This window comes from Ideonella margarita (assembly GCF_038066635.1).
Taxonomy (GTDB): Bacteria; Pseudomonadota; Gammaproteobacteria; order Burkholderiales; family Burkholderiaceae_C; genus Ideonella; species Ideonella margarita.
On record NZ_JBBUTI010000001.1, the window covers coordinates 445,827 to 502,150 of the forward strand.

At 68.8% G+C, this 56,324-nt stretch carries 47 protein-coding genes and 1 tRNA gene (2 of these 48 cut by a window edge); 13 read left to right on the forward strand and 35 right to left on the reverse strand.

Annotated elements, in window-relative coordinates:
• The 5 genes in view from hutF to hutC are tightly spaced (at most 51 nt apart) and all read right to left on the reverse strand, a layout consistent with a single transcriptional unit that may run on beyond the window.
• A protein-coding gene (gene hutF / locus AACH00_RS02125) for a formimidoylglutamate deiminase (protein WP_341397287.1) crosses the window boundary here: on the reverse strand, positions 1 to 539 show its start. Its footprint begins 859 nt before the window's first position; the window shows 539 of its 1,398 coding nt (coding positions 1-539); the start codon lies at positions 537 to 539; its stop codon lies off the left edge, out of view.
• Entirely contained in the window at positions 536 to 1,357 is an 822-nt protein-coding gene (gene hutG, locus AACH00_RS02130) for an N-formylglutamate deformylase (RefSeq protein ID WP_341397288.1), read from the reverse strand. The genes hutF and hutG overlap by 4 nt, the downstream gene beginning before the upstream one ends.
• Positions 1,354 to 2,577, reverse strand: a complete 1,224-nt coding sequence (hutI, locus tag AACH00_RS02135; protein ID WP_341397289.1) for an imidazolonepropionase — start codon at positions 2,575 to 2,577, stop codon at positions 1,354 to 1,356. Before hutI ends, hutG begins: the two co-directional genes overlap by 4 nt.
• A gap of 51 nt (positions 2,578 to 2,628) precedes the next feature.
• Positions 2,629 to 3,264, reverse strand: a complete 636-nt coding sequence (locus AACH00_RS02140) for a HutD/Ves family protein (protein ID WP_341397290.1) — start codon at positions 3,262 to 3,264, stop codon at positions 2,629 to 2,631.
• The gene (gene hutC, locus AACH00_RS02145; RefSeq protein ID WP_341397291.1) at positions 3,261 to 3,980 is read right to left on the reverse strand and encodes a histidine utilization repressor; all 720 of its coding nucleotides are present in this window, start codon (positions 3,978 to 3,980) and stop codon (positions 3,261 to 3,263) included. Before hutC ends, AACH00_RS02140 begins: the two co-directional genes overlap by 4 nt.
• A gap of 72 nt (positions 3,981 to 4,052) precedes the next feature.
• Between hutC and hutU the strand changes: the two genes are divergently transcribed.
• Both hutU and hutH read left to right on the forward strand, forming a co-directional pair.
• Entirely contained in the window at positions 4,053 to 5,744 is a 1,692-nt protein-coding gene (gene hutU / locus AACH00_RS02150; RefSeq protein WP_341397292.1) for a urocanate hydratase, read from the forward strand.
• Between the two features lie 39 nt (positions 5,745 to 5,783).
• The gene (hutH, locus tag AACH00_RS02155; RefSeq protein WP_341397293.1) at positions 5,784 to 7,340 is read left to right on the forward strand and encodes a histidine ammonia-lyase; all 1,557 of its coding nucleotides are present in this window, start codon (positions 5,784 to 5,786) and stop codon (positions 7,338 to 7,340) included.
• A 73-nt stretch (positions 7,341 to 7,413) separates the two neighbouring features.
• Here the strand turns inward: hutH and AACH00_RS02160 are convergent, their stop codons facing one another.
• The 6 genes from AACH00_RS02160 to AACH00_RS02185 all read right to left on the reverse strand — a co-directional run bounded on the left by AACH00_RS02160 (position 7,414) and on the right by AACH00_RS02185 (position 14,232).
• Positions 7,414 to 7,866 carry an excalibur calcium-binding domain-containing protein gene (locus AACH00_RS02160; protein WP_341397294.1) on the reverse strand — a complete coding sequence of 151 codons (453 nt, stop codon included), beginning with the start codon at positions 7,864 to 7,866 and terminating at the stop codon, positions 7,414 to 7,416.
• Positions 7,867 to 8,195: 329 nt separating this feature from the next.
• Positions 8,196 to 8,807 (reverse strand): chalcone isomerase family protein, encoded by a 612-nt coding sequence (locus AACH00_RS02165; RefSeq protein ID WP_341397295.1) that lies wholly within the window; start codon positions 8,805 to 8,807, stop codon positions 8,196 to 8,198.
• 149 nt (positions 8,808 to 8,956) lie between these two features.
• Positions 8,957 to 10,003, reverse strand: coding sequence for an asparaginase (locus AACH00_RS02170; RefSeq protein WP_341397296.1), 1,047 nt, complete (start codon positions 10,001 to 10,003; stop codon positions 8,957 to 8,959).
• Positions 10,004 to 10,034: 31 nt separating this feature from the next.
• Positions 10,035 to 10,271 (reverse strand): hypothetical protein, encoded by a 237-nt coding sequence (locus AACH00_RS02175; RefSeq protein ID WP_341397297.1) that lies wholly within the window; start codon positions 10,269 to 10,271, stop codon positions 10,035 to 10,037.
• 180 nt (positions 10,272 to 10,451) lie between these two features.
• Complete coding sequence (locus tag AACH00_RS02180) at positions 10,452 to 12,953, reverse strand: YgiQ family radical SAM protein (protein WP_341397298.1); 2,502 nt, start codon at positions 12,951 to 12,953, stop codon at positions 10,452 to 10,454.
• Between the two features lie 118 nt (positions 12,954 to 13,071).
• Positions 13,072 to 14,232: a DUF748 domain-containing protein gene (locus AACH00_RS02185; protein WP_341397299.1), complete on the reverse strand. Its 1,161-nt coding sequence runs from the start codon at positions 14,230 to 14,232 to the stop codon at positions 13,072 to 13,074.
• A 237-nt stretch (positions 14,233 to 14,469) separates the two neighbouring features.
• Between AACH00_RS02185 and AACH00_RS02190 the strand changes: the two genes are divergently transcribed.
• The 3 genes from AACH00_RS02190 to AACH00_RS02200 are packed head-to-tail and all read left to right on the forward strand — an operon-like array spanning position 14,470 to position 16,252.
• Positions 14,470 to 15,282, forward strand: coding sequence for a DUF429 domain-containing protein (locus AACH00_RS02190; protein WP_341397471.1), 813 nt, complete (start codon positions 14,470 to 14,472; stop codon positions 15,280 to 15,282).
• 38 nt (positions 15,283 to 15,320) lie between these two features.
• A complete protein-coding gene (locus AACH00_RS02195; protein ID WP_341397300.1) occupies positions 15,321 to 15,722 on the forward strand; it encodes a YkvA family protein in 402 nt (133 codons plus the stop codon).
• Positions 15,707 to 16,252, forward strand: coding sequence for a thermonuclease family protein (locus AACH00_RS02200; RefSeq protein ID WP_341397301.1), 546 nt, complete (start codon positions 15,707 to 15,709; stop codon positions 16,250 to 16,252). The genes AACH00_RS02195 and AACH00_RS02200 overlap by 16 nt, the downstream gene beginning before the upstream one ends.
• A 33-nt stretch (positions 16,253 to 16,285) precedes the next feature.
• Here AACH00_RS02200 and AACH00_RS02205 read toward each other — a convergent pair whose 3' ends face one another.
• The 12 genes from AACH00_RS02205 to AACH00_RS02260 form a co-directional block, all read right to left on the reverse strand.
• Positions 16,286 to 17,017 (reverse strand): hypothetical protein, encoded by a 732-nt coding sequence (locus tag AACH00_RS02205; RefSeq protein WP_341397302.1) that lies wholly within the window; start codon positions 17,015 to 17,017, stop codon positions 16,286 to 16,288.
• Positions 17,014 to 17,928 carry an arginase gene (gene rocF, locus AACH00_RS02210; RefSeq protein WP_341397303.1) on the reverse strand — a complete coding sequence of 305 codons (915 nt, stop codon included), beginning with the start codon at positions 17,926 to 17,928 and terminating at the stop codon, positions 17,014 to 17,016. The genes AACH00_RS02205 and rocF overlap by 4 nt, the downstream gene beginning before the upstream one ends.
• 92 nt (positions 17,929 to 18,020) lie before the next feature.
• A complete protein-coding gene (locus AACH00_RS02215) occupies positions 18,021 to 18,923 on the reverse strand; it encodes an LOG family protein (protein ID WP_341397304.1) in 903 nt (300 codons plus the stop codon).
• 90 nt (positions 18,924 to 19,013) lie between these two features.
• Positions 19,014 to 19,940 carry an arginine N-succinyltransferase gene (locus AACH00_RS02220; RefSeq protein ID WP_341397305.1) on the reverse strand — a complete coding sequence of 309 codons (927 nt, stop codon included), beginning with the start codon at positions 19,938 to 19,940 and terminating at the stop codon, positions 19,014 to 19,016.
• On the reverse strand, positions 19,933 to 21,030 hold the full coding sequence (locus AACH00_RS02225; RefSeq protein ID WP_341397306.1) for an arginine N-succinyltransferase: 1,098 nt from the start codon (positions 21,028 to 21,030) through the stop codon (positions 19,933 to 19,935). Before AACH00_RS02225 ends, AACH00_RS02220 begins: the two co-directional genes overlap by 8 nt.
• Complete coding sequence (locus AACH00_RS02230) at positions 21,027 to 22,046, reverse strand: GlxA family transcriptional regulator (protein ID WP_341397307.1); 1,020 nt, start codon at positions 22,044 to 22,046, stop codon at positions 21,027 to 21,029. Before AACH00_RS02230 ends, AACH00_RS02225 begins: the two co-directional genes overlap by 4 nt.
• A gap of 10 nt (positions 22,047 to 22,056) precedes the next feature.
• A complete protein-coding gene (locus AACH00_RS02235) occupies positions 22,057 to 22,902 on the reverse strand; it encodes an ABC transporter ATP-binding protein (protein ID WP_341397308.1) in 846 nt (281 codons plus the stop codon).
• A gap of 64 nt (positions 22,903 to 22,966) precedes the next feature.
• On the reverse strand, positions 22,967 to 24,127 hold the full coding sequence (locus AACH00_RS02240) for a succinylglutamate desuccinylase/aspartoacylase family protein (RefSeq protein ID WP_341397309.1): 1,161 nt from the start codon (positions 24,125 to 24,127) through the stop codon (positions 22,967 to 22,969).
• An 8-nt stretch (positions 24,128 to 24,135) separates the two neighbouring features.
• Positions 24,136 to 24,819, reverse strand: coding sequence for an ABC transporter permease (locus AACH00_RS02245; RefSeq protein WP_341397310.1), 684 nt, complete (start codon positions 24,817 to 24,819; stop codon positions 24,136 to 24,138).
• Entirely contained in the window at positions 24,816 to 25,508 is a 693-nt protein-coding gene (locus AACH00_RS02250) for an ABC transporter permease (RefSeq protein WP_341397311.1), read from the reverse strand. The genes AACH00_RS02245 and AACH00_RS02250 overlap by 4 nt, the downstream gene beginning before the upstream one ends.
• A gap of 27 nt (positions 25,509 to 25,535) precedes the next feature.
• Positions 25,536 to 26,327, reverse strand: a complete 792-nt coding sequence (locus tag AACH00_RS02255) for an ABC transporter substrate-binding protein (RefSeq protein ID WP_341397312.1) — start codon at positions 26,325 to 26,327, stop codon at positions 25,536 to 25,538.
• A gap of 59 nt (positions 26,328 to 26,386) precedes the next feature.
• Entirely contained in the window at positions 26,387 to 27,751 is a 1,365-nt protein-coding gene (locus AACH00_RS02260; protein WP_341397313.1) for a cyanophycinase, read from the reverse strand.
• A gap of 256 nt (positions 27,752 to 28,007) precedes the next feature.
• On the opposite strand from AACH00_RS02260, the gene AACH00_RS02265 reads away from it, so the two are divergent.
• Positions 28,008 to 30,770, forward strand: a complete 2,763-nt coding sequence (locus tag AACH00_RS02265; protein ID WP_341397314.1) for a TonB-dependent receptor — start codon at positions 28,008 to 28,010, stop codon at positions 30,768 to 30,770.
• A gap of 96 nt (positions 30,771 to 30,866) precedes the next feature.
• Here AACH00_RS02265 and AACH00_RS02270 read toward each other — a convergent pair whose 3' ends face one another.
• The 3 genes from AACH00_RS02270 to AACH00_RS02280 all read right to left on the reverse strand — a co-directional run bounded on the left by AACH00_RS02270 (position 30,867) and on the right by AACH00_RS02280 (position 34,342).
• Positions 30,867 to 31,619, reverse strand: coding sequence for a HesA/MoeB/ThiF family protein (locus AACH00_RS02270; protein ID WP_341397315.1), 753 nt, complete (start codon positions 31,617 to 31,619; stop codon positions 30,867 to 30,869).
• Between the two features lie 62 nt (positions 31,620 to 31,681).
• Positions 31,682 to 33,118 carry a S41 family peptidase gene (locus AACH00_RS02275; protein WP_341397316.1) on the reverse strand — a complete coding sequence of 479 codons (1,437 nt, stop codon included), beginning with the start codon at positions 33,116 to 33,118 and terminating at the stop codon, positions 31,682 to 31,684.
• A 102-nt stretch (positions 33,119 to 33,220) separates the two neighbouring features.
• Positions 33,221 to 34,342 carry an ABC transporter ATP-binding protein gene (locus AACH00_RS02280; protein WP_341397317.1) on the reverse strand — a complete coding sequence of 374 codons (1,122 nt, stop codon included), beginning with the start codon at positions 34,340 to 34,342 and terminating at the stop codon, positions 33,221 to 33,223.
• A gap of 88 nt (positions 34,343 to 34,430) precedes the next feature.
• On the opposite strand from AACH00_RS02280, the gene AACH00_RS02285 reads away from it, so the two are divergent.
• Positions 34,431 to 36,050, forward strand: a complete 1,620-nt coding sequence (locus AACH00_RS02285; protein ID WP_341397318.1) for an ABC transporter permease — start codon at positions 34,431 to 34,433, stop codon at positions 36,048 to 36,050.
• A 48-nt stretch (positions 36,051 to 36,098) separates the two neighbouring features.
• Positions 36,099 to 36,728, forward strand: coding sequence for a CAP domain-containing protein (locus AACH00_RS02290; protein WP_341397319.1), 630 nt, complete (start codon positions 36,099 to 36,101; stop codon positions 36,726 to 36,728).
• Between the two features lie 5 nt (positions 36,729 to 36,733).
• On the opposite strand, the gene AACH00_RS02295 is transcribed toward AACH00_RS02290, so the two are convergent.
• The 4 genes from AACH00_RS02295 to AACH00_RS02310 all read right to left on the reverse strand — a co-directional run bounded on the left by AACH00_RS02295 (position 36,734) and on the right by AACH00_RS02310 (position 44,124).
• Positions 36,734 to 36,809 (reverse strand) — tRNA-Arg (locus AACH00_RS02295).
• Positions 36,810 to 36,846: 37 nt separating this feature from the next.
• Entirely contained in the window at positions 36,847 to 41,010 is a 4,164-nt protein-coding gene (locus AACH00_RS02300) for a translocation/assembly module TamB domain-containing protein (protein WP_341397320.1), read from the reverse strand.
• Positions 41,011 to 41,020: 10 nt separating this feature from the next.
• Complete coding sequence (locus AACH00_RS02305; protein WP_341397321.1) at positions 41,021 to 42,958, reverse strand: autotransporter assembly complex protein TamA; 1,938 nt, start codon at positions 42,956 to 42,958, stop codon at positions 41,021 to 41,023.
• Positions 42,955 to 44,124, reverse strand: a complete 1,170-nt coding sequence (locus AACH00_RS02310; protein ID WP_341397322.1) for a vWA domain-containing protein — start codon at positions 44,122 to 44,124, stop codon at positions 42,955 to 42,957. Before AACH00_RS02310 ends, AACH00_RS02305 begins: the two co-directional genes overlap by 4 nt.
• Positions 44,125 to 44,310: 186 nt before the next feature.
• On the opposite strand from AACH00_RS02310, the gene AACH00_RS02315 reads away from it, so the two are divergent.
• Complete coding sequence (locus AACH00_RS02315) at positions 44,311 to 45,513, forward strand: GGDEF domain-containing protein (protein ID WP_341397323.1); 1,203 nt, start codon at positions 44,311 to 44,313, stop codon at positions 45,511 to 45,513.
• A gap of 23 nt (positions 45,514 to 45,536) precedes the next feature.
• Here the strand turns inward: AACH00_RS02315 and AACH00_RS02320 are convergent, their stop codons facing one another.
• The 3 genes from AACH00_RS02320 to AACH00_RS02330 are packed head-to-tail and all read right to left on the reverse strand — an operon-like array spanning position 45,537 to position 49,080.
• Positions 45,537 to 47,585 carry a S9 family peptidase gene (locus tag AACH00_RS02320; RefSeq protein WP_341397324.1) on the reverse strand — a complete coding sequence of 683 codons (2,049 nt, stop codon included), beginning with the start codon at positions 47,583 to 47,585 and terminating at the stop codon, positions 45,537 to 45,539.
• 39 nt (positions 47,586 to 47,624) lie between these two features.
• Positions 47,625 to 48,218, reverse strand: coding sequence for a GNAT family N-acetyltransferase (locus AACH00_RS02325; RefSeq protein ID WP_341397325.1), 594 nt, complete (start codon positions 48,216 to 48,218; stop codon positions 47,625 to 47,627).
• 7 nt (positions 48,219 to 48,225) lie between these two features.
• A complete protein-coding gene (locus tag AACH00_RS02330; RefSeq protein ID WP_341397326.1) occupies positions 48,226 to 49,080 on the reverse strand; it encodes an AAA family ATPase in 855 nt (284 codons plus the stop codon).
• A gap of 145 nt (positions 49,081 to 49,225) precedes the next feature.
• Between AACH00_RS02330 and AACH00_RS02335 the strand changes: the two genes are divergently transcribed.
• Complete coding sequence (locus AACH00_RS02335; RefSeq protein ID WP_341397327.1) at positions 49,226 to 49,876, forward strand: c-type cytochrome; 651 nt, start codon at positions 49,226 to 49,228, stop codon at positions 49,874 to 49,876.
• Between the two features lie 168 nt (positions 49,877 to 50,044).
• Positions 50,045 to 51,397: a cyclic di-GMP phosphodiesterase gene (locus tag AACH00_RS02340; protein WP_341397328.1), complete on the forward strand. Its 1,353-nt coding sequence runs from the start codon at positions 50,045 to 50,047 to the stop codon at positions 51,395 to 51,397.
• A 9-nt stretch (positions 51,398 to 51,406) separates the two neighbouring features.
• Here the strand turns inward: AACH00_RS02340 and AACH00_RS02345 are convergent, their stop codons facing one another.
• Positions 51,407 to 53,878 (reverse strand): heavy metal translocating P-type ATPase, encoded by a 2,472-nt coding sequence (locus tag AACH00_RS02345; protein ID WP_341397329.1) that lies wholly within the window; start codon positions 53,876 to 53,878, stop codon positions 51,407 to 51,409.
• 92 nt (positions 53,879 to 53,970) lie between these two features.
• Between AACH00_RS02345 and AACH00_RS02350 the strand changes: the two genes are divergently transcribed.
• Entirely contained in the window at positions 53,971 to 54,162 is a 192-nt protein-coding gene (locus tag AACH00_RS02350; protein WP_341397330.1) for a heavy-metal-associated domain-containing protein, read from the forward strand.
• Between the two features lie 133 nt (positions 54,163 to 54,295).
• Positions 54,296 to 55,894 carry an ABC transporter substrate-binding protein gene (locus AACH00_RS02355; protein ID WP_423221877.1) on the forward strand — a complete coding sequence of 533 codons (1,599 nt, stop codon included), beginning with the start codon at positions 54,296 to 54,298 and terminating at the stop codon, positions 55,892 to 55,894.
• A gap of 27 nt (positions 55,895 to 55,921) precedes the next feature.
• Here the strand turns inward: AACH00_RS02355 and AACH00_RS02360 are convergent, their stop codons facing one another.
• A protein-coding gene (locus tag AACH00_RS02360) for a DUF1841 family protein (protein ID WP_341397331.1) crosses the window boundary here: on the reverse strand, positions 55,922 to 56,324 show its 3' portion. Its footprint extends 29 nt past the window's final position; 403 of the gene's 432 nt are visible here — the last part of the coding sequence; the start codon falls outside the window, past its right edge; its stop codon occupies positions 55,922 to 55,924.

Here is a 56,324-nt window from a genome sequence, read left to right on the forward strand (position 1 = left end):
GGGCGCAGGGCGGGCTGGGTGAAGCCGGCGCGCTCGTAGAGCACCGGCAGCAGCGTCAGGCCGATGCCCACCTCGCTGGCGGCATCCACCACGGCCTGGCTCAAGGCGTGAGCCTGCTCTGTTGCTGGCTCACCAGCCGTGTGCGCCAGGTAATGAAACTCGCAGACCTGGGTGTAGCCGCCCTCCAGCATTTCGCCGTACAGCTGCGTGGCAATCGCGTGCAGGCTGGCCGGGGTGATGCTGTCTGCGACGCGGTACATGCGGTCGCGCCAGCTCCAGAAGTTGTCGCCGGGCTGGTCCACATGCTCCGCCAGACCTGCGAAGGCGCGCTGGTGCGCATGGCTGTGGGCATTCACCAGGCCGGGCAAGGCCGGGCCATTGAGCCGCAGGGCATCGGCCGGGCAGGGCACACCGGCCTGCACGCTGCGCCAGCGGCCGGCGCTGTCGATTTCCAGCAGCACGTGGCGCTGCCAGCCGTCGGGCAGCCAGGCCAGGTCAGCCCACAGGCGCTGGTGGTTCATTGGGCGCGTGCTGCTCATGGCTGCGCGGCCTGCGGACGCCAGTCGCGCATCACCTGAACCAGCGCCTGCAGCACGGGCTGGATGTGCGCGATGTACGCGGCCTGCAATTGCGTCTCGCGCGTCGGCGTGACGCTTTCGTCGAGGTAGCAGCGCCAGCACATTTCCAGTTGCACCGCATGGATGCCCTGGGCCGGCTGGCCATGCTGTCGGGTGATGTAGCCACCCTTGAAGCGACCATCCACCACCTGGGTGAAATGCTGCTGGCGGGCCAGCACAGCGCCCAGCGCATCGCGCAGGCTGGTCGCGCAGCTGGTGCCGGTGACGGTGCCGAGGTTCAGGTCCGGCAGCTGGCCTTCAAACAGCCAGGGCAGCACCGAGCGGATGCTGTGGCCATCAAACAGCACGGCGTGGCCATGCTGTGCCTTCAGCCGGTTGAGCTCGTCGTGCAGCAGGTCGTGGTACGGCTGCCAATACAGCGCGCGGCGGCGCTCCACCTCGGCCGCGTCGGGGGCCAGGCCGGGCAGGTAGATGTCTTCGCCGGTGAAGAAGCGGGTCGGGCACAGCTCGGTGTTGTTCGCCCCCGGGTACATCGGCGCGTTGTCGGGCGGCCGGTTCAGGTCGATCACGTAGCGCGAATAAGCCGGCACCAGCAGCCCGGCACCCATCTCGCGCGCAAACGCGTACAGCGGCGCCATCAGCCAGTCGGTGTCTTCGACGGCCTTGGCGCGCGGCACCATGTGCCGGGCGATGTCGTCAGGCAGCTCGGTGCCGCAATGCGGCAGGCTGATCAAAAGCGGCGTGGTGCCACGCTGCAGCACGGGTGGTCGGTGGGTCATTCCGGTTGTTCCTTTCCGGGGCGGCCGCCCCACACCACCTGCGCGCAGGGGTTGTGGCCAAAGCGGTACGCCAGTTCGTTCGGGTGATCAATGTGCCAGAGCGCGAAGTCGGCGCGGCGTCCCGGGGTGAGCTGCCCATGGGTTTGGCTCAAACCGAGCGCCTGCGCGGCATGGCGGGTCATGCCTGCCAGGGCTTCTTCCGGCGTCAGGCGGAACAGGGTGCAGGCCATGTTCAGCATCAGCAGCGGCGAGAGCGTGGGCGAGCTGCCTGGGTTGTGGTCGGTCGCCACGGCCATCGGCACGCCTGCGTCGCGCAGGGCCTGCACGGGGGGCAGGTGGGTGTCGCGCAGGAAGTAGTAGGCGCCGGGCAGCAGCATGGCCACGGTGCCGGCCTGGGCCATCGCCTGCACGCCGTCGGAGCCGAGGTGTTCCAGGTGGTCGGCGCTCAATGCGCCGTGGCGGGCGGCCAGTAGAGCGCCGCCGCTGTCCGTCAATTGCTCGGCATGCAGCTTCACCGGCAGGCCCAGCGCCCGGGCGGCGTTGAAGACGCGCTCGATCTGTGCCGGCGAGAAGGCGATCGATTCACAGAACCCATCCACCGCATCGACCAGGCCCTGCGCATGCCAGCCGGGCAGCCAGCCGCACACGGCGTCGATGTAGTCATCCGCTCGGCCTTCAAACTCGGGCGGCACGGCGTGGGCGGCGAGGGCGGTGGTGCGGACTGTCAGCGGCAGCTGTTCACCAATGCGGCGCGCCACGCGCAGGCAACGGGCTTCGTCGGCGAAGCTCAAGCCGTAGCCTGACTTGATCTCGATGGTGGTCACGCCTTCGGCGATCAGGCAGCGGGCGCGGCGGGTGGCGTCGCGCAACAGCTCCACCTCGGTGGCGCCACGGGTGGCCGTCACGGTGGAGCGGATGCCGCCGCCGGCGCGGGCAATGTCTTCGTAGCTGGCGCCCTGCAGTCGCAGCTCGAACTCCCGGGCGCGGTGGCCGCCATACACCAGGTGGGTGTGAGCGTCGATCAACCCCGGCGTGATGACGCCGCCCGACAGCCGGTGCTCGATGTGCACGTCCAGGCCGGCAGGCAGGTCGTCGGCCCGCCCGATCCATTCGATGCGGTCGCCGTCGGTGAGCAGCGCGCCGTCTTCGATCCAGCCCCAGGGGCGGTCGGGTGTCATGGCGGCGATGCTGGCGCCGCGCCACAGGGTGCGTGTTTTCATGAGGGGGCTCGGTATTCGGTGCTCAGTCCTGGCGTGTCAGCGGCGGCTTGGTCACTGATGCAGCCACCAGGCGGCCAGTGGCTGGGTAGGTTGCCCGGCGGATGGCTCGGTGGCTTGTGCGTGCCATTCGCTGGCGTCATCCACGGCCCAGGCCAGCGAGCCCGCAGGCAGCGTGATCGGTTCGCAAGCGCTGCGGTGCAAGATCAGCGGGGTGTGGGTGTAGATGCCGCGCCAGCGGGGCGTGGCCGGGGTGCTGGCGGCATCAACAGGCGGTGCAGCAGGTGCGGCCTCAACGCGCACCATGCCCGCCCCGCCGTGCTCACCGGGCGCCGGCCGCAGCATCAGGTTCAGGTCCCGCGTAGCGCCCTGCACCAGCGCGCAGGCCGGGGCGCTGGCGCCGTCGAACGGCCAGGGCGCGCTGCGGGTGGTCAGGGTGCGCGCATCGGCTGCTTCACCCAGCACCACGCCGTGGCCTTCCAGCACCGCGAACCAGCGCTGCACGCCGGGGAAGGCCGAGAACGGCCCGTCGCGGGTGATGTCGGCCACGCTCACCCGCACCAGCCAGTCGTCGCCATCGGGCCAGCGCAGCAACTCGCGGGTTTCGCCGCCGCCGTTGCGCCAGGGTTGGGGCGGGCAGTCGGCCAGGCTCACCAGCGTGAGTCTGGAAGGGCTGATGGGCGCGGTCATGGGGTGAACGAGCCTTCCAGCTGGTACCGCGCCCCCGGGTGAATCAGGCGCGCCTGGGTGATGGCTGCGTCGCGCGTCCAGGTGCGGCGCACCACCACCAGGCAGGGGTCGTCGCGCAGGATGTTGAGGGCCTTGGCGTCGGCCGCGCTGGCCGCGGCGGATTCGATCGAATAGCGCGCCCGCCACAGCGCGGTGTGCTCGAACAGGTAGTGCGTGGGCGTGATGCGCTCGAAGTCTTGCGAGAGGTAATCGGGCGCCACCGCCGGGTTCACATGGCGGTCTTCCAGCTGCAGCGGCACGCCGTTTTCCAGGTGCACGATGCGGCTGTGGAACACCGGCGTGCCGGCCACCAGGCCCAGCGCCGTGGCCACGGCTTCGGTGGCGGGCTCGGCGCGCTGCATCAGCACGCGGGCCGTGTGCTCGTGGCCGCGGGCTGCGATCTCGTCGTGCACGTCGCGCAGCGTGAGCGTGGCCGACACCTTGTGCAGTTGCGCCGCAAACGTACCCACGCCTTGCACGCGGTCGACCAGGCCGTCGGCCTGCAACTCTTTCAGCGCGCGGTTCACGGTCATGCGGCTGACGCCGAACAAGGCCACCAGCTCGGCTTCTGACGGCATCAATTCGCCGGCCGCCCACTCACCGGCCACCAGTCGGTCTTTCAGGTGCTGCTTGACCTGGGCGTAGGGCGCCAGGCCGTCTCGGCTCAGGGTTGACATGGGTGCGATGCTACTTGCCTTTGCTTGTCTAGACAAGTAGAGTGCAGCCCGAACAACCTGCTGGAGATCCCCATGTCCACCTCTGCCCAACCTCGTCCTGTCTCGTCGCCCACGGGCACCACGCTCAGCTGCCGCAGCTGGCTTACCGAGGCCGCCTATCGCATGCTCCAGAACAACCTGGACCCGGCCGTGGCCGAGAACCCCGAAGCGCTGGTGGTGTACGGCGGCATCGGCAAGGCCGCGCGCAACTGGGACTGCTTCGAGCAGATCCTGAGCACCTTGAAGACGCTGGGTGATGACGAAACGCTGCTGGTGCAGTCGGGCAAGCCGGTGGGCGTGTTCCGCACCCATGCCGACGCGCCGCGCGTGCTGATCGCCAACTCGAACCTGGTGCCGAAGTGGTCCACCTGGGAGCACTTCCACGAGCTCGACCGCAAAGGCCTGATGATGTACGGCCAGATGACGGCCGGCAGCTGGATCTACATCGGCAGCCAGGGCATCGTGCAGGGCACCTACGAAACGTTCGTCGAGGCCGCCAAGCAGCACTTCGGTGGCTCGATGACCGGCCGCTGGATCCTGACGGCCGGCCTGGGTGGCATGGGTGGCGCACAGCCGCTGGCCGCCACCTTCGCGGGCGCCTGTTCGCTGAACATCGAGTGCCAGCAGAGCCGCATCGACTTCCGCCTGCGCAGCCGCTACCTTGATGAGCAGGCCACCGACATCGATGACGCGCTGGCCCGCATCGCCCGCTACACCGCCGAAGGCAAGGCCATCTCCATCGGCCTGCTGGGCAATGCCGCCGAGGTGTTGCCGCAACTGGTGGCCCGCGCCCGCGCCGGCGGCCTGCGCCCCGACATGGTGACCGACCAGACCAGCGCCCACGACCTGGTGTGGGGCTACCTGCCGCCGGGCTGGAGCGTGGAGCAGTGGCGCGCCGCACAGGCCGATGACAGCCAGCATGCCGCGCTGCGCAAGGCCGCGGCCCAGGGCTGCGCCGTGCACGTGCAAGCCATGCTCGACTTCCAGGCGCTGGGCATTCCCACGGTGGATTACGGCAACAACATCCGCCAGGTGGCGTTCGATGAAGGCGTGACCAACGCGTTTGATTTCCCCGGCTTCGTGCCCGCCTACATCCGCCCGCTGTTCTGCCGTGGCAAGGGCCCGTTCCGCTGGGTGGCGCTGAGCGGTGATCCGGAAGACATCCGCAAGACCGACGCCAAGATGAAGGAGCTCTTCCCCGAAGATGCCCACCTGCACCGCTGGCTCGACATGGCCGGTGAGCGCATCGCCTTCCAGGGCCTGCCGGCACGCATCTGCTGGATCGGCCTGGGTGAGCGCCAGCGCGCCGGCCTGGCCTTTAACGAGATGGTGAAGAACGGTGAGCTGAAGGCCCCCATCGTGATCGGCCGTGACCACCTCGACAGCGGCTCGGTGGCCAGCCCCAACCGCGAAACCGAAAGCATGCTCGACGGCTCCGACGCCGTCAGCGACTGGCCGCTGCTGAACGCACTGCTCAACACGGCAGGCGGCGCGACGTGGGTCAGCCTGCACCACGGCGGCGGCGTGGGCATGGGCTACTCGCAGCACTCGGGCGTGGTCATCGTGTGTGATGGCACGGACGAAGCGGCCCGCCGTGTCGAGCGCGTGCTGTGGAACGACCCGGCCACCGGCGTGATGCGCCATGCCGACGCGGGCTACGAGATCGCCCGCCAGTGCGCCCGCGAGCAGGGCCTGAACCTGCCTATGCTCAACACCGGCGCCTGAGCGGCCTCCGGCCTCGACCCGCATTTTCTGGAATTCACCATGACGACCAAGACCCCCTTGACCCTCACCCCCGGCGCCCTGACGCTGGACCAGCTCCAGGCCATCCACGCCGGCCGTGTGGTGCTGACGCTCGACCCCGCCGCCCGCCCCAACATCCGCGCCAGCGCCGCGGTGGTACAGGCCGCAGCCGCCGGTGACGCGCCCGTGTACGGCGTGAACACCGGCTTCGGCAAGCTGGCCAACCAGCGCATCAGCGCGGCCGATCTGGCCAAGCTGCAGCTGAACCTGATTCGCTCGCACTCGGTGGGCGTGGGTGAGCCGCTGGCGCCGGAAGTGGTGCGCCTGATGCTGGCCATGAAGGCAGCCAGCCTGGCGCGCGCCTACTCCGGCGTGCGTGAGGTCGTGATTGACACCCTGCTGGCCGTGCTGAACGCCGGCCTGGTGCCCTGCGTGCCGTCCAAGGGCTCGGTGGGCGCCTCGGGTGATCTGGCACCGCTGTCGCACATGACGCTGGCGCTGCTGGGTGAGGGCGAGTTCATGGTGGACGGCCAGCGCCAACCCGCCGGCCCCGTGCTGGCTGCGGCCGGCATCGCACCGCTGGCGCTGGAAGCCAAGGAAGGCCTGGCGCTGATCAACGGCACGCAGACCTCGGCGGCGCTGGCGCTGCACGGCTTCCTGGCCTTCGAGCCGGTGCTGGAAGCTGCGCTGGTGGTGGGCGCGCTCACTGTTGACGCGGCGCGTGGCTCTGACGGCCCGTTTGACCCGCGCATCCATGCGCTGCGCGGCCAGCCTGGCCAGATCGACGTGGCACAGGTGTACCGCAGCCTGCTGGCCGGCAGCGCCATTCGCGCCTCGCACGAAGAAGGTGACGACCGCGTGCAAGACCCGTACTGCCTGCGCTGCCAGCCGCAGGTGGTGGGTGCGTGCCTCGACCAGTTGCGCCATGCCGCGCTGGTGCTGTGCCGCGAAGCCAATGCGGTGACCGACAACCCGTTGGTCTTCTTTGAAGACGGCGCGATGATTTCCGGCGGCAACTTCCATGCGGAACCGGTGGCCCTGGCCGCCGACGCCATGGCTGTGGCCATCGCCGAAGTGGGCGCGATCGCGGAGCGCCGCATCGCCATGATGATCGACGCCAGCGTGTCACGCCTGCCGCCGTTCCTCAGCAGCGACGCGGGCCTGAACAGCGGCTTCATGATCGCCCACGTCACCGCGGCAGCGCTCGCCAGCGAGAACAAGTCGCTGGCGCACCCGGCCAGCGTCGACAGCCTGCCGACCAGCGCGAACCAGGAAGACCATGTCTCGATGGCCACCTTCGCCGCGCGCCGCCTGCAACCGATGATCGCCAACGTCGCGCACATCATCGGCATCGAGTGGCTGGCTGCGGCTCAGGGCATCGAGTTCCTGCGGCCGCTGAAGAGTTCAGCCGTGCTGGAGCAGGCCCACGCCCTGCTGCGCGAACGCTGCGCCGCCATGCCCACCGACCGCTACCTGGCGCCCGACATTGAAGCCGCCGCTGCGCTGGTGCGTGAAGGTGCGCTGACGGGTTTGTTGCGCGCCCAGCCCGGCTTGCCGGCGCTGTGGGTGCCGGCCTGAGTTTGGAAGGCCGGTGGAGGGGCGCTTGAGAAGCGTTTGAGGAGGAGGGGCTGCTGCGCGCAGTCTCGACCACTCAGTCCTTGAGATGTCCCCAGCGGCACCACTGCTGCTCACAAGGCACGCCGTCGCCATTGCCGTCCATCACCACGGCAGGGCAGTGGGCGAGGAAGTACTTGGCCTCGGCGCATGAGGTCATCTGCGAGCAGAACCGCCGACCGTCGCAGTGGAAAGCGCTCGGCCCGGCGGGTGCCGTCGGGCGGGCCTTGACCGGCGGCGATGCTGGAGCCGGCGTCGCAGCAGAAACGGAAGCGGGAACAGGTGCAGAGGCAGTCGCAGCCCGCTTCTTCGCCTCGGCATTCAATTGCTGGATGCTGGGGCGCGGGCCTGCTTCCTCAGCCGGACACGGCGCCTGCTGGAAAGTGACCGTGCCGTCGATCATGCATTTGTTCGCCGCTGCGGCAGAGGTGCTGACGACAGCGAGCAGCAGACCCAGCACGAGGCTGGCGACGGACGAGTTTGTGAGCATGGCGTAAACGGCAGCGCGTGCGTGAACAGATCAGCCCGCATTCTCCGCGCACTGACGGACGATGACCCTGGCAACCCCTGTGCTGGCGGGCAGGAACGTGTGCAGGTGTGGCAACTCCACCCAATCACCGAGCCAGCGGGCGTTGGTTTCCGAGTTTGAAACCACACCGTCGTTGGGCTCGAAGCCGAACACTGAGAGCCGGACAGCGGCGAGCGACCCATGCCGTGGACGTAGAGCGTGCGCATGGCCGGGTTCGGGTGTTGTCAGTTGAGGTGATGGCCGTCGTGATCGAGGCTACTCACCACGCACCCCGACCGGCCTCCATCGCCTCAATACGCGCTGCGCGTTTCCACACCCAGCAAGCCATCCTTCAGCGCCTGGTCCACCGGCTGCGGGCCGACCCAGATGCGCAGCACCATGGCGAAGAACTCGGCGTCGCCGACCGGGGCGCCCTGGGGTTGGCCGGAGATGTAGAACTGCGTGCCCTTGCCGGGAATGAAATCCATGGCGAAGGTGTCGCCGGGCACCAGCTTGGGCTTGCCCGAGAAGATCTCGATCAGGCGGGTGGACGACATGGTGTGGCGTTGCACCAGGTCTTTGGCCGAATTGGCTTGCAGGCCCTTGATGAAGGCCAGGCCCAGGTCGGTGCCCGGAATCTCGCGCAGGGCGGTGAAGCGCAGGCGCTTCGGGCCGGGCTGGTTCACCAGGGCGTCGGCGGTGTTCACCTTCTGCGGCGTGTACAGCGCCATGTCGTACACCTTGAACATCACGCGAAAGCGCGTGCCCGTGCCATTGAGCTGCAAGGTTGAGCCTTGCAATTGGGCGGTGGGCTCGAAGGTGGTGCTGGTGGGCGCTGCGTGCACGGGGGCCACTTGCAGGGCCAGGGCGCACAGCGCCGTTGCAAATAGCGGCGCCAGATAATGCGCTTGGCGTCGGTTCATGCCGGTCTCCTTGATGCTTGTTGGTTGGCTTTGAAAGCCATTTTGGTGGCTTCAATGGTCAGTGCCCACCATCCATCAGGGGGATCGTGCATCTCAAACCACGCCAAGGTGATCCAGAACACGGACGGTTCTGGCTTTGGCAGGTGTTTTCAGGCCTCTGTGGCGGCCCGCAGCGCGGCGGAAGGCTGCAAGGTGCCCACCTCGATGCCGTTCCAGTTGCGCATGTGCACCGTGGTGCGGGGCGCCAGCACGGCGTGGTCGGCTTCATTGCGTGCCACCCAGGTGGCCAGCAGGTGGGACATCACCACCTCCACCGCGCGGGCGTTGTTGCCGTCGTCCATCTTGATGGCCACACCCCAACCCAGCTCAGGCAGGGCGGCGCAATAAACGCCTTCGGCGCCCACCTTGCAGAACACGCGTTCACCGAAATGGGCCATCACGTCGGTATCGAAGCGGTCGGTGCCCGCCACCATGAAGGGCGCTTTGGCCACGGCCTTGCGCAGCCGGGCGGCGGCGCGGGCGTGGTCGGCACTCAGCCCCTGGCCGGTGGCCACGCGGGCAAAGCCGAGTGCCAGTTGACGCAGCGGCATGCCGAAGGTGGGGATCGAGCAGCCGTCCACGCCGACGGGGGCCTGGCGCAGGTCGGTGCTGGTGGCAGTGGCCAGTGCGTGGGTCACCTGCTGCATCACCGGATGATCGGGCTGCACGTAGCCTGACAGAAATCCGCGGGCATCCAAGCCCTGTTCGCGGGCCAGCAAGCAGCCCAGGCAGACAAAGCCGGCGTGTTTGCCGGAGCAGTTGTTGTGCAGCGCGGTGGGCTCGCCGCCACTGCGGGCCAGTTCGCGGCTGCTGCGGTCGTGGCTGGGCCAGTGGCTGCCGCAGCCCAGGGCGGTGGCGTCAACGCCGGCCTTGGCCAGCATGCCGGCGGCGGTGGCTGCGTGCGCGGGCTCGCCGCCATGGGAGGCGCAGGCCAGGGCCAGTTCGGTGTCGGTCAGCTGGAACAGATCAGCTGCGCCGCTGGTGATGAGCGGCAGCGCCTGCAGCACCTTCACGGCAGAGCGCGGAAAGATCGCGCGGTCAATGTTGCCCAGCGCGTGGACCACCGTCCCGGTGGCGTCCACCACGGCAAAAGCGCCCTGGTGGAAGGATTCGGTCACCCCACCGCGTTGCACATCAACCAGAACCGGATTCGACATGGCGGGCAGCGCTGTGAGGTGAGTCGGGCGATCAGGCCATCTTGGCCTTGGTGCGCTTCGCGTGCTTGGCGCCCTTGCCATGCTTGCCGGCCTTGGCGTGCTTCGCAGCCTTGCCAGCCTTGGCGTGCTTGCCACCCGCCTTGGCCACCGAGGCCTTGGCCGGGTGGTGAGCGGTACGGGCTTCGGCTGGCACAGCGGTGGCCAGGGCCACGCCCATCACCAGGGCAGACAGGGCGGCGCCGATACGGGGCAGAGCGAATTTGGACATGGGGTCTCCTACTTCGGTGATTCAGGACAGAACGCGGGTCTTGCAGGCATTCACGATGCCGTTGCGTTACTCTGAATCCTACCCCTGACGCCCGGTGTTTCAACCCGGGCGGCCAACGAAATCTTTGCCCTGTGACGAGGTGTTTCCCGGGTAGCAGAAGCCCCTGCGCACGTGCTCGCCTCAGCGCCCGGTCTTGCGACCGCCCACCGGCTTGCCCACCACGCGTGCACTCGGCTTGGCACTGCCCGGGCGGGCTGGGCGGCTGCCGTTGTCGCGCGGTGGCAGGCCGGTGTGCTGCGTCAGCATGCGCCCGGCCACCGGTTGCCCGGACTTGGCCGAAGGCTTCACCACCGCCTTGCCCGTGGTCGGGGCAGGCGTGGAATTGGCGCGTCGAGCGCTCTGGTAGCTGCCGTCGGTGGCGGGCTGCCAGGTCGGGATCAGGTGGTGCTTGCCGTTGCCGATCAGGTCGGCCCGGCCCATGGCCTTCAGGGCTTCGCGCAGCAGCGGCCAGTTGTTGGCGTCGTGGTAGCGCAGGAAGGCCTTGTGCAGGCGGCGGCGCTTCTCGCCCTTGACGATGTCCACGCGCTCACCCTTGCGCGCGTCGCGGCTGATGCCCTTCAGCGGGTTGTGGCCCGAGTGGTACATCGCCGTGGCCGTGGCCATGGGCGACGGGTAGAAGGTCTGCACCTGGTCGGCGCGGAAGCCGTTGTGCTTCAGCCAGATCGCCAGGTTCATCATGTCTTCGTCGCTGGTACCCGGGTGGGCGGCGATGAAGTACGGGATCAGGAACTGCTTCTTGCCGGCTTCCGCACTGAACTTCTCGAACATCGCCTTGAAGCGGTCGTAGGTGCCAATGCCCGGCTTCATCATCTTCGACAGCGGGCCACCTTCCGTGTGCTCCGGCGCGATCTTCAGGTAGCCGCCCACGTGGTGCGTGACCAACTCCTTCACGTATTCCGGGCTCTGCACGGCCAGGTCGTAACGCAGGCCCGAGCCGATCAGGATCTTCTTGATGCCGCGCAGGCTGCGGGCCCGGCGGTACATGTTGATCAGCGGCGTGTGGTCGGTATTCAGGTTCGAGCAGATGCCCGGATAGACGCAGCTCGGCTTGCGGCAGGCGGCTTCGATCTCGGGTGACTTGCAACCGATGCGGTACATGTTGGCCGTCGGGCCGCCGAGGTCGGAGATGACGCCGGTGAAGCCCTTGACCTTGTCGCGGATGTCTTCCACCTCGCGGATGACCGAGTCTTCCGAGCGGCTCTGGATGATGCGGCCTTCGTGCTCGGTGATCGAGCAGAAGGTGCAGCCACCAAAGCAGCCGCGCATGATGTTCACCGAGAAGCGGATCATTTCCCAGGCCGGGATCTTGGTCTCGCCGTCGTGGCTGCCGTTCTTGTCGGCATAGGCCGGGTGCGGCGACCGCGCATAGGGCAGGTCGAACACCAGGTCCATCTCTTCGGTGCTCAGCGGCAGCGGTGGCGGGTTGATCCACACGTCGCGGGCGATGTGGCCTTCGCCGTGGCGCTGCACCAGCGCGCGGGCGTTGCCCGGGTTGGTTTCCAGGTGCAGCACGCGGTTGGCGTGGGCATACAGCACGGGGTCGCTCTTGACCTGCTCGTAGGCCGGCAGGCGCACCACGGTCACTTCACGCGGGGTTTGAATCGCGCGGGTGCCCTGGCGGGTCACGGGCTGGCGCACGATCATCACCGGCTTGCTGCCGTCCGGCAGGGCCGCAGCGCCGGCCGGCACTTCACCGCCCGACTTGCTGCAGGTGGCGCCGTTGTCCTCAGCCTGCTCTTCCAGCGTCAGGTACGGGTTCAGCAGCTTGTCGACCTTGCCCGGGGTGTCCACTTCCGACGAATCAACTTCATACCAGCCGTCCAGCGCGGGGTCGTTCGGCTTGCGCATGAAGGCCGTGCCGCGCACATCGGTGATGCTCTCGATCGATTTCTTCTGGGCCAGCCGGTGGGCCACTTCCACGATGGCGCGCTCGGCGTTGCCGTACAGCAGCAGATCGGCCTTGGCGTCGATCAGGATCGAGCGGCGGACCTTGTCGCTCCAGTAGTCGTAATGGGCGATGCGGCGCAGCGAGGCTTCGATGCCGCCGATCACCACCGGCACGTCCTTGAAGGCTTCCTTGCAGCGCTGGGTGTAGACCAGCGTGGCGCGGTCGGGGCGCTTGCCGCCCACATTGCCCGGCGTGTAGGCGTCGTCGCTGCGGATCTTCCGGTCGGCGGTGTACCGGTTGATCATCGAGTCCATGTTGCCGGCCGCCACGCCGAAGAACAGGTTGGGCTTGCCCAGCGCCTGGAAGGCGTCAGCCGAGTTCCAGTCCGGCTGCGCGATGATGCCCACGCGGAAGCCCTGGGCCTCCAGCGTGCGGCCGATCACGGCCATGCCGAAGCTCGGGTGGTCGACATAGGCATCACCGGTGACGATGATGATGTCGCAGCTGTCCCAGCCCAGTTGCGTCATTTCCTCCCGGCTCATGGGCAGGAACGGCGCGGTGCCGAAGCGCTTGGCCCAGAACGGGCGGTAGGCGCTCAGGGCCTTGGGCTTGGCAGCTGCAGGGCGTGACGGGGCGAGGGTGTTGGACACGGTGGCGGGCTCGGCTAGGGCGTTGCGCGGCAGGTCAGGCACCCGCGCGGGGAAAACGGCAGCGCCGGGCGAGATGCTTGGCATGTCGTCCGGCGCTAGGCCGCTATTGTCCCCGGTATCGGCCCGGCTTGCAGATAACCCTGATTGCGGCCCGGCTGCCCGGTGTGACTTCCTGCTGGAAGGCCCCGGCCGCTACGGCGGTTCAGCGGCCGAACAGGCTGCGCACGGTGCGGCCCACGCCTTCCACCACGCCGCCCACGCTCACGCCCACCGCCTCGGCCAGGCCGGTGGCAAAGCGCTTGGCCAGGCTGTCGTTGAGCGAAAACGTCGGGTCATCCAGCCGGCCCTGCAGCGTGAAATCCAGCTGGATGCGGCCATCCCGGCTCAAGGTGGCCAGCGCCGCGTCGCGCGAAACGCCCCCCACCTGGTTCCACAGCCCCGGCCCGCTGGCCAGTTGCAGCCCGGTCAGGGTGATGCGCCCGGGTGCCTCCAGCCGGCGCCCGGCCACCCGAGCCTGCAACTGCAGGTCCAGCCGGCCGGCACGCACACCGCCGTCGGCGGCCTTCAGCAGCCAGGGCTGCAGCAGGCGCATGTCCACGTCTTGCAGGGTGATGTCCAGGTCGGCGTCCAGGCTGGCGGGGGTCAGGTCACCAGACAAGCGCAGCTGCCCGTCCCGGCCTGCGCCCAGCACCTTGGCCGCCATGTCGATCTGCATCGGCTCGTCCAGCGCGGTGAGCGTCAGGTGCTTGAGCGTGGCCTGCACTTCGGCGAACGTCAGGTGATGGGGCTTTGGCAGGGCGGGGCGGAAGGAGTCGTCGAACAGGTCCAGCCGGCCGTCCACGAGGTCGATTCGGTCGACGACCAGCCGGGTGCCGCTCGCTGCTGCGGGCTCAGGGGGCGGGGTGGGTTTTGCCGACGTAGTTGCGGACGCTGTTGCGGACGCAGTTGCCGATGTCGTTGCCGACGCAGTTGCCGACGTCTTTGCCATCAAGCCAGGCACCACCAGCAGCTTGCCCTGGCGGTTGCGCAGCATCACCAGGCGCGCTCCCTCCACCTTCACCCGGGCCAGGCGCCACGAGCCGCCCAGCACGCTGCGCCACGAGGGCCGGATGTGCACCGCCTCGGCGCTGAGCTCTTCATCAGCCGGCCAGCCGGGCACCGCCGCCACCCGCAACTGCCGCACGGTGATGCCGAACGACGCGACCTCAATGCTGCCGATGCTGGCGCGCGGGCCGAGGGCATCGCGCACGGCGGTGGCCAGGCGCTGCTGGGCCCAGATGCTGGCGCCCCACAGGGCCAGGGCGATGAGCAGAGGAACGGCGGCCAGGCGCAGCGCGCGGCGAGACAGGAGAGGGTTCAGCAAGGGAGCACACCGGGAATGACAGCCCGCCATTTTCGCCGGAAGCCCCGCCACGGGCACGGCGGCGCGCGGCTGGCCACAATTGCGGCCATGCCTACGCGATCATCTGATGGCCCGAATAGCGGCCTGAATGCCCAAAAGCCTGCCCGCAGAACGGCCAGCAAGATGGGCGTAAAGGCGGCTGTCAAAGCCGCACCCGCCGCCGACGCCGCCAATGCGTCCACGGACGTGCCCGTGACCCTGCCGCTGATCGGTGTCGATTTTTCGAGCGCACCCACCAAGCGCAAACCGGTGGTGGTGGCGCAGGGCGTGCGCTCGGGCAGCGTGGTGCGGCTGGATGGCCTGCAGGCCTTCGACAGCCTGGCTGCGTTTGGCGACTATCTGAAGCACACCCCCGCCTGGCTCGGCGGCTTCGACTTGCCGTTCGGCTTGCCGCGCGAGCTGGTGGAGACGCTGGGCTGGCCCACCACCTGGCCCGCCTTGATGGACCACTACGCCGCCCTGAGCCGGCCGCAGATCCGCGAGCAGTTCGTCGGCTTCTGCGCTGCCCGGCCGGTGGGCGGCAAGTTCGCCCACCGCGTCTGCGACGGCCCCGCGGGCTCATCACCCAGCATGAAGTGGGTCAATCCGCCGGTGGCCTGGATGCTGCACGCCGGTGTGCCCTTGCTGCGCGCCGCTGACGCCTGGATGCCCGGCTTGATGCCCGCACCCACAGAGGCGCCGCAACGCGTGGCGCTGGAGGCCTACCCCGGCCTGCTGGCGCGCGAGGTGCTGGGCAACCGCAGCTACAAGAGCGACGACCGCGCCAAGCAGACGCCTGAGCGCCTGATTGCCCGCAAGGACCTGCTGGAAGCGCTGGAGCAGGGCCGCACCCGGCTGGGCCTGCGCATCCGGCTGAGTCACGCCCAGCGCGACGACCTGGTGGCCGACGCCAGCGGCGACCGGCTCGACGCGCTGCTCTGCCTGCTGCAGGCAGCCTGGGCCGGCGGTCGCCGTGATTGGGGCCTGCCTGCGGCGGTCGATCCGCTTGAAGGCTGGATCGTCAGCGCCTGACCGGCAGCGCGCCACCCCCGGCGTGGAACAATCCGGCCATGAGTCGTCTCACCCGTTTCTGGCGCATGGCCAATACCGCCCGCCTCGCCGCCTACCTGATGGCGCTGTGGAAGCTGGCGCGTCACCCCGAGACGCCGCTGGCCCCGAAGCTGGTGGCCTGGCTGGTGCTGGGCTACGCGCTCAGCCCGATCGATCTGATACCTGATTTCATCCCGGTGCTGGGCCAGCTTGACGACATGCTGCTGGTGCCGCTGGGTGTTGCGCTGGTGGTGCGGCTCACGCCCCGTCCGCTGTGGGCAGCGTGCATGCAAGCCGCCGAAGCGCAGACCGAAACCTTGCCCAAGCTGTGGTGGGGCCTGCTGCTGGTGCTGCTGATCTGGGCGCTGCTGTTCGTGGCCTTCGCGGCCTGGCTGGTGCGCACGGTGTGGCACGGCGTCTGAGGCTGACGCACCGGGCGCTCTGGGTGGTCTCGGCCGCCTTGGTGTGGCCCGCCGCCAGCCAGGCCTGGCCCGCGCGGGTACAGCGTGTGGCCGACGGCGACACCGTCTGGGTGCAGCGCCTGCACACCACCGAGCCACCGGGCAAGCCGCAGCTGGTGCGCCTGCAGGGCATTGACGCGCCCGAGGGGTGTCAGGCTGGGGGTGACGCCGCCACGCAGGCCTTGCGGGCACGTTTGCTGAACGAGGTGGTGGAGCTCACGCCGCTGGGCGACGATGTGCACGGCCGGCTGCTGGCGCGCGTGCACCTGGGCGGCCACGACGTTGGTCGCGACCTGGTGTTGCAAGGCCTGGCCTGGAGTTACCGCTACAAGGGCGACCCCGGCCCCTATGCCGCTGAAGAGGCGGCTGCCCGGCAGGCCCGGCGGGGCTTGTTCGCGGCTGGTGCGCCGGAGCCGCTGCCCCCGCGGGCGTTCCGCCAGCAGCACGGGCGGTGTGTTTACCAGCACGGGCACCCACAACAACGTCCATGACGGCACCCCAGCAGATGCCGCGTCGGATCCCCGTCAGGGCGTCGTGAAGTTCAGCGTGGTGGTCTGGCCGGCGCTGGTGGTGCTCACATCCACCGTGGCCGCGGGGCCCAGCGCGCCGTTGGTGGCGATCTGGAAGCAGCGCTTGTCGGTGGTGGCCTCATCAGGCAGCGTGCTGCTGCTTGTCAGGCACCAGCCCACGCCACCGCCAGCCATGGTTTCGAGTGACCAGCGGATGCTGAAGCTGCCCGTGGCCGCCGCGCCTGCGGTGCAGCTGGCCAGGATCGAGCCGCTGGCCACCAGGCCGCTGTTGCCCACGGCCGCGTACTCGGGCGGGGTGCCGATGGTGGTGACGGACGAGCACACCGACACATCGCCGCTGTCATCGACCTGGCCCAGCACGTCGCCGGTGCTGGCATTGAAGTAGACGCGGTTGATGCCGGTCTGCTGCACGTTCGGGCCGATCAGCGTGAGGGTTTCGCGCTGCTCGCGCGCCAGCACCGTGCTGGGCGGGTAACTGGTGCCGGCGCCTGGCGCGTAGCGTATGCCGAGCGTGAAGGTCTGGCCCTGGAAGGTGGTGGTCAGCGTGCGCTGCACCGTGCCGGTGGTCAGGCTGAGCCACGGCGCGCGGATGTTGTAGCTGCTGGTGTTGCCACTGCCGCTGTCACTGCCACCGCCGCCGCAAGCGGCCAGGCTGAGTGCGAGTGCACCCAGTGCGCCCAGCGCGGTCAGTCGCGAGGCCGTGGAAAGCTGAACGGCGTGCTTCATTTGCGCATCAGCGTGCTCTTGCCGAACAAGCTCTCGATCAGGTCCACCGCCACTTCGGCGGTCTTGTTGCGGATGTCGATGGCCGGGTTCAGCTCCATCACGTCCAGGCTGGCCATGAGGCCGGTGTCGGCGATCATTTCCATGCACAGCTGGGCTTCGCGGTAGGTCGGGCCGCCGGGCACGGTGGTGCCCACGCCGGGGGCGATGTCGGGGTCGAGGAAGTCGACGTCGAAGCTCACGTGCAGGTGGGTGTTGGCGTCCATCGTGGCCAGGGCCAGCTCCATCGCGTGGCGCATGCCCATCTCGTCGATGTAGCGCATGTCGAAGACCTCCAGGCCTTGCTCATGCACGAAGCGCTTTTCGCCGGCGTCCACGCTGCGGATGCCGATCTGGCGCACCCACTTCGGGCTGATGGCAGGCACCAGGCCGCCGATCTCGATCAGCTCCTTCGGGCCGTGGCCGCACAGGCAGGCCACCGGCATGCCGTGGATGTTGCCGCTGGGCGTGAGGGCGCTGGTGTTGAAGTCGGCGTGGGCATCCAGCCAGAGGATGCGCAGCTTCTTGCCGGTGTCGCGGCAGTGGCGTGCCACGGCGCTGATCGAGCCCAGGCCCAGGCAGTGGTCACCGCCCAAAAGGATGGGCATGCGGCCGACGCTCAGCTCGGCGTACACGGCGTCATGCACCAGGCGGTTCCACTCGGCCACTTCGGGCAGGTGGCGGTAGCCCTCCACCGGGGGCTGCCAGGGGTTGGACGGGCCTGCAAGATTGCCCCGGTCGAGCACTTGCACGCCATGGCTTTCCAGGATCGGGCCGATGTTGGCCACGCGCAGGGCTTCTGGCCCCATGCTGGCGCCACGTGCGCCGGCACCGATGTCGGTGGGCGCGCCGATGAGGGAGACTTGTTTCTGCATGGGCGTGATTGTCAGGGCAAGCGGGCCGCATCGCCTGCGGCAAAGGCCCCGCCGCGCCGAAGGAAAATCGGCCGCAGCGGGCGTGGCGCACCTCAATCGTCGGCGTACTGGCCTTCAAAGTCGGCCGGGGCGTCCAGGCCGTAGTCCTGCGCCAGTACCTGCCAGGCCTCGTCAGCCGTCTCGACGAAGCGGAACAGGTTGACGTCGTCGGCGTGGATCATGCCGGTGTCGATCAGGTGGTCGAAGTTGATCAGCTTGGTCCAGAACTCACGCCCGAACAGCAGGATGGGCCGGCGCCGGCACTTGCCGGTCTGGATCAGCGTCATGGTCTCGAACAGCTCGTCGAGGGTGCCAAAACCGCCGGGGAAGCACACCAGCGCCACCGAGCGCATCAGGAAGTGCATCTTGCGCAGCGCGAAGTAGTGGAACTGGAAGCACAGTGCCGGCGTGATGTACGGGTTGGGCGCCTGCTCATGCGGCAGCACGATGTTCAGCCCGATGCTGCGCCCGCCAGCTTCGAACGCGCCGCGGTTGCCTGCCTCCATGATGCCGGGGCCACCGCCGGTGACCACCACCACCGGGGTCGGCAGCTTGGCGGTGCGCTCGGTGACGATGGCCGCGAACTTGCGGGCCTCGTCGTAGTACACGCTCATCGCCTGCTGGGTGCGGGCGCGGCGGATGGCGATGTCCTCACCCGCGGCTTCCGCTTCAGCCAGGCGCTGCGCCGCCACGTCGGGCGCCGGAATGCGCGCGCTGCCGAAGATGACGATCGTGCTTTCGATGCCCAGCGCCTTCTGCGCCAGCTCGGGCTTGAGCAGCTCCAGCTGCATGCGCACCGGGCGAAGCTCGTCGCGCAGCAGGAAATCGGTGTCGGTGAAGGCCAGCTGGTAGTTGCTGTCCGGACCGTCGTAGCGCGGCAGCGGCCGCGCGGTGTTCTGGGCTTCCTCCACGGCGGAAGGGAAGTTGCGTGCAGTCAGGGGCCGGGGTGCGCTCATGGACAACGGTCTGGTGGTTGGCAGGCGCCCAGCTTAACCCCAAGCGCGGCGCCCTGAAGGCCCGCAGATAGGGCACAACAGTCCGGGTGTTCAGCCGGGTGCGCTCCAGAAAGCCTCATCAAGCTGCGCTCCCAGCGTGGCCAGTGCGCCGGATGGCAGTTGCAGGCGGCCGTCGTCAGCCAGTCGCCCCTCGGCGCGCAGCAGCACGCCGCGTGCGGGCGCCCAGCACCACCAGCGGCTGAGCGGCTCAGCAGCCTCCGCGGGCAGGGCTTGCAGGTGACGCTGGGCGGCGCCGCGCCGCGCCAGCAGGCTGGCCAGCGGCGCCTCATGCACCGGCCCGGCATCCACCAGGTCCACATGCCTGCCGCTGGCCAGCCCCTGCATCACCAGTTGCTGTGCCAGCCGGCTGGCGGCCGGGGCCACCTGCGACACCACCGCCTGCGCGCCGGCCGGCAGCAGCGACAGCATCACCGGATGACGCGGCAGCAGCGGGGCCAGGTCATCGGCCCAGTGCGCGCCCAGCCGCTGCGCCGCCTGCGCCGGCGTCATGCCCGCAAAGTGCTGGCCGAGGGCCGCCCAGAACGGCGACTGCCCCCGTTCATCACGCAGACCCGGCAAGGCGCCAAACACCGTCAGGCCCAGGTTGGCGGGCTGCTGATGCGCCATCCAGCCCAGCAGCAACACGGCCGCGTCGAGCAGCGCTTGCTGGCGTTCGGCCTCGGCCGCCAGCAGGGCCGGTGCTGCCAGGCCCGTCAGCTCGATCGCGCCGGTCAGGTTGCTGCCCAGCATCAGCATGGTCTGGCGGTGGTGCAGGCCCAGTTCGGGCGCTGCATGCGCGCGGGTGCCCAGGTGGATCCAGTGCCGGGGCCGATCCAGACCGGTGCCGCCTTGCAGGCCCAGGTGCAGCTCGGGCGAGCCATCACCGGCGGGCATCTGAAGGTGCCAGCTGGCGGCCTGCGGGTCGAGGGCGTTTGGCGCCGCTTCCTGCCGCACGTTGATCAGCAAGGTGTCAGTCATGGCGACCTCCGCGGGTCAGGGCATTCAGGCTCATCGGCGCGACGCGGGCGAGCGCACCGGGGCCGAGGTCGATCTGCCTCGCCAGTGCGGTGGGCAGGTGGGCGGCGGTTTCGCCGACGCGGCCCAGCATCGCCCGGAAGCGGTCACGGTGGGGGGAGCTGATCAGGCACAGGCGTGGTCGGCCGTCCGCGGCCTCACCTTCCTGGCCTGCATGTCGCCCCTCGGCCGACGACAGATGACGGGCGCGGGCCACGCTGTGCAAGGTGGCCAGGCGGGCCTCCACGATCGGGCCGGCGTCGAACACGTCGACCCAGGTGTCGGCATCGAAGCCCTCATCCTGCAGGATGGAAAACGGCAGCTCGGCCACCGGGTGCAGCTGGCCGATGGCCCACTGGGCGGCCTTGGGCAGCACGGCGACATAGATCGGGGCAGGCGGCATCAGTGCCGCGATGAACGACTTGCTGCGCCCCCCGGCCAGCTTCTCGGCCACCGGGTAGTCCATGTCGAAGAACTGGCGGCCCACGGCATTCCAGAACGGGCAGTGCCCGGTGTCGTCGGCCAGGCCCGGGCTCTCGGCCGCCACGCGCTCGGAGAAGCGTTCCACGAACTCGGCGATGAACAACAGACGCCCGCGCGACAGCAATTGCGGCGCCAGCGTGTGCTCGTAGGCCGGCTCGATGTAGAAGGAGGTCAGCAGGGTCACGCCCGTCAGGTCATGGCAGAGGTGCAGCGTGTGCATGCGGTTGCTCAGCCCGAGCGCGGCGTTGCCGTGCACGATGACCTCGTTGCGGAAGGCATAGAACTGCCCGCCAAAACCCGCGCTGGCGGTGATGCCGCTGGTGCCCACCACCCGGCCCAGCGCCAGGTCTTCCAGCACGAACAGGTAGATCTCCTCGCCGCTGGCATCGTCGGCGCTGGCGAAGGCGTGCTGCGAGCGGGCCAGCCTGTCGGCCAGCGCCGCGCGGTCGGCCGGCAGGGTGGTGATGCCGTGGGCACTGGCCACGGCGAAGCGCTCCAGCGCGTCAAGATCGTCGCTGCGGGCCGGCCGCATCAGGTAGCGCGCGGGGTCGTCAAGGGCGGGCAATGTCATGGGGATTCCTCGTCGTCGCCAGCGTGGCTGTCGGGGCGGTGGCCGTCGTGGGCGGGGGCGGCGCGCCAGGCGGCGGCACGACCGGCCCGCTCTTCACGCGGGGTGTGGCCAAACTGGGCGCGGTAGGCGCGGGAAAAGTGCGGGCCTGAGGCGAAGCCGCAGGTCAGGCCGATCTGCAGGATGGATTGCGAGCTGTCCTGCAGCAGGCGGCGCGCACGCGCCAGGCGCAGCTGCAGGTACCAGCGCGCCGGCAGCTCATCCAGGTGCTGCTTGAAAAGTCGCTCCAGTTGCCGGCGCGACACGCCGACCAGCTGCGCCACGTCCTCGGTGGCCAGGGGTTCGGCGAGGTTGGCTTCCATCAAGGCCACGGCCTCGGCCAGCTTGCCCGAGGCCAGCAGCGGGGCCTGGCGGCCGCCGGTCTGCCGCTCCTGGCCATCACGTATGCGCTCCAGCCCGAGGGCCGCCGCTGCCTGGCTGGACAGACGCGCGCCGTGCTTCAGGCCCAGCCAGTGCAGCAGCATGTCGAGGCTGGCGGTGCCGCCGCCGCAGCTCAGGTGCTGGCGGTCCATCTCGTACAGGTGGCCGGAGACGACAACCTCGGGGCACAGCTCGGCCAGTTCGCTGACATGGTCCCACCGGACGGCGCAGCGCTGGCCGTCCAGCAGGCCCAGGCCGGCCAGCCACGCCGCGCCGCTGCCGATGCCGCCCAGCCAGGCGCCACCAGCCAGCGTGGCCGGCAGCCATTGCCCGAGCAGGCTGAGCGCCGCCGGGGCCGAGTGCGGCAGCTGGGCAGCCACCACCAGCAGCATGTGCAGATCACGCGCGGCGGCCAGCGGGCCGTGAACCGGCAGGGCTGCACCGGACTGGCTGCGCACCGGCTGGCCGTCGAGCGAGAGCCACTGCACGTCGTAGTGCCGCTCGCCCAGCACCTTGTTGGCGGCCGTCAGCGCGTCGTTGGCCCCTGCCAGCTCGATCAGGTGGCAGCCCGGCAACAACAACAGGCCAATGCGGTGCATCAGGGGGCCGTCACTTCAGGCCGCTGCCGAGGAACTGGCGCAGGCGTTCGCTGCGTGGGGCGCCGAAGATCTGCGCCGGTGGTCCGGCTTCCTCGACCTGGCCTTCATGCAGGAACACGGTCTGGCTGGAGACCTCGCGGGCGAAGCCCATCTCGTGCGTCACCACCAGCATGGTGCGGCCTTCCTCGGCCAGCTCGCGCATCACCGCCAGCACCTCGCCCACACGTTCGGGGTCAAGCGCGGAGGTGGGTTCGTCGAACAGCAGCACCTGCGGGTCCATGGCCAGCGTGCGGGCGATGGCGGCGCGCTGCTGCTCACCGCCCGAGAGCCGCGACGGGTACTCGTTCGCGCGGTGCGCCAGGCCCACGCGGGCCAGCAGCGCATGGGCGCGATCGACCGCCTGGGCTCGGGAGTGGCCCAGCACATGCACCGGTGCTTCGATGATGTTTTCCAAGGTGGTGCGATGTTGCCAGAGGTTGAAGTTCTGGAACACGAAACCCAGCCGGGTGCGCCAGCGCCGAAGCTGGCCGGCATCCACCGCGTCGAGGCTGCCGTCGCGGCCCGGCTGCAGCGCCAGCGGCTCGCCGTTCATGCTCATGCTGCCGGCGTGCGGATGCTCCAGCAGATTCAGGCAGCGCAGCAGCGTGCTCTTGCCCGAGCCGCTGGCGCCGATCAGCGTGATGACATCGCCGGCCTGGGCGGCCAGGCTGACGCCGCGCAGCACCTCGCGGTCACCGAATCGCTTGTGCAGGTTGCACACCGCCAGCGCCGGCGGCAGTTCGCGCGAATCGGGGGGCGGGGTGCCGGCCCGGTCAGGGGCGCTGCGGGTGTGATGGTCGAGAAGGGTGGTGCTCATGGTGGTGCGGGAATGGGTAGCAGCGATGGCGGAGGAGTGCAGGTTCAATGGCCGGGCGGGCGTGTCAGGCCGACAGCAACTTGCCTTGGCGCAGCGCCTGGTGCCCGGCCACCTTGGCCACGCGCTGGCCGGCCTGCACGAAGCGGCGGTTGTCCCGGGCGTAAAGCAGGCCGGCGACCGGGCTGCGCAGCACGCTGGTCCTGCCGCTGACCGGGTCGATCAGCTCGGCCACCGGTTGGCCTGCGCGCACCTCATCGCCCAGGCGGGCCACCGGCACCCACACGCCGGCATGCGGCGCCACCACCGGCATCGAGCCGGCCAGCGGGCGGGAGGCGCGTGTGGCATCCGGGGCGGGCGGGTTGGCGCCTGCCTGGTCGATGCGCGTGTCAGCGTCCAGCCGCAGGTGCCCGCGCCAGGCCAGGTAGCGCAGCAGGGCTTCGGCATCGTTGCTGGCCGTGTCGTGCTGCACGTCGGCTTCGCCGCGCAGCTCCACGGTCATCGCCACGCAGGCTTCGGGCAGGGCGTCGGCGTCGGGGTCGCGCTCGGCCAGGGCTTCCGACAGGCGCGACCAGATCATCGAGCAGGCCTCGTCAAACGGCTCATCGCCCGAGCGCGTGGCCAGCAGCGTGAGGGGCGCACCGAGTGCCGCCGCCAGCGGTGCCACCTGCGGCCACAGCGGCGTGGTGGTGTATAGGTGCAACACGGCCTCGTTGTCGCAATGCAGATCGATCAGCGTGTCAGCGTCCACCGCCAGCGTCAGCAGCTGGCGGCGCAGGCTTTGCAGTTCAGTGGTGGCGGGCAGGGCGGCGCAGGCGCTTCGCAGCGCACGCCGCACGGTGGCGATGTTGGCGGCGGCGTCACCGGTGAGCTGCCCTTCCACCTCGTCGGCCACGGCGGCCACCAGATCGGGGTAATGGCGGTTGAAGTTTTCGCCCGAGCCGAGCTCGAAGCGGCCGAACGGTTGCTGCAGCAGCCGCTGCGACAGGCCGACCGGGTTGGCCGCCGGCAGCAGCACGATCTCGCCCAGCACGCGGCCCTGGGTTTCCAGCTGCTGCAGGCGCTGGCGCAGATGATGAGCCACCAGCATGGCCGGCACTTCATCGGCATGCAGCGAGGCCTGCACATAGGCCTTCGGGCCGCTGGCGGCGGTGCCGAAGTGCAGGCTGGTCAGCTCACGGCGGGTGCCCGGGCTGGCAGCGGTCAGGACATGGGTGCGGGTCAGCATGGGTGCTTTCAGGAGCGGGACAACATCGGGGCCAGCCAGCGCTTTTCAGCATGCCGGCACAGCGCGACGAGGGCGCTGCTGAGCAGCACGTACAGCACGGCCGCGGCCACGAAGGCCTCGAAGGGCAGGTAGGTGCGTGCGTTGAGTTCACGGGCCACGCCCGTCACGTCGAGCAGCGTGACGACGCTGGCCAGCGAGGTGCCGTGCAGCATCATCACCACCTCGTTGCCGTAGGCCGGAATGGCGCGCCGCAGCGCCGACGGCAGGATGACGCGGCGCATCAGCGTCAGCTGGCTCATGCCGAGCGCGCGGCCGGCTTCGATCTCGCCGGGGGCCAGGCTGCGGATGGCGCCGTGGAGCATCTCGGTGGTGTAGGCGCAGGTATTCAGCGCGAAGGCCGCGATGGCGCAGAACCAGGCAGAGCCCAGCAGTGGCCACAGGCCGCTCTGGCGCACGGCCTCGAACTGGGCCAGGCCGTAATACAGCAGGAAGAGCTGCACCAGCATCGGCGTGCCGCGCATCACCCAGGTGAACAGCCACACCGGCCGCCAGGCCCAGGGGTTGTGCAGGCTGCGCAGCACGGCCAGCGGCACCGCCAGCAGGGCGCCAGCCAGCAGCGCGGCCAGCAGCAGGCGCAGTGTGGTCCAGGCGCCGCCGAGGTAGAGCAGGCCGTGGTCGATCAGGAAGTTCACAGGGCAGCCTCCCGCACGCCGCTGTCAAGCTGGCGGCGCCATTGGGCAAAGGCCCATTCCGACAGGCTGGTCAGGGCCAGGTACAGGCCGGCGGCCACGCCGTAGAACAGGAAGGGCTCCCGGGTGGCGCCCGCGGCCAGACCGGCGCGGTGCATCAGGTCCGTCAGGCCGATGACCGAGACGATGGCCGTGCTCTTGAGCAGCACCAGCCAGTTGTTCGACAGGGGCGCCAGTGCGTGTCGCAGCATCTGCGGGCCGACCACCCGCATGAAGATCTGCCGCGGCGTCATGCCGACCGACAAGGCCGCCTCACGCTGGCCCGCGGGCACGGCCAGCAGGGCGCCGCGGAAGGTTTCGCTGAGGTAGGCGCCGAAGATGAAGCCGATGGTCAGCACGCCCGCCACGAAGGGGTTCAGGTCGAGCGGCTCGGTGGCGCCGGTGGCGTCCAGCCAGTGGTTGATCAACTGCTGGCCGCCGTAATAGACGAGCAGCATCATCACCAGATCCGGCACGGCGCGGATCAGCGTGGTGTAGCCGCGCGCCACGCCGCGCCAAACCGGCTGCGGCGCCAGGCTGGCCACCGCGCTGGCCATGCCGAGGACCATGGCGATCAGCCAGGAACAGGCCGCCACGCCCAGCGTCCAGGCGGCACCTTCCAGCAGCGAGCTGGCATAGCCATGCAACATCATGTGCTCCGTTTCAGCGGCTGCGTGGCATCAGGGCTGGGTGTCGCCGTAGATGTCGAAATCGAAGTACCGGGCCTGCAGCTGCTTGTAGGTGCCGTTGCCGCGCAGCGCGGCGATGGCCTGGTTGAAGCGCTGCTGCAAGGCGGTGTCGGCCTTGCGCACCGCCACGCCCACGCCTGATCCGAAGTAGGCCGGGTCTACATAAGCCGGGCCGGCGAAGGCGAAGCCCTTGCCTTGCGGCTTCTTCAGGAAGCCGGTGTCGGCGGCGATGGCATCGACCAGCGTGGCGTCGAGCCGGCCAGCCACCAGGTCGAGGTAGATCTCGTCCTGCTTGGCGTAACGCACGATCTCCGAGGCCTTGAACTGGTCGGTGGCATAACGGTCGTTGATGCTGGCGCGCTGCACACCGATCTTGCGGCCCTGCAGGCCCGCCGGGCTGACCGTCAGGTTGGCGCCGCTGCGCACGATCATGCGGTTCGGCGTCTTGTAGTACTTGTCGCTGAAGGCCACCGCCTTCTTGCGCTCGTCGGTGATCGACAGCGAGGCCATGACGGCGTCGAACTTGCGCGCGTTCAGCGCCGGGATCATGCCGTCAAAGTCCTGCTGGACGAGCACGCATTCCACCTGCATCTGGCTGCACAGCGCGCGGGCGAGGTCGATCTCGAAGCCCTTGAGCTGGCCGTCCGGCCCGACTTCCGAGAACGGCGGGTAGGCGCCTTCCACGCCGATGCGCAGCCGGCTTGGTGTGCTCTGGGCCAGGCTGCTGCCGGCCATCAGCAGCAGGGCGAAGGTGGCGACGATGCGGGTGCGGAGAGGGGTCATGCGGGCCTCGACAAGGGTGATGGGGACGGTGTGCGGAAGGAAAGGAAGGAGGCGCAGCTTCAGCGGCGCCACGGGGTGTAGAGCGGCAGGCTGATGCGCACCGGGCGCACATCCAGGCCCAGGTGCGCGACGCTGTAGTCCTCGCCGCCGAGCGCGCCCGAGAACCAGCCGCGGCTTTCCGGCCGCTTGTGCAGCCGGAACTCGAACGCCAGGTCCGGGGCGGGGTCATCGGCGGCAGGCATCACGTCGGCGGCCAGGCCCAGCACCTCGGTGGCGGTGTTGTCGATCAGGTGCGCCATCGCATTGGCGATGGTGTTGTCGCCGAGGATGTCTAGATGGAAGGGCCGATCGTTGAAGTACGGCTTGAAGCTCGGCGCGTTGGCATCGATCACCGGCTCGGCGGCCTTGGTGGCCGAGGGCTGCAGGCTGCGGCGGGTGAGGTCGTAGCGGTCACCGCGGTCGAGGAAGCTCAGCAGCGCGCCTTGCAGCTCCCACACCGGCCCCTGCCGGCCGTGCGTGGCCTCGCGCAGGTCGGCCAGCAGGGCGCCACGCGCGCCGATGACTTCGATCTGGTCGCCGCGCACGATGGCTGCCGAGTTTTCTTCCACCCCCAGGCCGAGCTGGTAACCGCGGGCGGTCATCAGCGGCAGCATCCGGCCGATGCGGCCACGCTTCAGGAAGTGCTGGTCGATGAACAGATCGGGCCCGACAAAGCCCAGGCCACGGTCGGTCTCGCGCCCGTCGGTGAGCTGGCCCTTGAGCACCTTCATCACCGACTGGGCGTCGCGGAACATCAGCCGGCTCATCACCGCGGCGCCAGCGGACGTGCCGGCCACCACGCCGCCGGCATTGAACACCGACCACACGGCATTCAGCAGCGGCGTAGGCTGGCCACCGGGCTGCAGCGTGGCGGTGATGCGCTCTTGCGCGCCACCGGCAAAGAACACGCCTCGGCAGCCCAGCACGGTGGTGATCCAGCGCTCGTCTTGCACGGCCGCGGCCACGTCCACACCGCGCAGACCGGGCGCCACGGCGATGTGCACCGGCTCGGCCCCGTGCCGGCGCAGTGCCTGCATGATCTGGCCGGCACTGCGCTCGGGGTTGCCTGCGGCGGTGGCGAACACGGCGAAGCGCACGCCCGGTCCGCCCGCCAGCTCCACCAGCCGCGCCCAGACCTCGTGGTTGTCATAGCGCAGCGCGCCGCCGATGGGCACGGCAATGCCGGGGCCGCTGCCGTTGCCCGCGACGCCCACGGTGTTGGCAGAAGCCGCCAGCGGCACCAGGGCGGCACCTTGCACGGCCCGTCCGATGAAGCGGCGGCGCGTGGCATTGAAGCCAGGGGCGAGGCGGGCCTCGGTCGTGTGGTCAGTCGGTTGCTTCGGCATCTTGTCGGGGCGGGCGGCAGGTGAGGGTCGGGGCGCCATGTTGGCAGTGACCGGTGCTGCCGCGATGCGGGTTGCACCGCGCTTGGTGCGATCAGGCAAATGCGTGTCGCTTTGCAGCAAGGTGCGCGCTGCAGACGGGGCCGGCGGTGCGCAGGTTTGATGTTTTGCGACAGGGTTTTGACACGCCGTGCTGCGGCCGTGTGCACCCCATAGGCAGTCGGGGGATGCGTTCGTAGAGTCCGCCGCCAAGGCCTTCAAGACCTCAACCCCCCTGTCTGTTCCCGAGGAGTACCGCATGTCCCAGAGCCCACGCCGCGCCGCATTGCGCCCGGCCTTCATCCTTCAACCCGGTGCACTGGCCGCTGCCCTGTTGTGTGCGGCCCTGCCGGCCACGCAGGTGCAGGCGCAGGAAGGTGCGCAGCGCATCGAAGTGACCGGCACCAGCATCAAGCGGCTGGAGGGCGAAGCTGCCTTGCCGGTGCAGATCCTGCGCCGTGAAGACATCGAGAAGGCCGGCGTGACTACCGCCGCCGAACTGCTCAAGACGCTGAGCGCCAACACCGCGCCGCTCAGCGACGGCGCCTCGATCACCGACGGCACCTCGGGGCAGCGCGGCTTCAACGGCGCCAACCTGCGTGGCCTGGGTGTGTCCAGCACGCTGGTGCTGCTGAATGGCCGCCGCCTGGCGAACTTCGCATCGCCCGGCGACAACGCAGGCGTGGACCTGAACAACATCCCGGCCGGCGCCATCCAGCGCGTGGAGGTGTTGAAGGACGGCGCCTCCGCCATCTACGGCACCGATGCCATCGGCGGCGTCATCAACTTCATCACGCGCAAGGATTACCGTGGCGTGGACGTGGGCGTGTCGGCCCTCGGCACCCAGGAAGGCGGCGCGGGCAAGCGCACCGCCACCATCAGCGCCGGCTTCGGCGACCTGATGACCGACCGCTTCAACGTGATGGGCGTGCTGGACGTGCAGCAGCTCGACGCGCTGCGCTCCAGCCAGCGCCAGTTCATCCTCGATCGTCCGCTGGCCAGCACGCTGCCCTCGCTGATGTCGAGCAACCCGTATCCGGCCAACATCCGCATCCGCTCGTCGACGCAGTTTGCTGCGCTGAAGGCGGCGGGCTTGCTGCCGGCCGACGCCGTGTACTCCAGCGGCATCCTGGTGAACCCGAGCGCGCCGGACTGCAACCCGCCATCCAGCGTGAATGCGCCGCAGAGCCGTGGTGGTCTGTACGGCTGCAGCTACGACTACATGCGCGACACCGAGATCTACCCGGCCTCGGACAAGCTCAGCGCGCTGGGCCGTGCCACGCTGCACCTGGCACCTGACCACCAGCTGTTCGCCGAGGTGCTGATCAACCGCAGCGACAGCACCTACCGCCTCAGCCCCAACCCGCAGCGCGTCAGCAGCCTGCCGGTGTCGGTGCTGCCGCAAGCCTGGCGTGATGCGCTCAGCCCCGTCACCAGCACCGTGAACCGTCTGCAGCTGCGCACGGCGGAAGCCGGTGGCCGGACCAACGAGGTGCGCAGTGACGCCACCCGCCTGGTGCTGGGTGCGACCGGCGTGTACGCGGGCTGGGATTACGACGTGGCGCTGATGCGCGCCGAGAACCGTGCGACCGACAAGTACGTCGACGGTTATGTCCTGTACGACAAGCTGGTGGAGGGCCTGCTGGACGGGCGCATCAATGCCTTCGGGCCGTCGGGCGAGGCAGGGCAGTCGTACATCAACAGCATCAAGGTGAATGACGAGGCCCGCAAATCGCGCGGCCTGAGTGAATCGCTGGATGCCAAGATCAGCCGCGGCCTGTTCGCCATGCCGGGCGGTGAAGCGGCGGTGGCCATCGGCGGCGAGTTCCGCCGCGAGACCACGGCGTTCAACCCGTCGGCCCTGCTGCTGACGAACAACATCGCCGGTGACCGCGACTCATCGCTGCTGCCCGGCGAGGTGGACCCGAGCCTGCAGGCCACGCGTGACAGCCGCAAGGTGGCCTCGATGTTCGGCGAGTTCAACGCACCGTTCAGCAAGACGCTGGAAGGCCAGTTCGCGCTGCGCTACGACAAGTACAGCGCAGTGGGTGACACCATCAATCCGAAGGCCGGCCTGCGCTGGCAGCCGAGCAAGGAATGGCTGGTGCGCGCTTCGGCGGGCACGGGCTTCCGCGCGCCGTCCCTGTCAGACCTGAACCGCCCGAAGACCTACGGCAGCGCCTCGAGCTTCCTGACCGACCCGCAGTGCGTGGCCCAGGAAGGCGACATCGACCTGTGCACCGACCAGTGGCGCGTGACCCGCGAAAGCAACCCGAACCTCAAGCCAGAGAAGTCGACGCAATTCTCGCTGGGCACGGTGCTGCAGCCGGCCCCGGGCTGGGTGCTGAGCCTGGACTGGTGGCGCATCGACAAGAAGGACGTCATCAGCACGCTGGGTGAGCAGATCATTGTCGAGAGCCCGGAGAAGTACAACGGCACCTACATCGAGCGCGATGCCGACGGCTTCATCAGCAACATCCGGCTGCGCAAGGAGAACCAGGGCCGACTGAAGACCTCGGGCGTTGATCTGGGCATCGACTGGCGTGGTGACCGCACCGAACTGGGCCGCTTCGGTGTCAGCCTCAACGGCACGCTGGTGCTGGAGTACGAACGGCAGTTCGGCCCGCTCGAGGCCTATCGCAGCAATCTGGGCACCTTCCTGAACGACCAGGTCATCCAGCGCTGGCGCCACCGCGTGTCGGTGGACTGGGATCAGGGTCCGTTCGGCCTGACCCTGTCCAACCAGTTCTCCAGTGGCTACACCGACCAGAACACGGCCTACGACCAGGTGACCAACGCACTGCTGCCGGCCCGCAAGGTCAAGCCGTATTCGCTGTGGGACCTGAGTGGCAGCTGGACGGTGAACAAGCAGCTGAAGGTGCGGGGTGGCATCCAGAACCTGTTCGACACGGCACCGCCGTTCTCGAACCAGGCCTACTATTTCCTGGCCACCTACGACCCGACCTACACCGACCCGCGTGGTCGCACGTTCTACGCCTCTGCGCAGTACAGCTTCCGTTGAGAGGGTGAGCCTCGGGCCCGCCGGTGATGAGCCGGCGGGCTTTTTTCATGGCGCCGTGAGGGTGCCAGTGGAGCGATCAGCGTCGTTGACCGTCGGTCAGCGCAGGCTGGCGCACACCGGGCAATGGGCCTGGCGCGGCAGCTGGATGTCGTCCCAGTGCATTCCGCGGGCGTCCAGCATCTGCAGCCGGCCCGCGAGTGAGCTGCCCACGCCGGTCAGCAGCTTGAGCGCCTCGGCGGCCTGCATCGAGCCGATGATGCCCACCAGCGGCGCGAACACGCCCATCGTTGCGCAGCGCACTTCCTCGAAGGTGCTTTCCGGCGGGAACACGCAGGCGTAGCAGGGCTTGCCGGCATCGCGCGTGTCGTACACCGAGATCTGCCCGTCAAAACCGATGGCCGCGCCCGCCACCAGTGGCTTGTGGTGCTTCACGCAGGCCGCGTTGATGGCGTGGCGCGTCTGGAAGTTGTCGGTGCAGTCGATCACCACATCGGCATCGGCCACAGCCTCGTCCAGCCAGGCGGCGTCGGCCCTTTGCAGCACGCAGCGCACGTCCGCGGCCGGGTTGATGGCGTGGATGGCCTGGCGCGCCGATTCGGCTTTCGACACACCGACGCGGTCGAGTGTGTGGGCGATCTGGCGCTGCAGGTTGGTCACATCCACCGTGTCGTGGTCGACCAGCGTGAGGCGGCCCACACCGGCGGTGCCCAGGTACAGCGACACCGGCGAGCCCAGCCCGCCCGCACCGATCACCAGTGCATGGCTGGCGAGCAGCCGGGCCTGGCCCTTGATGCCGATGTCGTCCAGCAGGATGTGGCGCGAATAGCGCAGCAGCTCGTCGTCGGTCATGAAATGAAGCGGGCCGCTGATGAGGCGGCCCGGTGTGTGCAGGGGGTTGGCGTGGCCAGGCGTTATTGCGTGGTGCCGGCGTCGGCCTTGCGCTCGTTCATGGTCTTGCTGACCATCACCTGCTTGCCCTTCAGGCGGTTCAGCGCCTGGGCCAGCTGGAAGTCCTCGGCGCTGCCGAACTCGGGCAGCGGCTTGATGCTGTCCTTGTCCTTGGCAATCTGCTCCTCGAGCTTCTTGCGGGCTTCCTCGCGGGCCTTCTCGCGGGCTTCGTCCTTCTTCTCGTCGACGTTGCCCAGGTGCTTTTCCAGGTCGGCTTCGCGGGTGCGCAGCGCGGCGAAGACGTTGCCCTCGGCGGTTTCGTCGAGCCAGATGTCGGGCACGATGCCCTTGGCCTGGATCGACTTGCCCGACGGCGTGTAGTAGCGCGCCGTGGTGATCTTCAGCGCGGTGTCCACGGTCAGCGGACGCACGGTCTGCACCGAGCCCTTGCCGAAGGTCTGCGCGCCCATCAGCGTGGCGCGCTTGTGGTCTTGCAGCGCACCGGCGACGATTTCGCTGGCCGAAGCCGAGCCTTCATTCACCAGCACGATCATCGGCACGTTCTTCAGTGCTGCCGGCAGGCGCTTGAGCGGGTCATTGCCGCCGCGGCGCAGGTAGTTGTCGGGGCTGGCGCGGTAGGTGGCCTTGGAATCAGGGATCTGGCCGTTGGTGCTCACCACCACGGCGTCTGCAGGCAGGAACGCGGCGGCCACGGCCACGGCGCCTTCCAGCAGGCCGCCCGGGTCATTGCGCAGGTCCAGCACCAGACCCTTGATGTTCGGGTCCTGCTTGTAGAGCTCTTCGAGCTTGCGCGAGAAGTCGTCGACCGTGCGGTCCTGGAACTGGCTGACGCGGATCCAGGCGTAGCCCGGCTCGACCATCTTGGCCCGCACGCTCTGCACGCGGATTTCTTCGCGGGTGATGGTGACGGGGAAGCTGCGGTTCTCGGCCTTGCGGAAGATCGTCAGGGCGACCTTGGTGTTCGGCTCGCCGCGCATGCGTTTGACGGCCTGGTCCATCGTCAGGCCCTTGACGGCGGTGTCATCGATCTTGGTGATCAGATCGCCGCTCTTCAGGCCGGCGCGGAAGGCCGGGCTGCCTTCGATCGGGGAGACCACCTTGACCAGGCCGTCTTCCATGCCGATCTCGATGCCCACACCGACGAACTTGCCGGTCGTGCCTTCACGGAATTCCTTGAAGGTCTTCTTGTCGAAGTACTGCGAGTGCGGGTCCAGGCCGGCCACCATGCCGCCGATGGCGTCGGTGATGAGCTTCTTCTCGTCCACCGGCTCGACATAGTCGTTCTTGACCATGCCGAAGACCGCCGCGAGCTGCTGCATCTCTTCCAGCGGCAGCGGGCTGTAGGCGCTCCGCGCGATCGCCTGGAACTGGATCGTCGTCAATGCACCTGCCACTGCCCCGAGGGTCAGCAGACCAGCCACTTTAAGTTTGGCACCCATGTGTTTTGCCTCTTGCCGCATCTTGCGCCTGTAACTGATCGGCAGTATAGGGCTGCCACCTGAGGCTGTGATTCGCGCTGACCCGTAAAGTTGCTGCCTTTATCAGGCTATTTTCGTGAGGGGGTGCTCACCTTCAGTCGCTTCGTGCACTTCCCGCGGGAAAGTGACGACGTGATCGACCTGCGGGCGTATGCCGATCCACTCGCCGATCGCGTGGTCATGGTGCGAGGGCACCAGCACCTGGACCTGCTCGCCGGTGGCCAGCCGCAGCGTGTAGAGGAACTCCGAGCCGCGGAATGCCTTGCGCTCGATGCGGGCTTTCACCTGCGCGTCGTCGTCATGGACGATGTCATCGGCGCGCAGCAGCACATCACAGCGGTCGTCGGCGAAGGCGCCGGGCAGCGGGCACTCGTCGTGGTCGGTCAGATCGCCCAGCGGCGTGCGCACGCTCGGGCCGTCGTTGCCGGCCACCACCTGGCCGGGCAGGAACACGCCGTGGCCGATGAAACCGGCCACGAACCGGGTGGCCGGGCGGTGGTACAGCGCATAGGCCTCGTCCCATTGCTGCAGCTGGCCGTTCGACATGACGCCGATCAGGTCGCCAATGGCAAAGGCTTCCAGCTGGTCATGGGTGACAAACAGCGCGGTGGCATTGATCTGCTTGAGGATGGCGCGGACGTCGTGGGCCAGGCGCTCGCGCAGGTCGACGTCGAGGCTTGAGAACGGCTCGTCCAGCAGCAAGAGGCGCGGCTGCCGCGCGAGGGCGCGTGCCAGGGCGATGCGTTGCTGCTGTCCGCCCGAGAGCTGGTGCGGTGCGCGCTTGGCGGTGTGGGCCAGGCCCACCAGCTCCAGCATGTCGGCTACCCGGCGCTGGCGCTCGGTGCGTGGCAGGTGCCGCAGCCCGAAGCCCACGTTGTCAGCCACGCTCAGGTGCGGGAACAGGGCGTAATCCTGAAAGACCATGCCGATGCCGCGATCTTCGGGCGCCACATGCACGCCTTGCAGGCCGCCGCTCAGGGGTTGGCCGGCGAGGGTGATGGTGCCGGCGGCGGTGGGTTCCAGCCCGGCCACGGCGCGCAGCAGCGAGGTTTTTCCGCAGCCCGACGGCCCGATGAGCACGCCGATCTGGCCGGGCGACAAGCTCAGCGAGGCGGCATCAACGGCGGGCCGCTGGCCCGGCGCCGTGCCGTAGGACACGGTCACGCGGTCAAGTTGCAGGAACATCCGACTATGATACTAGCCAAATGAAAATGAGGATTGTTCGTATCTGGATGCGCTGCGCATCGTCGGGAACAGTGGTTGGGGCTGTGGCATGCGGTTCGTGATTCTGCTGCTGGCCGCCTTGCTGGCCCTGCCGGTCATCGGCGTGCTCGGTGCCTGGGTGGCGCTGGACGCCGCTTCCTGGGCGACGCTGCAACACCAGTGGACGACGGTGCTGCCGGCCTATGCCGCCCAGTCGCTCTGGCTGGTGGTGGCGGTGGCCGTGGGCGTGGCGGTGGTGGGCGGTGCCACGGCGGCGGCGGTCACCTTGTTTGAATTCCCGGGGCGGCGCTGGCTGGAATGGGCGCTGTTGCTGCCGCTGGCGCTGCCGGCTTATGTGCTGGCCTATGCCTACACCGACGCGCTGCAGTTCAGCGGCCCGGTGCAGGTGGCCTTGCGCGCCTGGACGGGGGCCGAGGGCGCGCTGTGGCCCGACATTCGCCATGTCTGGGGCGCGGTGTTGTTGTTCACCGTCAGCCTGTACCCGTATGTGTATCTGCTGGTGCGCACCGCGCTGGGTGAACATGCCGCCGCCACGATGGAGGCCGCCCGCCTGCTGGGCGCGCCGATGCGCCGGCGTGTGCTGGAGGTGGCGCTGCCGATGGCGCGCCCCGCCCTGGCGGCCGGCATGGCGCTGGCCCTGATGGAAACGCTGGCTGACTACGGCGTGGGCTCCTACTTCGGCCTGACCACCTTCACCACCGGCATCTACCGGGCCTGGCTGGTGATGGACGACCGCATGGCGGCGGCGCAGCTCGCCAGCCTGCTGCTGGTGCTGGTGGCGGCCTTGCTGTGGGCTGAGCAGCGCGCCCGGCGCCAACTGCGCTTTGCGGCTGCGCGCCCCGGCGCCAGCACCGCGGCGCGGCCGGTGGTGCTGCGCGGCAGTGGTGTGGCGGCGGCCTGGGCCGTGTGCGGCGTGCCGGTGCTGCTGGGCTTCCTGTTGCCGGTGGGATGGCTGCTGCGCCTGCTGTGGCAGGAATGGCGGCTGGGTGATTCACCGGTGTTCGAGCCCGGCTACCTGCAACGGTTCGTTGAATGGTCGTGGTCCAGCTTCCGGTTGGCCGGGCTGGCTGCGGTGCTGGCGCTGCTGTTCGCGCTGGCGCTGGCGCTGGCCTTGCGCCGCAACGAGGGCTGGCTGGCGCGCCCGATTCGCTGGGCAGGGCAGCTGGTGTCGCTGGGCTATGCGGTACCCGGCGCGGTGGTCGCCATCGGCATCTTGCTGTGGACCGGGCTGGTGCAGCAGGTGGCGCCGCAGTGGGCCCTGCCGGCGCTGGTCACGGGCACGCTGGTGGGCGTGGTGTATGCCTACCTGGCGCGGTTTTCCGGCGTGGCGCTGCAATCGGTGCAGGCCGGTTATGCGCGCATCGCGCCGAGCATTGATGAGTCAGCCCGCCTGCTGGGCGCCGGCACCTGGCGCACCTGGCTGACGGTGCACATGCCGCTGCTGGCGCGGTCGTCGATGGCGGCCACGCTGCTGGTGTTTGTCGACACCATGAAAGAGCTGCCCGCCACGCTGGTGCTGCGCCCGTTTGGCAGTGACACCCTGGCCGTGGTGGCCTACCAGTTCGCCCGCGATGAACGCCTGGCTGAGGCCGCGTTGCCATCGCTGGCGATCGTGGCGGTGGGGCTGGTGCCGGTGATCATCCTGTCGCGCACCTTGCGAGCGCGCTGAAACAGCTCGATACCCGCTGATCTGGTGGCCGTCCGTATCATCACGGCCATGATGTCTTGCAGTTTGAATGGCGCCGCGCGTTGGCCGGCCAAGCGGTCGGCGCGAGCCGGTTTTGTCGGGGTGAAGTCCGGCGTCATGGTCGGCCTGCTGGCGCTGTTGAGCGCCTGCGGCGGCGGCGGTGGTGGTGATTCCCCCGCCGCCTCGTCTAGCGGCAGCACCGCCGCAGCCAGCACCACCGGCACCTGCAACCTCGCTGATTTCCAGCAGCAGGTGCTGGACCGTGTGAACGCGCTGCGCGCCACCGGCGGCAGTTGCGGCGCGAGTGGCAACTTTGCGGCCGCCAAGCCCCTGACCTGGAACGGCCTGCTGGCCAAGGCCTCCGACGGCCACGCCGCCGACATGGCCACGCAGAACTACTTTGCCCACACCAGCCTCGACGGCCGCACGCTGGGCACCCGCGTCACGGCAGCTGGCTACAGCTGGCAGCTGGTGGGTGAAAACATCGCTGCCGGTTACTCGAGCGTGGAGAGCGTGATGGCCGGTTGGCGGGCCAGTGATGGCCACTGCGCCAACCTGTTGAACCCGGCCTACACCGAGATTGGCGTGGCCTGCGTGGCGGCACCAAGCGCCAGCCAGTACCGCAATTACTGGGTGATGGACCTGGGCACTGCGCGCTGAAGCAGTGGTGCGGCTGGCAGGAATCGAACCTGCGACCCTCTCCTTAGGAGGGAGATGCTCTATCCACTGAGCTACAGCCGCACGACAGCGCGCATTTTGGCATGCCGCCGGCGGGTTCTCAGTTCCAGCGCCAGGTCCAGATCAGGTCCAGCGCGCTGTCGTCGCCCGACTGCGCACGCAGCGTGAAGCGCTGCGCGGCCCGGTAGATCAGCTGCCAGGTGCCGCTGGTGGCATTCACGCTGCGCTCATAGCCCACATACCAGCGGCGAGAGAGCTGCTTGCCCACGCTGACCACGGTGGCGCGCACATCGCCGTCGGTGGTCTGGCGCAGTGAAAAGTCGGTCAGGCCGATGGCCTTGAGCACGGCGTCCGTCGGCGCTTCACCTTCACCAGCCAGCAAGGCCATGGCGGCACGCTGCAGCAGGGCGGTGTCGGCGCTGCCCAGACCGTCGCTGGCGCGGCCCAGCACCAGCCAGCTCAGCTTGTCGGTGTCGCTCAGGTCGGTGTCGCTGGCCAGCCGCACGCGCGGGTTCAGCGCCGTGCCAGTCACGGCCACGCCCACGCTGATGTCGAGGTTCGGCCGCACCGCGAAGATGTCGAGCCGCGGGTCTTCCACCGGCCCGACGAAGCTCAGCACACCGCGCTCGATTTCCAGCTTCTGGCCATACGCGGCGTAGGTGCCGCGGTCGGTCTGCACATTGCCGTGCACGGCGAGCTTGTTGCCGGGGTTGGTGATCTTCAACTGGCCGCGCAGGCGGGTGTCCAGGCCGCGGCCCTTCACCCGCAATTGCTCGCCCAGATCGAGCGTCACCGCCAGCACCGTGGGCCGCGGGTTGGCGCGGCTGGCGGGCTCGGAGGCCGTGCTGCCCGCCTGCGCCGTGACGATGCTCACGTCGTCGTCCAGGCCCGGCGCATCACCGCGGCTGAAATCGATCAGGCCCTCGTCGACCTTGAGCTGGCCGTCCAGGCGCAGCTGGTCGGCGGTGAGCTTGAGCTGGGCCTGGCCGCTGGTCACCAGGCGGCGGTCGACCCGACCAAGCGTGAGGAACCGGTCAGCCTTGAGGTTCAGCAGCGCGCCGGGTTGCTCGCCGAAGCGGGCGTCGCCGGTGACTTCGAGCTGGCCTTCGCCGCCCTTGAACCGGAAGCGCTCGACGATGGCGTGGGCGCCATTGAGCTGAATGGAGATGTCGCCATCACTGAGCTGCAGGCCGTTCAACACATGCCGTGCACTGATGCGCTCGCCGGTGACCGTGCCGGTGAACTCGGGCGAGCCGAAGCGCCCGCCCAGCTTGGCCGTGCTGCGCACCTCACCGCCCAGGCGCCAGCCCGGCGGCACCCAGGCACCCCAGGCGCCCAGGTTGGCCACACGCAATTGCAGGCTGCCGTCCAGCGGCGCGGCGGCCTCTGGCCACAAGGCATCGGCGCGGGTGCGTACCGTGGCCACGCCGCCAATGGCGCCGAGCGATTTGCCCGCCAGCCCTTGTGTGAAGTGCCAGACGCCATCGTGCGCGCTCAGGCCCAGCCGCAGGTCGGTCAGGCCGAGAGGTTGCGAGCGGCTGCGCGGGTCGAGGTTGTCGTCGGCCACGCTGAGGTCACCGCTGCGCCGCTCGAAGACGATGTCGGCGTCCAGGCGCTGGCCGGTGCGCACCCGCACGCTGCCCGCAAGTGTCAGGTCACCGGCCCAGCCCAGCTCGGGCTGCGCACGCGCCAGCCACGGGGCGAGCGTGAACGCCTCCAGTTCCATCTCGAGGTTCAGCTCCGGCAAGGGCTGGCCTGGCCGGGCGCGCCACTGGGCCTGCTGCCAGCGCAGGCCGGTGCCGGGCAGGGCCAGCCGCCCCGGGTTCAGGCGCATGTCGGTGATCTGGCCGTTCGCGTCCAGGCTCAGGCCCAGGCCGATGTCGCGGGCCTCGGCCCAGGCTTGGCCGGTGCCATCAGCGGCACCGCCACGCAGCTGGGTCAACTGGCCTTGCCAGGTGCCGGCCAGCTGGATCGTCGGGCTGGCGGGCGTCTTGGCTGAGGACGCACTCACAGCCGGGGTAGCCGGTGTCCAGCGCCCTTCCAGCGCGGCCGACAGGCGGCTGCCACTGCCCGTGCTGGTGCCCAGCCATTGCTCGAACCAGGCAGGCGGGCGGGCCGGGCTGTCGAGCTGCGCCGACAGGCGGTGGTTGCGCAGGCTCCCGCTCACCTCCAGCTGGCTGCTGCGCAAGGCCCAGCCGGCACCACTGGCGATGCCGCCCTTCAGGGTCAGCTGCAAGGGCGCATCGGCGGTCAGGCCACCGCGGGCCGACACGGTGGCGTCCTTCAATTCCAGCTGCGGGCTGCGCAGCTCGGCGACCCGGCCGTCCAGCTGCCAGCGGTGTTGCTCAGCCGCGCCCTGGCCGCTGGCGTTCAATTGCAACTGGCCGCTCTGCGGCATCCACGCGGCACTGTGCGGCACCAGGGCCAGCACAGGTGCCAGGCCGGCGATGCGTGGCACCTTGGCGTCCAGCGACCAGCGGGTGTCGGCGGCCAGCGTGGCGCTGGAGTTCCATTGCGCGTCCGCCACGCTCCCGCTGCCTTTCCATTGGGCCGTGCCGTCGCCGGTGCCGGTGAGCTGCAGCTGCGCCTGCACCGGCACCCCGGCCAGCTGGCTGGGGGCGATGGTCAGGTTGATGTTGCCGGCCACCTGGGCCAGGTCGGGCAGGCCGGTGCGCTCCAGTGCCGCCGCGGGCAGGCTGGCCGAGCTCTCCATGCGGGCGTCCAAGCGGTGCGGGCCTTTGCGCCAGGCGCTGCCGGCCTCACCCGGCCACCAGACGGCAGGGTCGAACTGCGACAGATCGCCGGTGAGCTGCCAGCGCCAGCGTTGCGCGTCGCGCTGCACCGTGCCTTGCCAGCGGGTGGACGCGGCACCGGCCCGCGCCGTGAAGTCGGTGAGCTTCAAGCCCTGGCGGTTGCCTTCGGCGTCGATGCGAAGCTGGATGTCGTGCTGGGCTGCGCCCGGGCTGATGAAGGTGCTGCGCCCGTCCAGCTGGCTCTTGACCTTCAGGGTGGGCTCACCCGTGCCGGCACCCGGCAGCAGCTCCAGCGCCACCGGGCCACCGAGCTGCATCGTCGGCGCGCGGCGATCCAGCAAGGCCGGCTGCACCTGCTGCAGCACCAGCGCCAAGCCGGTTGCACTGTCGCGCTGCCATTGGCCCGAGCCCGAGATGCGCCCGGCGGCTTGTCGGCCGTCGTTCAATTCCAGCAGCAGCTCGTCCAGCTGCAGTCGGTTCAGCGGCATCGGCGTGCCGGCCAACCTGGCCTGAAGGCGGCTGATCGGCGCGCGGTGCTGGTCCCAGCTGCCGGGCAAGGCATTGCGCAGGGTGATCACCGCCTTGGCGGGCTGGTTCATGCCGGCAGCCAGCAGGCTGATCTCGCTGTCCAGCCGGGTTTCCGGCGCCCGGGCGTCGAGGCTGGAGAGGTCGAGTGCCGTGGTGCTCAGTTGCAGGTCGCCCAGCGGCCAGGCCTCGAACGGCATCACCGTGGCCTTGGCCTGCAGCGCCGGGGCGGGCTGGCCGGCGCGTGCCGGCTCGCCGCTCAGGTCGGCGGTGGCGTGCCAGTGCAGCAGCGGGCCTTGGCCGGCCAGCTTGGCCTGCCAGGGGCGGTTGGCGGTGTTGCCTTGCAGTCGGGCGTTCAAGGCCAGGGCCATCGGACCCTGGGCGTCAATGCTGGCGCTGCCTTGCAGCTGGTAGCGGTCGGTGCGGGCCTGCAGGCGGTCGATCTGGTGGCGCGTGCCGCCCTCAGCGCCGAGGTGCACCGAGGCGCGCAGGTCTTCGATCAGCGGCAGTGCATCGACCTGCAACCGGTCGACCTGCAATTGCTCGATGCTCAAAATCGCGGGCAAGACCAGGTCGGCGGGGGCGGTGGTGGGGCTGGTGGACGGCACACTTTGCCAAGTTGCTGCCTGCACGTTCAAGGCTTGCAGCTGCAGGCCCGCCCAGGCGCCGGTGTGCGGTCGCCACAGCCAGGCCATGCCGCTCCAGCGCAGGCCGGTGAGTTTCAGGTCACCGGCAGCGCCTTGCCACCGCAGCTCATCAAGCTGCATGCTGCCGCTGCCGAGGGCGCCAGCCAGGCCCTGCGTGCTCAGGCCGGGCACCTGGCCCAGCAGCCAGCGTGTGCCGGCTTCGCTGTGCCAGGCCCAGCCGCCAGCGGCGATGCCGGCTGCCAGCACGCTGCCCGCACCCAAGCCCAGCCACAAGCCAGTGCGGGGGCGGCGGGTGGGCTGCGCAGTGGTGTCGGGGGCGGGCAGGGTGGGGTCGGTCATCAGGAGAAGGTCAGAAGGCGATGCCGACACTCAGGTGCAGTCGGGCCTTGCCCAGGTCGCGGCCCCAGGCCCAGTCGAGCTTGAGCGGGCCGACCGGGCTGCGCCAGCGCACGCCAAGGCCGTAACCCAGCGCGGGCTTCAAATCCTGAACGTCGTCGGCCGCGCGGCCGGCATCCACAAAGCCGGCCCACCACACAGACGGCAGGCTGGCCGACACCGGGCGGGCGATCTCGGCGCTGGCCGTGACCAGCAGCTTGCCGCCGGTGGTGTTGCCGTCGGCATTGATGGGGGCGAGTGTGCGCCAGCCATAGCCGCGCACCGAATCATCACCACCGGCGCGGAAGCGCTGAGAGTCCGGCACCTGCATGTCGCTGCGCATCAGCACGCCGCCCAGCTCCAGCCGGGCCTGGCTGTACCAGCTCTGGCCCAGCGGCCAGTAGCCGGTGGCGCGGCCATAGAGCCGCAGGAACGGCCCGCGGGCCGAGTCTGTTCCGCGCGCCACGCCGGCGCCCATCTGCATCGACAGGCTGTAGCCGCGCGTGGGCAGCAGGGCGTTGTCGAGATCGCGCCAGACATGGTGCTGCTGCAGCGACAGCGCGGTCACGTCGGCGCAGTCCACCAGCACGCCGCTGTCACGGCCACATTCGCGGGCGCGCTCCACTTCGGTGAAGGTCAGGCGCTCATAGGTCGGCGCTTCGCGGCTGCGGCCCAGGCGCAGGCGCTGGGACATCACCATGTCGGTGTCGGTGTAAAGCCGCTCCAGTGACACGCCCACCAGGTCGCGTTCGAACTGCGGGCTGAGGTGGCTGCTGAGCTCGCCATTCCACGCCTGCTTGTCGCGGCCCCACTCCAGCTTGTTGCGGGCGGTGAGTGCGCGGTCGAACAGGCGGCGGTGGCTGTGTTCCAGCGTGGCGCGCGGCCCGGTGTTGGTGCTGATGCCGATGGCGAAGGTGGCGGCCTGCAGCGGCGCTTCCTTCAGCCGCACCAGCACATGGGCCTGGCCGGCCTGCGCTGTGTCGGGGTCGAGCGTCACGGTGACCTGGTCGAACAGGCCGGTTTTCTGCAGCCGTTCCTGGTAGTCCAGCATCAGCGTTTCAGTGAGTGCATCGCCGGGCTGAAAACCCGCCAGCCCGCGCACTCGGTCGGCGTCGTGCACCGCCAGGCCGTCGATGTCGATCGGGCCCGCGCGGTAGAGCGGGCCGCTGTCCATCACCAGGAACAGACGGACCTGCTGGGTCTCGGGGTCGACCTGCGCGCCCGTACCCGCCCAGTTGGCGGCGGCGTAGCCGTTGGCGCGCAGCCGGCCGACCAGCGCGGTCTTGGCGTCGCCCCAGGCTGCCGCGGTGAACGGCGCGCCGGCGGGCAGGGGCCAGTCGGCCTGCGCATCGTTGCGCAGGCTGGCGGCCTGTGCATTGCTGGCGTCGGCCAGATCAGCCAGCTCGCCCTGGAATTCCAGCGTCAGACGGCCCACCCGGCTTTGCGGGCCGGGCTGCACCACCAGGGTCAGGCGGGTGGGTTGGTCGTCAGGCGCATCAATGCGGGCCTGGGCGCTGAAGTAGCCGAGCGTCTGCGCCAGCTGGCGGGCCTGGGCAGGCGCCGCAGAGATCTGGCGCGACCATTCCGCTTCACCGATGCTGCCGGCGTCGGGCAGGGCCATGGCGCGGGTGAGGTCGAGGTAGCGCTCCAGCAGGTCTTGCAGATCACCGGGTGCGTCGATCTTCAGCGTGGGCACCAGGCGGCGGTCGGTGCGGGGGGCGTCAGGCGCTGATGCCGATGAGGACGCCGCTGTTGCAGACGCCGCTGCAGACGGCGCTGCCGCCACACCGGTCGGGGCCGGGCTCACTGCCGTGTCAGGGTTGCCAGGCCCGTCCAGCCCCAGGCTTGCGCAGCCGGCAAGCATCAAACCCGCGCAGCCAGCCAGCCAGCGGCCCCACCACCGTTGGCTCATTTGCTCAGCAGGCGCATCGCACCTTCCAGCCCCTGCAGCGTCAGCGGGAACATGCGCTGCTGCATCAGTTGCTGGACGATCGAGATGCTCTGCCGGTACTGCCAGACACCCTGCGGCTCCGGGTTGATCCAGGCGTACTTCGGGAACGCGTTCGTCAGGCGCTGCAGCCATTCCGCACCGGGCTCTTCGTTGTTGTATTCAACGCTGCCGCCGGGCTGCAAGATTTCGTAGGGGCTCATGGTGGCGTCGCCGACGAAGATCAGGCGCCAATCCTTGTTGTACTTGCGGATGATGTCCCAGGTCGGGCTCTTCTCGGCGTAGCGGCGGCGGTTGTTCTTCCACATGAAGTCATAGACGCAGTTGTGGAAGTAATAGAACTCCAGGTGCTTGAACTCGCTGCTGGCCGCCGAAAACAGCTCCTCGACGCGGTGGATGTGCTCGTCCATCGTGCCGCCCACGTCCATCAGCAGCAGCACCTTCACCTTGTTGTGCCGCTCCGGCACCATCTTGATGTCTAGCAGGCCGGCATTGGCCGCCGTGGCGTGGATGGTGTCGTCCAGGTCCAGTTCGAGGTCAGAGCCTTCGCGGGCAAAGCGGCGCAGGCGGCGCAGCGCCACCTTGATATTGCGGGTGCCGAGTTCCAGCGAATCGTCGTAATCCTGGTAGGCCCGCTGCTCCCACACCTTCACCGCGCTCTTGCTGCGCCCCGGGCCGCCGATGCGGATGCCCTGCGGGTTGTAGCCGCCGTGGCCGAACGGGCTGGTGCCGCCCGTGCCGATCCACTTGTTGCCGCCCTCGTGGCGTTCCTTCTGCTCTTCGAGGCGCTTTTTCAGCGTCTCCATCAGCTCTTCCCAGCCCATCTTCTCGATGGCGGCCTTCTCCTCGGGCGAGAGCTCCTTCTCGAGGATCTTCTGCAGCCAGTCGAGCGGGATCTCCTTGCCGAAGTCCGTCAGCATCTGCACGCCCTTGAAATAGGCGCCGAATGCCCGGTCGAACTTGTCGAAATGGGCCTCGTCCTTGACCAGCGTGAGCCGGGCCAGGTAGTAGAAATCGTCGACGCTGTGGCCGATCACGCCCTTCTTCAACGCTTCCAGCAGGGTCAGGTATTCCTTGACCGAAACCGGCAACTTGGCAGCGCGCAGGGTGTAGAAGAAGTCGATCAGCATGGCGGGTGCATCCGGGGGTTCTTGCGCATTGTGCACAAAGCCTCACGGCCCGCGGTGGCGGACGGGCTTGCGGCGGGGCGGTCGGCAAGGCCCCGCTCAAGTTGTTTGAGGTGCGGCCGATGAACCAACGAGCGACATGCCTGCCTCCGGGCCGGACGTGTGCTGCCCGCTTTTGTCGCCATCCCGATGAACATACCTACCCTGCTGCTGCTCCTGCTCGTCGCCCAGCACGCGCTTTATGGCGCGGCCTGGTGGGTGGGTGCGATGGTGCTCCGGCTGCCGCGCATGGCTGCGCTGCACTGGATGGGTTATTGCCTCTTGCTGGCCTGCAGCCTGTTGCTGCACGCGCTGGATCTGGGCCTGTCGGAGGGCCTGCTGGTGGCGCTGCGCAACGCCGGCATGCTGCTGGCCTGCATGAGCGTGCGCCGCGGACTGGCCTTGTTCCTGCAGCGTGACCCGCGCGACATGGAGCAGCTGGGGGTGCTGATCGGCTATCTCCTGATCGCGGCGGCCATCGGCCCGCAGACAGACCAGCTGGTGGCACGCCATGCGCTGATGGGATGCGCACTGGCCTGGGTGCTGTGCCGCATGGGCGCCGAGCAGGTGTCGGCCCTGCGCGACGAGTTCGGCGTGCGCGCGGCCTGGGTGCTGGCCTTGCCGCCGATCGTGCTGGGCCTGGGTCTGGCCGTGCGGGGCCTGCACGGCTGGTGGTTCGATGTGCATGTGGGTTTGCGGCTGACCGACGACTCACAAGGCAACGAGATGTTGCTGCTCACCGTGCTGGCGCTCTCGACGCTGTTCCAGTTTTCGCTGCTGTACCTGGTCACCTTCCGCCTGCTGAAGAAGCTGCACCGCTTGTCGCAGCAGGATTCACTCACCGGCTTGCTGAACCGCCGTGCCTGGGACCAGGCGCTGGGCACCGAGCGGCAGCGCCTGCGTCGCCGGCCCGGGCCGCTGGCCTTGCTGGTGATCGATGTCGACCACTTCAAGCGCATCAATGACGTGTACGGCCACGCGGCCGGAGACGCCGCACTTGTTGCCGTGGGCCGCGCCCTGCAGAACGTGGCGCGTGCCACCGATGTGGTGGCCCGGCTGGGCGGGGAGGAGTTCGGTATCCTGCTGCTGGACACCGATGTACCCGGCGCCACTGCGGCGGCCGAGCGCGTGCGGCACGAGGTGTCGCAACTCCAGGTGTCGCATGGCCTGGAGATGATCAGCTTCACGGTGAGCGTGGGCGCCGCGGTGCAGCCCGCCACCGAGAGTGAATCGCTGCGGCTGGACGAGTTGCAGGCCTGCGCCGACGCCGCGCTCTACCGCGCCAAGGCCGAAGGCCGCAACCGGGTGGTCATCGAGCACTTCGGCCAGCAGCCGCGCCTGCGCATGGCCTGACGCTCAGGCCACACGCCACAGCCTCACTTGCCCGCCTTGCCCTTGCTGGTCGCCACATCGTGGCGGCGCAGCCAGGCGAAGAACTCGCCGTACCACTGCGCGCTGTTGCGCGGCTTCAGCACCCAGTGGTTTTCATCGGGGAACCACAGCAGGCGGCTGTCGATGCCGCGGGCCTTCAGCGTGTTGTAGTAGGCCAGGCCCTGGGCGTCCGGCACCCGGTAATCGAGCGCGCCGTGGATCACCAGCGTGGGCGTGTTGAAGTTGCCGGCGTAGGTGTGCGGGCTCTGGGCGGCGATGCGCGCCGGGTCTTCCCAGTACCAGGCGCCCAACTCCTTCGCATGCCAGCTCCAGGCGTCGTCGGCAAACATGGCCTGCCAGTCGTAGCAACCGGCGTGGCAGATGTAGGCGGCGTAGCGGCCGGCCGGCACGTGGCCGTTCATCCAGGCCACCATGTAGCCGCCGTAGCTGCCGCCGGTGGCAAAGATGCGGCGCTTGTCGACCCAGCGCTTCTTCAACAGCCAGTCGGTGGCGGCTTCCACGTCTTCCAGCTCCAGTTCGCCCCAGCGGTGGGTGATGCTGTCGAGGAAGGCATGGCCGAAGCTCGATGAGCCGTGGTAGTTCACGCTGGCCACCACATAGCCTTGCGCCGCGAACACCTTGTTGTTCCAGCGCCAGTGCCACACGTCGCCCGGCGCCGTGTGCGGCCCGCCGTGGATGGTGTGCAGCACCGGGTACTTCCTGCTGCGGTCGAAACCCGGCGGGTAGTGCAGCCACATCTGCACCTCGTCGCCCAGCGCGCCGGTGAACCAGACTTCCTCGGTGTCGCCCAGGTTCAGGCGGGCCAGCAGTTCTTCGTTGAAATGCTCGATGCGGGCCGCCGTGCCATCGGGTTCATGGGCACGCAGCTGCGGCGGGTGGCTGGCGCTGTCGGCCAGGGTGACGAGGGTGCCCGCCACCTTGTGAAATGCATGCAGCCAGCCGCCCTCGACGACGACCTCGGCGCGCAGGTCCGGCAGGTCAAAGCGCCACAGGTGGCGGCGGCCCTGCTGTTCGGCCGCAAACAGCACGGCCTCGCCGTCTTCTTCCCATTGCAGCGGGGCCTGCACCTCGTGGTCCCACTCGCTGCTCACCACGCTCCAGGTGCTGCCGGTGGCGTCGCCCACGGCCAGGTGGTTGGGCAGCGTGTGCTTGCGGCCCACCTCGGCCGCCAGCCAGGCCAGGCGCTTGCCGTCACCACGCCACACGGGCGCGGTGAGGTGCCAGTCGTCGGCCTTGGCCAGCAGGCTGGTGCGCCGCGTCTTCACGTCGATCACGCTGATGCGGTTGCGGCCGTCGATCGGCTGGTCAGGGTTCACATCGTGCGAAAACGCGATGCGCTTGCCGTCCGGCGAGATGTCGAAACAGGTGTTGTCAGGCTCGGTGCGCGAGAGCTGCAGCGGGCTGCCCTCGAACAGGTTGGTCAGCTCGCCGGTGTGCACATCCAGCACATGCAGGTGCACCACGCGGCCCACGGGCATGAAGTGGTCCCAGTAGCGGTAGTTGGCCTCGCTGGTGGCCACGCCGGTTTCCTTGCGCGCCTTGTGTTCGGTGTGCGCCTTGGCCTGGGCCTCGGTGCCTTTCAGGTGCGGCCAGACCCACGACAGCAGCGCCACGCGCCGGCCGTCCGGGAACCACTTGAAGGCCTCGACCCCCGTGGCCACCACGCCCGCGCGCCGCGCCTCGCCGCCGTCAGGGGCGATGAGGTAGAGCTGGGTGGTTTCGTCCTTCACGCCGCCGTCTTCGCGCTTGGCGAGGAAGGCCACCAGATCACCCCTGGGTGAAAACTGCGGCTGGCTGTCCTTGTCGCCGCAGCGGGTCAGCTGGCGCGGCTCACCGCCCAAGGTTGACAACAACCACAGCGCGCTGCGGCTCTTGTTGTCTGCCATTGACGGGGTGCTGACGCTGCACACGGCCTGCGCGCCGTCGGGCGACAGGTTCGCCGCGCCCACGCGCTGCATCTGCCACAGCAGGTCCACGTCCAGGGTGTCTGCAGGCGCCGCCTTGGGCGCTGACTTGTTCGGTTTTTGCGCCATGGGGGCCTCTCAGGAAATCTTGGGTGCGTCAGTGAGCCATCAACGCGGGCGGTTCAGGTGCCACAGCAACTGGGCCTTCACCTCCGGCCATTCACCAGCCCGCAGGCTGTACATGACCGTGTCGCGCACGGTGCCGTCGCGGCGCAGCGCGTGGTGGCGCAGCACGCCGTCACGGTGTGCGCCCAGGCGCTCGATGGCGCGCTGCGAGGCATGGTTGAAGTTGTCGGTGCGCCAGCCCACCAGCTTGGCGCCGAGCGTCTCGAACGCGTGCTCCAGGAGCAGCAGTTTGGCGGTGGTGTTCACGGCGGTGCGCTGCACGCGGCGGGCGTACCAGGTCCAGCCGATCTCCAGCCGGTCAATGGCGGGCACGATGTCGTGGTAACTCGTGCTGCCCAGCACCTCGCCTGTCTGGGCGTCGAGCACCACGAAAGGCAGCCGGTGGCCCGCCGCCTGGCCGGCCAGGGCCAGCTCGATGTAGGCTGCCGTGGCGTGCGGCTCGGGCACCGAGGTGACCCGGATGTTCCACAACTCGCCGTCGGCGGCTGCCGCCTTCAGGCCGGCTTCGTGTGAGGCCTGCATCGGTACCAGGCGGATCGGCCCTCGTGCCAGCTCGACGGGAGTGACGGTGATCATCGCGGGTTCAGCGGTGGTTGCGCTGCATGAACACCAGCTTCTCGAACAGGGTCACGTCCTGCTCGTTCTTCAGCAGGGCGCCCACCAGCGGCGGCAGGCTGACCTTGTCGTCGGTGCTGCGCAGGGCCTCGGCCGGAATGTCTTCGGCCACCAGCAGCTTGAGCCAGTCGATCAGCTCGGAGGTGGACGGCTTCTTCTTCAGGCCCGGCAGGCCACGCACGTCATAGAAGCTCTTCATCGCCGCAGCCAGCAACTCCTGCTTCAGGCCGGGGAAGTGCACGTCGATGATCTGCCGCATGGTGTCGGCTTCGGGGAACTTGATGTAGTGGAAGAAGCAGCGGCGCAGGAAGGCGTCGGGCAGTTCCTTCTCGTTGTTCGAGGTGATGAACACCAGCGGACGGTGCTTGGCGCGGATGGTCTGCCGGGTTTCATAGCAGTGAAACTCCATCCGGTCGATTTCGCGCAGCAAATCGTTCGGGAACTCGATGTCGGCCTTGTCGATCTCGTCGATCAGCAGCGCCACCGGCGTCTCCGACTCGAAGGCCTGCCACAGCACGCCCTTGACGATGTAGTTGCGGATGTCGCGCACCTTGGCCGATTCTTCCGCGCCGCTCAGCTGGCTGTCGCGCAGGCGGCTCACTGCGTCGTATTCATACAGCCCCTGGTGGGCCTTGGTGGTGCTCTTGATGTGCCATTCGAGCAGCGGCAGGCCCAGCGCCCGGGACGCTTCCTCGGCCAGCATGGTCTTGCCGGTGCCGGGCTCGCCCTTGACCAGCAGCGGCCGTTGCAGCGTGATGGCGGCGTTGACGGCCAGCATCAGATCCTGGGTCGCGACGTAGTTGTCAGTACCGTTGAATTTCATAGGGCTATCGTTGATGCTCAGGGGGTTCGGGTCAGTATAAGCTCGCCCCTATAATCATTGACAAATCGCAATTGCCGTCGGGTTTGATACCGCCGCGCGCCTGCATTACCCCCTCAAAACCGTCCCACTGACGAAGACAACAGCGATGAAAAAAGCGACCTCCCTGCTGCTGGCCCTGGCTGCCATGTTCACCTTGTCCACCGCACGTGCCGATGAGGTCAAGGGCGATGCACAGGCTGGCGCCAAAAAGAACGCCATGTGCATCGGCTGCCACAGCATCCCGGGCTACCAGGCCAGCTTTCCGCAGGTCTACAAGGTGCCGATGATCTCGGGCCAGAACGCCAAGTACATCGCCTCGGCCCTCGACGCCTACCGCAAGGGCGACCGCAAGCACCCGACGATGAAGGGCATCGCCGCTTCGCTGACCGACCAGGACATCGCTGACCTGGCAGCCTATTACGGCGCCCACGGCGCGGTGGCCAGCGCTGCTGCACCGGCCGCTGCCGAACTGCCTGCCTCGCTGAAGGACAAGCTGACGGCCTGCACCGCCTGCCACGGCGTGAACTTCAACAACACCACCGACCCGGCCAACCCGCGTCTGGCCGGCCAGCACGCCGACTACCTCTACGTGGCCCTGAAGGCCTACCAGACCAACACCCCGTCGGTCGGTCGCTCCAACGCCACCATGGTGGGCATGGCCAAGCCGCTGTCTGACGGCGAGATCAAGCAGATCGCTGCCTTCCTGAGCGGCCTGCCGACCGAACTCAAGACCATTCCGCAGTCGAAGTTCCGTTGAATTTCGAATGCCCCTGACAGGCGCCCTCGGGTGCCTGCACCGCCAAAGCCGCTGCCTTGTCAGCGGCTTTTTTCATGGTTTCCCGGCAGGGTCGGTCGCTCAAGACAGGCCCGCACTCGCCGATAAACCAGGGAACCCGACGGAGGCGGCGACGGCCGGCGCCCTGCAATGCTCAAAAAGATTCCCGTAGATCAAGTCCGACTGGGCATGCACCTGCATGCCCTGGAAGGGGCGTGGATCGACCACCCCTTCTGGAAGTCGAAGTTCGTGATCCGCGATCGTGAAGACCTGGCCAAGCTCCATGCCAGTGGTCTGTCTGGCGTCTGGATCGATGTGACCAAAGGCCTGGATGTGGCCGAGGTGAAGGAGGCGCTGCCGACGCTGCGCCGCGGCGTGGCTGCGTCCGATGGCGACGTGGTCGTGGTCGCTGACCCGGTGCAAGCCGCGGCAGCCGCGTGCCCGTCCGTCGTGCCCTTGCCAGCTGCTTCGAAGCCGGTGCGGGCGCCGTCCCGCATGTCGGCCACCGCCACGTCGGTGCCTGTGGCGGCCGTGCCTCCGCCCGCGCCCACCCGGTCCCTGCAGGACGAGCTCAGCCAGGCCGCGGCCGTGTGCAAGCAGGGCCGCTCCAAGGTGGTCTCGATGTTTGCCGAGGCCCGCATGGGCAAGGCCGTGGATGCCGAGCAGTGCCTGCCGCTGGTCGAGGAGATTTCGGATTCGGTGTTTCGCAATCCGGGCGCGCTGGTCAGCCTGGCGCGGCTGAAGACCCAGGACGACTACAGCTACATGCACTCCGTGGCGGTGTGCGCGCTGATGGTCTCGCTCGGCCGTGAGCTGGGCCTGAGCAGTGAAGAGTGCAGGGAGGCGGGCATGGCCGGCCTGCTGCACGACCTGGGCAAGGCCGCCATGCCGCTGGATGTGCTGAACAAGCCGGGCAAGCTCACCGACGATGAGTTCGCCATCATGAAGACCCACCCGGAGCGCGGCCACGAAATGCTGCAGGAGGGCACGGCGGTCACCGAGGCGGCGCTGGAGGTGTGCCTGCACCACCATGAAAAGATGGACGGCTCGGGCTACCCGCACCGCCAGTCGGCCGACCAGATCAGCCTGCTCGCCCGCATGGGGGCCGTGTGCGATGTGTATGACGCCATCACCTCCAACCGCCCGTACAAGGCGGGCTGGGACCCGGCCGAGTCGATTGCGCGCATGGCGTCGTGGAACGGCCATTTCGATCCGGCGATCTTCAAGTCCTTCGTGAAGAGCCTGGGCATCTACCCCACCGGTTCGCTGGTGCGGCTGCAATCGGGCAAGCTGGCGGTGGTGGTAGAGCAGAACCCGCAGAGCCTGGTGGCGCCGCTCGTCAAGGCGTTCTTCTCGACCAAGTCGCAGATGCCACTGCCGCCGCAGCTGATGGACCTGTCGCGCACGGCGGACAAGATCATCGGCCGTGAGAACCCCGAGACCTGGGGCTTCAAGCACCTCGATGAGCTGTGGGCCGGCGACGCCGCACCTGCCCGCCGCTGAACGACCTCCTCAAGGCGTTGGCGGCCGCCAGCGCTTGAGCCACAGGGCGTTGCCCACCACGCACACGCTGGACAAGGCCATGGCGCCACCGGCCACCATCGGGCTGAGCAAGCCGAAGGCGGCCAGGGGCAGCCCGACCACGTTGTAGGCGAAGGCCCAGAACAGGTTGGTGCGGATCTTCCGGCCCGTTGCCCGTGCCAGCGACAGTGCCTCCACCACGCTCCACGGATCACCGCGCAGCAGTGTCATGCCGGCGGTGTGCATCGCGATGTCGGTGCCGCCATCGGCATGGGCCATGGCCAGGCCCACATCGGCTGCGGCCAGCGCGGGCGCGTCGTTGATGCCGTCGCCCACCATCAGCACGGCGCTGCCGGGCGGCAGGCCGACCTTGAGTTGCTCCACCAGCGCGGCCTTGGCGTCGGGGCGAACCTCGGCATGCACCTCGGTGATGCCCACGAGACTGGCCAGGTGGCCGGCGGCGCCCGGGTTGTCGCCGCTGATCAGCACGCAGCGCAGACCGTCCTTGCCAAGGGCGGCCACCGTGGCCGCGGCGTTGGCCCGCGGGCTGTCACCAAAGGCCAGGCAACCCAGCAACTGCGGCTGACCCGGCGTGCCCGGAGCGGGCAGGGCGGCCAGCCAGGAGACGGTCAAACCCTGCTGCGCATGGGCTTGCGCCACCTCGTTCAGCGGGCTGCGGTCCACCGCCAGCTCGTCCATCCAGCGGGCACTGCCCAGCGCAGCCCAGCCGCCGGCATGCTCGGCGGTGCCTCCGATCAGGCCGGTGATGCCGCGGCCGGGCACGGCCTGCAGTTGGGTTGCCAGCGGTGCGGCGGGGGTGGTCGGAGGGTTTGCTGTTGTGGCTGCGGTTGCGGCTGCTGTTGCGGCATTCAACACCGCCCGTGCCAGCGGGTGCTCGCTGCCCGCCTGCAGCGCGGCCGACCAGGCCAGCACCGCGTGCGTGCTCAGGCCTTCTGCCGCGTTGATGTGCAGCAGCTGCGGCTTGCCTTCGGTCAGCGTGCCGGTCTTGTCGAAGGCCACCACGCGGGCGTCGCGCAGGCGCTCCAGCGCGCTGGCATCACGCACCAGAATGCCCCGGCGGGCGGCCAGACCACTGGCCACCATCAGGGTGGCGGGGGTGGCCAGGCCCAGCGCGCACGGGCAGGCAATCACCAGCACACTCACGGCGTGGATCAGCGCCGTGGCCAAGCCCGCACCGTGCCACCACCAGCCGCCCAGCGTGGCCAGCGCCAGCACCAGCACCGCCGGCACGAACACCGCCGCGACCTTGTCCACCTGCTGCTGGATCGGCGCCTTGGCGCCCTGGGCCGACGCCACCAGCCGCACGATGCGCGCGATCTGCGATTCAGCGCCCAGCGCCGTCACCTGCACGGTCAGCAGGCCTTCGGCATTCACCGAACCACCGATCACCGCATTACCGGGTTCGCGCACCACCGGCAGGCTCTCGCCCGTCACCAGTGATTCATCGACATGGCTGCGGCCCTCCGTCACGAGGCCGTCCACGGGCAGCCGCTCGCCCGGCTTCACGCGCACCAGGTCGTTCAATGACAGGCTCGATACCGGCACGCGGCTTTCCTGCCCGTCGCGCCACAGCGTGGCATCGGCCGGTCGCAGGGCCTGCAGCGCCTGCAGCGCAGCGAGCGTCTGCCGCTTGGCGCGGGCCTCCAGCCACTTGCCGAATCGCACCAGCGTGACGACCACGGCGGCGCTCTCGAAATACAGGTGCGGCATGCCGTGGGGCTCCCGGGCCCACAGGGCCACCGACAGGCCCCAGGCCGCGCCGGTGCCGATGGCCACCAGCACATCCATGTTGGCGCTGCCCGCGCGCACGGCCTTGAAACCGGCCACGAAGAAGCGCCCGCCAAACGCCAGCAGCACCACCGTGGCCAGCAGGCACTGCCACAGGGCCGGCAGCATCCAGTGCCGGCCGATCAGGTCACCCACCATGGGCAGCACCAGCGGGGCGCTCAAGGCGGCGGCCAGCGCCACCTGCGCGCCTTCCGAGGGCGGCCAGACGGAGGATGTGGCCGCCTCACCACCGACCAGGTCTTGTGCATTGGCGGGCTGCGCGTCGTAGCCCGCCTTGTGCACGGCGGCCAGCAACTGCGATGGCAGGTCGGTGAGCACCACATGCCGCACCGTGGCCAGGTGGGTGGCCAGGTTGACGGACGCTTCCACCACGCCCTCGACCTTGCGCAGCGCGCGTTCCACCCGGCCGCTGCAGCTGGCGCAGGTCATGCCCTGCACATTGAGCAGGGTCGTGGCCTGCGGCACGCTGTAGCCGGCTTTGTCGACGGCGGCCATCAGGGTGCCCAGGGTCAAGCCGTCGGCGGCGTCCACACGCACGGTTTCAGCCGCCAGGTTGACCTGGGCCTGGGCCACGCCGGGCACCTTGAGCAGGGCGCGCTCAACCCGGCCAGCACAGCTGGCGCAGGTCATTCCGCCAATGGGGAGAAGGATCATGGGCTCACTGTACCGGGCTGCTCCATGATCTGGCGCAGGTCTCGCCGGGCAACCCGGGGCGATACTTGATACATCTCAAAGAAGGAGCCCCCATGATCGAGCTGACCCTCCCGGACATGACCTGCGGCCACTGCGTGAAAAGCGTGACGGCCACCGTGCAGGCGGTGGACGCTGCCGCCACCTTGCAGATCGATCTGCCCACGCACCAGTTGAAGATCAGCTCGGCGCTGCCGGAAGCGGCCTTCAAGGCGGCGCTGGCTGAAGAAGGCTACCCGGCCGCCTGAGTTTGCAGGTGCGCTGCGGGCCGTTCAAGCCCGGGATGGCGCATCGCTGCAGGTGCTTATGCACGCAGCAGATACCGCAGGCGCGAACCTTGCCTACACTGCGCCCATTCAGACACACATGGATGGAGCCCGCATGAACCGTCGTTTCCTGCCCCGCACGCTGGCCGCCGCGCTGGCCGTTGGCTTGAGCCTGACCCTGATGGCCGCTGGCGCCCAGGCGCAAACCCTGCGCTGGGCCAGCCAGGGTGACCCGCAGACCATGGACCCGCACTCGCAGAACGAGAGCATGACCAACATGATGAATGGTCAGGTCTACGAGACGCTGGTGCTGCGGGACCGGCAGCTGGAAATCGTGCCCGGCCTGGCCACCAGCTGGCAGTCCACCGGCCCGCTGAGCTGGCGCTTCAAGCTGCGCCCGGGTGTGAAGTTCCACGACGGCTCGCCGTTCACCGCCGATGACGTGGTGTTCTCGGTCGAGCGTGCCAAGAGCCCGACCTCGCAGGTGGCGGCTTATGCCACCGCGCTCGGCGAGGTGAAGAAGATCGATGCGATGACGGTGGAGTTCGTCATGAGCAAGCCGAACCCGGTCTTCATGGAGCACCTCAACAGCATCTTCATCATGAGCAAGGGCTGGTCCGAGAAGAACAAGGTGCTCAAGCCCCTGAGCTTCAAGGACAAGGAAGAAACCCACGCCTCGCTCAATGCCAACGGCACCGGCCCGTATGTGCTGGTCAGCCGCCAGCCCGGCGTGAAGACCACCTACAAGCGCAACCCGGCCTGGTGGGGCAAGTTCGAAGGCAATGTGCAGGAGATCGTCTACAACCAGATCTCCAACGACGCCACCCGCCTGGCCGCCCTGATCTCGGGCGAGATCGACTTCGTGCTCGACCCGGCCCCGCGTGACGTGGCCCGCCTGCGCACCACCTCGGGCGTGAAGGTCATCGACGGCCCGGAGAACCGTGTCATCTACATCGGCATGGACCAGGCCCGCGACACGCTGCTCTACGGCAAGTCGCCCGACGGCAAGAACCCGTTCAAGGACCTGCGCGTGCGCAAGGCGCTCTACCAGGCGATCGACATCGAGACGATCAAGACGAAGTTGATGAACAACCAGTCGGCGCCCACAGCGGTGCTGGTGCCCTCACCGAAGGCTTATTACTTCGACAAGGAACTCGACACGCGCCTGCCGTTTGACGTGAGCAAGGCCAAGGCCCTGATGGCCGAGGCGGGTTACCCGAACGGCTTCGAGGTGACGCTGGACTGCCCGAACAACCGCTACATCAACGACGAGGAAATCTGCATCGCGCTGGCCGCGATGTGGCGGAAGATCGACGTGACGGTGCGGGTCAACGCCATGCCGCGCGCCACCTACTTCCCCAAGACCGAGAAGATGGACACCAGCCTGTACATGTTCGGCTGGGGCGGCGCGGTGACGGATGCTGAAACCACCTTCACCCCGATCTACCGCAACCGCGGCACCAATGGGGTGGGCGAGTACAACCGCGGCAACTACAAGGACGACAAGCTGGACGCCATGGCCGCCGCGTCTACCGTGGAAACCGACCCGAAGAAGCGCGAGGCGCTGGTGAAGGCGGTGTTCCGCGAGCACAACGCCCAGGTGCACCACATCCCCTTGCACCGCCAGTTCATTCCATGGGCCGCCCGCAGCAATGTCGAGGTGGTTCACCGTGCCGACAACTGGCTGGAAGCCTCCTGGATCACGGTGAAGTGATCCTTGAATCGCCGCCGCCCGCTGCGCTCAGCGCGTGGCGCGGCGGCGAACCGCGTCGAGGTAGGCGTGGCCGTCGGGTGGCTGCCCGCTGCGCTGCGAGGCCCAGATCATCTCGCCGAGGCATTCCATCACCTCGTGCTGGGCGTCGTGCAGCGAATTGCGCTTGGCGGCCAGCAACTCCACCGCCTGGCGGATGCCATGCGGCTGGTCGATCGACACCTGCTCGCTGATGGTCAGGTGCATCGACAGGTGCAGGAACGGGTTGGTGCGGCCGTCGTCCACCGTGTAGACCTCGGCCAGCGCGGCTTCCACGTCGCTCAGGTCGCCGTGGTATTCCGGGTGTTCGTCGATCCAGCCTGCGGCCAGAACTTCAATCGGGGCCATGGGCTGGCCGCTGCGCTGCTTCGCGAGGGTTTCGCAGAAGAAGCGG

What these genes read in the sequence shown, in the direction of transcription:
- AACH00_RS02255 (WP_341397312.1), bottom strand. Translation starts at nt 26,327, where the DNA reads ATGACCCCTCTCCGCACCCGCATCGTCGCCACCTTCGCCCTGCTGCTG.
- AACH00_RS02280 (WP_341397317.1), bottom strand. Translation starts at nt 34,342, where the DNA reads ATGTTCCTGCAACTTGACCGCGTGACCGTGTCCTACGGCACGGCGCCG.
- AACH00_RS02290 (WP_341397319.1), top strand. Translation starts at nt 36,099, where the DNA reads ATGATGTCTTGCAGTTTGAATGGCGCCGCGCGTTGGCCGGCCAAGCGG.
- hutU (WP_341397292.1), top strand. Translation starts at nt 4,053, where the DNA reads ATGTCCACCTCTGCCCAACCTCGTCCTGTCTCGTCGCCCACGGGCACC.
- AACH00_RS02235 (WP_341397308.1), bottom strand. Translation starts at nt 22,902, where the DNA reads ATGAGCACCACCCTTCTCGACCATCACACCCGCAGCGCCCCTGACCGG.
- AACH00_RS02330 (WP_341397326.1), bottom strand. Translation starts at nt 49,080, where the DNA reads ATGAAATTCAACGGTACTGACAACTACGTCGCGACCCAGGATCTGATG.
- AACH00_RS02220 (WP_341397305.1), bottom strand. Translation starts at nt 19,940, where the DNA reads ATGACTGACACCTTGCTGATCAACGTGCGGCAGGAAGCGGCGCCAAAC.
- AACH00_RS02170 (WP_341397296.1), bottom strand. Translation starts at nt 10,003, where the DNA reads ATGTCGAATCCGGTTCTGGTTGATGTGCAACGCGGTGGGGTGACCGAA.
- AACH00_RS02310 (WP_341397322.1), bottom strand. Translation starts at nt 44,124, where the DNA reads ATGCTGATCGACTTCTTCTACACCCTGCGCGCTGCCAAGTTGCCGGTT.
- hutG (WP_341397288.1), bottom strand. Translation starts at nt 1,357, where the DNA reads ATGACCCACCGACCACCCGTGCTGCAGCGTGGCACCACGCCGCTTTTG.
- rocF (WP_341397303.1), bottom strand. Translation starts at nt 17,928, where the DNA reads ATGCAGAAACAAGTCTCCCTCATCGGCGCGCCCACCGACATCGGTGCC.
- AACH00_RS02320 (WP_341397324.1), bottom strand. Translation starts at nt 47,585, where the DNA reads ATGGCGCAAAAACCGAACAAGTCAGCGCCCAAGGCGGCGCCTGCAGAC.
- AACH00_RS02225 (WP_341397306.1), bottom strand. Translation starts at nt 21,030, where the DNA reads ATGACATTGCCCGCCCTTGACGACCCCGCGCGCTACCTGATGCGGCCG.
- AACH00_RS02350 (WP_341397330.1), top strand. Translation starts at nt 53,971, where the DNA reads ATGATCGAGCTGACCCTCCCGGACATGACCTGCGGCCACTGCGTGAAA.
- hutI (WP_341397289.1), bottom strand. Translation starts at nt 2,577, where the DNA reads ATGAAAACACGCACCCTGTGGCGCGGCGCCAGCATCGCCGCCATGACA.
- AACH00_RS02275 (WP_341397316.1), bottom strand. Translation starts at nt 33,118, where the DNA reads ATGGGTGCCAAACTTAAAGTGGCTGGTCTGCTGACCCTCGGGGCAGTG.
- AACH00_RS02230 (WP_341397307.1), bottom strand. Translation starts at nt 22,046, where the DNA reads ATGCACCGCATTGGCCTGTTGTTGTTGCCGGGCTGCCACCTGATCGAG.
- hutH (WP_341397293.1), top strand. Translation starts at nt 5,784, where the DNA reads ATGACGACCAAGACCCCCTTGACCCTCACCCCCGGCGCCCTGACGCTG.
- AACH00_RS02285 (WP_341397318.1), top strand. Translation starts at nt 34,431, where the DNA reads ATGCGGTTCGTGATTCTGCTGCTGGCCGCCTTGCTGGCCCTGCCGGTC.
- AACH00_RS02240 (WP_341397309.1), bottom strand. Translation starts at nt 24,127, where the DNA reads ATGCTGACCCGCACCCATGTCCTGACCGCTGCCAGCCCGGGCACCCGC.
- AACH00_RS02315 (WP_341397323.1), top strand. Translation starts at nt 44,311, where the DNA reads ATGAACATACCTACCCTGCTGCTGCTCCTGCTCGTCGCCCAGCACGCG.
- AACH00_RS02180 (WP_341397298.1), bottom strand. Translation starts at nt 12,953, where the DNA reads ATGCCAAGCATCTCGCCCGGCGCTGCCGTTTTCCCCGCGCGGGTGCCT.
- AACH00_RS02340 (WP_341397328.1), top strand. Translation starts at nt 50,045, where the DNA reads ATGCTCAAAAAGATTCCCGTAGATCAAGTCCGACTGGGCATGCACCTG.
- AACH00_RS02300 (WP_341397320.1), bottom strand. Translation starts at nt 41,010, where the DNA reads ATGACCGACCCCACCCTGCCCGCCCCCGACACCACTGCGCAGCCCACC.
- AACH00_RS02305 (WP_341397321.1), bottom strand. Translation starts at nt 42,958, where the DNA reads ATGAGCCAACGGTGGTGGGGCCGCTGGCTGGCTGGCTGCGCGGGTTTG.
- AACH00_RS02265 (WP_341397314.1), top strand. Translation starts at nt 28,008, where the DNA reads ATGTCCCAGAGCCCACGCCGCGCCGCATTGCGCCCGGCCTTCATCCTT.
- AACH00_RS02270 (WP_341397315.1), bottom strand. Translation starts at nt 31,619, where the DNA reads ATGACCGACGACGAGCTGCTGCGCTATTCGCGCCACATCCTGCTGGAC.
- AACH00_RS02160 (WP_341397294.1), bottom strand. Translation starts at nt 7,866, where the DNA reads ATGCTCACAAACTCGTCCGTCGCCAGCCTCGTGCTGGGTCTGCTGCTC.
- AACH00_RS02260 (WP_341397313.1), bottom strand. Translation starts at nt 27,751, where the DNA reads ATGGCGCCCCGACCCTCACCTGCCGCCCGCCCCGACAAGATGCCGAAG.
- AACH00_RS02165 (WP_341397295.1), bottom strand. Translation starts at nt 8,807, where the DNA reads ATGAACCGACGCCAAGCGCATTATCTGGCGCCGCTATTTGCAACGGCG.
- AACH00_RS02355 (WP_423221877.1), top strand. Translation starts at nt 54,296, where the DNA reads ATGAACCGTCGTTTCCTGCCCCGCACGCTGGCCGCCGCGCTGGCCGTT.
- AACH00_RS02205 (WP_341397302.1), bottom strand. Translation starts at nt 17,017, where the DNA reads ATGAAGCACGCCGTTCAGCTTTCCACGGCCTCGCGACTGACCGCGCTG.
- AACH00_RS02215 (WP_341397304.1), bottom strand. Translation starts at nt 18,923, where the DNA reads ATGAGCGCACCCCGGCCCCTGACTGCACGCAACTTCCCTTCCGCCGTG.
- AACH00_RS02335 (WP_341397327.1), top strand. Translation starts at nt 49,226, where the DNA reads ATGAAAAAAGCGACCTCCCTGCTGCTGGCCCTGGCTGCCATGTTCACC.
- AACH00_RS02345 (WP_341397329.1), bottom strand. Translation starts at nt 53,878, where the DNA reads ATGATCCTTCTCCCCATTGGCGGAATGACCTGCGCCAGCTGTGCTGGC.
- AACH00_RS02325 (WP_341397325.1), bottom strand. Translation starts at nt 48,218, where the DNA reads ATGATCACCGTCACTCCCGTCGAGCTGGCACGAGGGCCGATCCGCCTG.
- AACH00_RS02140 (WP_341397290.1), bottom strand. Translation starts at nt 3,264, where the DNA reads ATGACCGCGCCCATCAGCCCTTCCAGACTCACGCTGGTGAGCCTGGCC.
- AACH00_RS02195 (WP_341397300.1), top strand. Translation starts at nt 15,321, where the DNA reads ATGAGTCGTCTCACCCGTTTCTGGCGCATGGCCAATACCGCCCGCCTC.
- AACH00_RS02175 (WP_341397297.1), bottom strand. Translation starts at nt 10,271, where the DNA reads ATGTCCAAATTCGCTCTGCCCCGTATCGGCGCCGCCCTGTCTGCCCTG.
- hutC (WP_341397291.1), bottom strand. Translation starts at nt 3,980, where the DNA reads ATGTCAACCCTGAGCCGAGACGGCCTGGCGCCCTACGCCCAGGTCAAG.
- AACH00_RS02250 (WP_341397311.1), bottom strand. Translation starts at nt 25,508, where the DNA reads ATGATGTTGCATGGCTATGCCAGCTCGCTGCTGGAAGGTGCCGCCTGG.